Source organism: Bacillus paranthracis (genome assembly GCF_001883995.1).
Lineage (GTDB): Bacteria > Bacillota > Bacilli > Bacillales > Bacillaceae_G > Bacillus_A > Bacillus_A paranthracis.
Genome location: NZ_MACE01000082.1, coordinates 1 through 57,671, shown reverse-complemented (window position 1 = coordinate 57,671; position 57,671 = coordinate 1). Strand labels below are relative to the sequence as shown.

The 57,671-nt window shown below is 34.1% G+C and carries 47 protein-coding genes, 12 pseudogenes and 1 riboswitch; of the genes and pseudogenes, 49 read left to right on the top strand and 10 right to left on the bottom strand.

Annotation, left to right across the window (positions count from 1 at the left end):
* Positions 1–98 precede the first annotated feature (98 nt).
* The 5 genes and pseudogenes from BAQ46_RS27085 to BAQ46_RS27065 all read left to right on the top strand — a co-directional run.
* A pseudogene (locus BAQ46_RS27085) lies at positions 99–484 on the top strand (DUF1259 domain-containing protein).
* Positions 485–987: 503 nt separating this feature from the next.
* Entirely contained in the window at positions 988–1,407 is a 420-nt protein-coding gene (locus tag BAQ46_RS27080; protein WP_001048553.1) for a MarR family winged helix-turn-helix transcriptional regulator, read from the top strand.
* Positions 1,408–1,619: 212 nt separating this feature from the next.
* Positions 1,620–1,970: a DoxX family protein gene (locus BAQ46_RS27075; RefSeq protein ID WP_071743241.1), complete on the top strand. Its 351-nt coding sequence runs from the start codon at positions 1,620–1,622 to the stop codon at positions 1,968–1,970.
* A 189-nt stretch (positions 1,971–2,159) separates the two neighbouring features.
* On the top strand, positions 2,160–2,465 hold the full coding sequence (locus tag BAQ46_RS27070) for a monooxygenase (RefSeq protein WP_000323772.1): 306 nt from the start codon (positions 2,160–2,162) through the stop codon (positions 2,463–2,465).
* A gap of 855 nt (positions 2,466–3,320) precedes the next feature.
* Positions 3,321–3,596 (top strand): annotated as a pseudogene (locus tag BAQ46_RS27065) (PRK06770 family protein); the annotation flags it as partial.
* A gap of 488 nt (positions 3,597–4,084) precedes the next feature.
* On the opposite strand, the gene BAQ46_RS27060 reads toward BAQ46_RS27065, so the two are convergent.
* The gene (locus BAQ46_RS27060; RefSeq protein ID WP_000412699.1) at positions 4,085–4,552 is read right to left on the bottom strand and encodes a hypothetical protein; all 468 of its coding nucleotides are present in this window, start codon (positions 4,550–4,552) and stop codon (positions 4,085–4,087) included.
* Positions 4,553–4,827: 275 nt separating this feature from the next.
* Positions 4,828–5,220, bottom strand: coding sequence for a VOC family protein (locus BAQ46_RS27050; RefSeq protein ID WP_001145276.1), 393 nt, complete (start codon positions 5,218–5,220; stop codon positions 4,828–4,830).
* Between the two features lie 111 nt (positions 5,221–5,331).
* On the opposite strand from BAQ46_RS27050, the gene BAQ46_RS27045 reads away from it, so the two are divergent.
* Complete coding sequence (locus BAQ46_RS27045; RefSeq protein WP_071743180.1) at positions 5,332–7,641, top strand: AAA domain-containing protein; 2,310 nt, start codon at positions 5,332–5,334, stop codon at positions 7,639–7,641.
* A 75-nt stretch (positions 7,642–7,716) separates the two neighbouring features.
* Positions 7,717–7,818: riboswitch (SAM riboswitch) on the top strand.
* Positions 7,819–7,906: 88 nt separating this feature from the next.
* On the top strand, positions 7,907–9,112 hold the full coding sequence (locus BAQ46_RS27040; RefSeq protein ID WP_071743178.1) for a M20 family metallopeptidase: 1,206 nt from the start codon (positions 7,907–7,909) through the stop codon (positions 9,110–9,112).
* Positions 9,113–9,177: 65 nt separating this feature from the next.
* On the opposite strand, the gene BAQ46_RS27035 is transcribed toward BAQ46_RS27040, so the two are convergent.
* Positions 9,178–9,618 (bottom strand): Lrp/AsnC family transcriptional regulator, encoded by a 441-nt coding sequence (locus tag BAQ46_RS27035; RefSeq protein WP_001178573.1) that lies wholly within the window; start codon positions 9,616–9,618, stop codon positions 9,178–9,180.
* Between the two features lie 168 nt (positions 9,619–9,786).
* Here BAQ46_RS27035 and BAQ46_RS27030 point away from each other — a divergent pair, with 168 nt between their 5' ends.
* From BAQ46_RS27030 to BAQ46_RS27020, 3 genes are all read left to right on the top strand, one after another.
* Positions 9,787–10,551, top strand: a complete 765-nt coding sequence (locus BAQ46_RS27030) for an SDR family oxidoreductase (protein ID WP_000792673.1) — start codon at positions 9,787–9,789, stop codon at positions 10,549–10,551.
* Between the two features lie 439 nt (positions 10,552–10,990).
* Positions 10,991–11,173, top strand: a complete 183-nt coding sequence (locus tag BAQ46_RS27025) for a hypothetical protein (RefSeq protein WP_001037653.1) — start codon at positions 10,991–10,993, stop codon at positions 11,171–11,173.
* 243 nt (positions 11,174–11,416) lie between these two features.
* Entirely contained in the window at positions 11,417–11,863 is a 447-nt protein-coding gene (locus BAQ46_RS27020; RefSeq protein ID WP_000577089.1) for a hypothetical protein, read from the top strand.
* 310 nt (positions 11,864–12,173) lie between these two features.
* Here BAQ46_RS27020 and BAQ46_RS27010 read toward each other — a convergent pair.
* Together BAQ46_RS27010 and BAQ46_RS27005 are read right to left on the bottom strand one after the other, a co-directional pair.
* Positions 12,174–12,332: pseudogene (locus BAQ46_RS27010) on the bottom strand (DUF2812 domain-containing protein); the annotation flags it as partial.
* A pseudogene (locus BAQ46_RS27005) lies at positions 12,319–12,444 on the bottom strand (PadR family transcriptional regulator); the annotation flags it as partial. The pseudogenes BAQ46_RS27005 and BAQ46_RS27010, both read right to left, overlap by 14 nt.
* On the opposite strand from BAQ46_RS27005, the pseudogene BAQ46_RS27000 reads away from it, so the two are divergent.
* Positions 12,444–12,674, top strand: a pseudogene (locus BAQ46_RS27000) (CorA family divalent cation transporter); the annotation flags it as partial. The pseudogenes BAQ46_RS27005 and BAQ46_RS27000 sit on opposite strands and share 1 nt — an antisense overlap.
* Before the next feature lie 139 nt (positions 12,675–12,813).
* The gene (locus BAQ46_RS26995) at positions 12,814–13,251 is read left to right on the top strand and encodes a MarR family winged helix-turn-helix transcriptional regulator (RefSeq protein ID WP_061130810.1); all 438 of its coding nucleotides are present in this window, start codon (positions 12,814–12,816) and stop codon (positions 13,249–13,251) included.
* Between the two features lie 551 nt (positions 13,252–13,802).
* Here the strand turns inward: BAQ46_RS26995 and BAQ46_RS26990 are convergent.
* Positions 13,803–14,381: a TetR/AcrR family transcriptional regulator gene (locus tag BAQ46_RS26990; protein ID WP_001190900.1), complete on the bottom strand. Its 579-nt coding sequence runs from the start codon at positions 14,379–14,381 to the stop codon at positions 13,803–13,805.
* A gap of 363 nt (positions 14,382–14,744) precedes the next feature.
* On the opposite strand from BAQ46_RS26990, the gene BAQ46_RS26985 reads away from it, so the two are divergent.
* The 8 genes and pseudogenes from BAQ46_RS26985 to BAQ46_RS31775 form a co-directional block, all read left to right on the top strand.
* Complete coding sequence (locus tag BAQ46_RS26985) at positions 14,745–15,935, top strand: MFS transporter (RefSeq protein WP_061130811.1); 1,191 nt, start codon at positions 14,745–14,747, stop codon at positions 15,933–15,935.
* A gap of 232 nt (positions 15,936–16,167) precedes the next feature.
* Positions 16,168–16,442: pseudogene (locus BAQ46_RS31270) on the top strand (protein adenylyltransferase Fic); the annotation flags it as partial.
* A 415-nt stretch (positions 16,443–16,857) separates the two neighbouring features.
* On the top strand, positions 16,858–19,740 hold the full coding sequence (gene colA / locus BAQ46_RS26975) for a collagenase ColA (RefSeq protein ID WP_071743175.1): 2,883 nt from the start codon (positions 16,858–16,860) through the stop codon (positions 19,738–19,740).
* 418 nt (positions 19,741–20,158) lie between these two features.
* A complete protein-coding gene (locus BAQ46_RS26970; protein ID WP_001072132.1) occupies positions 20,159–20,725 on the top strand; it encodes a TetR/AcrR family transcriptional regulator in 567 nt (188 codons plus the stop codon).
* A gap of 58 nt (positions 20,726–20,783) precedes the next feature.
* Entirely contained in the window at positions 20,784–22,640 is a 1,857-nt protein-coding gene (locus BAQ46_RS26965; protein ID WP_071743173.1) for an alpha/beta fold hydrolase, read from the top strand.
* A 194-nt stretch (positions 22,641–22,834) separates the two neighbouring features.
* Positions 22,835–23,148: pseudogene (locus BAQ46_RS26960) on the top strand (hypothetical protein); the annotation flags it as partial.
* A gap of 21 nt (positions 23,149–23,169) precedes the next feature.
* Positions 23,170–23,541: pseudogene (locus tag BAQ46_RS31265) on the top strand (nucleotidyltransferase domain-containing protein); the annotation flags it as partial.
* Positions 23,518–23,782, top strand: a pseudogene (locus BAQ46_RS31775) (HEPN domain-containing protein); the annotation flags it as partial. The pseudogenes BAQ46_RS31265 and BAQ46_RS31775, both read left to right, overlap by 24 nt.
* 163 nt (positions 23,783–23,945) lie before the next feature.
* On the opposite strand, the pseudogene BAQ46_RS30255 reads toward BAQ46_RS31775, so the two are convergent.
* Positions 23,946–24,109 (bottom strand): annotated as a pseudogene (locus BAQ46_RS30255) (ISNCY family transposase); the annotation flags it as partial.
* Between the two features lie 353 nt (positions 24,110–24,462).
* Between BAQ46_RS30255 and BAQ46_RS30845 the strand changes: the two are divergent.
* The 8 genes and pseudogenes from BAQ46_RS30845 to BAQ46_RS26915 all read left to right on the top strand — a co-directional run.
* A complete protein-coding gene (locus BAQ46_RS30845) occupies positions 24,463–24,627 on the top strand; it encodes a hypothetical protein (protein ID WP_000412664.1) in 165 nt (54 codons plus the stop codon).
* 173 nt (positions 24,628–24,800) lie between these two features.
* Complete coding sequence (locus tag BAQ46_RS26945; RefSeq protein ID WP_249024571.1) at positions 24,801–26,129, top strand: radical SAM/SPASM domain-containing protein; 1,329 nt, start codon at positions 24,801–24,803, stop codon at positions 26,127–26,129.
* A gap of 16 nt (positions 26,130–26,145) precedes the next feature.
* Positions 26,146–27,600 (top strand): radical SAM/SPASM domain-containing protein, encoded by a 1,455-nt coding sequence (locus BAQ46_RS26940; RefSeq protein ID WP_071743169.1) that lies wholly within the window; start codon positions 26,146–26,148, stop codon positions 27,598–27,600.
* A gap of 66 nt (positions 27,601–27,666) precedes the next feature.
* Positions 27,667–28,908, top strand: coding sequence for a zinc metalloprotease (locus tag BAQ46_RS26935; RefSeq protein ID WP_000127304.1), 1,242 nt, complete (start codon positions 27,667–27,669; stop codon positions 28,906–28,908).
* Complete coding sequence (locus tag BAQ46_RS26930) at positions 28,856–29,602, top strand: ABC transporter ATP-binding protein (protein ID WP_000608860.1); 747 nt, start codon at positions 28,856–28,858, stop codon at positions 29,600–29,602. The genes BAQ46_RS26935 and BAQ46_RS26930 overlap by 53 nt, the downstream gene beginning before the upstream one ends.
* Positions 29,593–32,145, top strand: a complete 2,553-nt coding sequence (locus BAQ46_RS26925; protein WP_061130814.1) for an ABC transporter permease — start codon at positions 29,593–29,595, stop codon at positions 32,143–32,145. Before BAQ46_RS26930 ends, BAQ46_RS26925 begins: the two co-directional genes overlap by 10 nt.
* 528 nt (positions 32,146–32,673) lie before the next feature.
* A complete protein-coding gene (locus BAQ46_RS26920) occupies positions 32,674–32,961 on the top strand; it encodes a YkvA family protein (RefSeq protein ID WP_016717945.1) in 288 nt (95 codons plus the stop codon).
* A pseudogene (locus tag BAQ46_RS26915) lies at positions 32,922–33,086 on the top strand (IS4 family transposase); the annotation flags it as partial. The gene BAQ46_RS26920 and the pseudogene BAQ46_RS26915, both read left to right, overlap by 40 nt.
* 87 nt (positions 33,087–33,173) lie before the next feature.
* Here BAQ46_RS26915 and BAQ46_RS26910 read toward each other — a convergent pair.
* Complete coding sequence (locus tag BAQ46_RS26910) at positions 33,174–33,719, bottom strand: dihydrofolate reductase family protein (RefSeq protein ID WP_048555284.1); 546 nt, start codon at positions 33,717–33,719, stop codon at positions 33,174–33,176.
* 347 nt (positions 33,720–34,066) lie between these two features.
* Between BAQ46_RS26910 and BAQ46_RS26905 the strand changes: the two genes are divergently transcribed.
* From BAQ46_RS26905 to menA, 10 genes and pseudogenes are all read left to right on the top strand, one after another.
* Positions 34,067–34,576, top strand: a complete 510-nt coding sequence (locus BAQ46_RS26905) for a DinB family protein (RefSeq protein WP_016717942.1) — start codon at positions 34,067–34,069, stop codon at positions 34,574–34,576.
* A 514-nt stretch (positions 34,577–35,090) separates the two neighbouring features.
* Positions 35,091–35,396, top strand: coding sequence for an arsenical resistance operon transcriptional regulator ArsR (gene arsR, locus BAQ46_RS26895; protein ID WP_001982246.1), 306 nt, complete (start codon positions 35,091–35,093; stop codon positions 35,394–35,396).
* A 60-nt stretch (positions 35,397–35,456) separates the two neighbouring features.
* Positions 35,457–35,894: an ArsI/CadI family heavy metal resistance metalloenzyme gene (locus BAQ46_RS26890; protein ID WP_001271026.1), complete on the top strand. Its 438-nt coding sequence runs from the start codon at positions 35,457–35,459 to the stop codon at positions 35,892–35,894.
* Positions 35,895–35,912: 18 nt separating this feature from the next.
* On the top strand, positions 35,913–36,953 hold the full coding sequence (gene arsB / locus BAQ46_RS26885; protein WP_071743165.1) for an ACR3 family arsenite efflux transporter: 1,041 nt from the start codon (positions 35,913–35,915) through the stop codon (positions 36,951–36,953).
* A gap of 26 nt (positions 36,954–36,979) precedes the next feature.
* Positions 36,980–37,384, top strand: coding sequence for an arsenate reductase (thioredoxin) (gene arsC / locus BAQ46_RS26880; protein ID WP_070806463.1), 405 nt, complete (start codon positions 36,980–36,982; stop codon positions 37,382–37,384).
* A 162-nt stretch (positions 37,385–37,546) separates the two neighbouring features.
* The gene (locus BAQ46_RS26875) at positions 37,547–38,377 is read left to right on the top strand and encodes a GNAT family N-acetyltransferase (RefSeq protein ID WP_071743163.1); all 831 of its coding nucleotides are present in this window, start codon (positions 37,547–37,549) and stop codon (positions 38,375–38,377) included.
* A 56-nt stretch (positions 38,378–38,433) separates the two neighbouring features.
* Positions 38,434–39,417, top strand: a complete 984-nt coding sequence (locus BAQ46_RS26870) for a phosphotransferase (RefSeq protein ID WP_061130821.1) — start codon at positions 38,434–38,436, stop codon at positions 39,415–39,417.
* 55 nt (positions 39,418–39,472) lie between these two features.
* Positions 39,473–39,682, top strand: a pseudogene (locus BAQ46_RS26865) (type 1 glutamine amidotransferase family protein); the annotation flags it as partial.
* A 247-nt stretch (positions 39,683–39,929) separates the two neighbouring features.
* Complete coding sequence (locus BAQ46_RS26860; RefSeq protein WP_071743161.1) at positions 39,930–40,925, top strand: CgeB family protein; 996 nt, start codon at positions 39,930–39,932, stop codon at positions 40,923–40,925.
* A 298-nt stretch (positions 40,926–41,223) separates the two neighbouring features.
* On the top strand, positions 41,224–42,135 hold the full coding sequence (menA, locus tag BAQ46_RS26855) for a 1,4-dihydroxy-2-naphthoate polyprenyltransferase (RefSeq protein ID WP_000536359.1): 912 nt from the start codon (positions 41,224–41,226) through the stop codon (positions 42,133–42,135).
* An 80-nt stretch (positions 42,136–42,215) separates the two neighbouring features.
* Here the strand turns inward: menA and satA are convergent, their stop codons facing one another.
* The gene (gene satA, locus BAQ46_RS26850; protein WP_071743159.1) at positions 42,216–42,761 is read right to left on the bottom strand and encodes a streptothricin N-acetyltransferase SatA; all 546 of its coding nucleotides are present in this window, start codon (positions 42,759–42,761) and stop codon (positions 42,216–42,218) included.
* Positions 42,762–43,406: 645 nt separating this feature from the next.
* On the opposite strand from satA, the gene BAQ46_RS26845 reads away from it, so the two are divergent.
* The 11 genes from BAQ46_RS26845 to BAQ46_RS26795 all read left to right on the top strand — a co-directional run bounded on the left by BAQ46_RS26845 (position 43,407) and on the right by BAQ46_RS26795 (position 56,849).
* Positions 43,407–44,999 carry a spore germination protein gene (locus BAQ46_RS26845; RefSeq protein WP_061130823.1) on the top strand — a complete coding sequence of 531 codons (1,593 nt, stop codon included), beginning with the start codon at positions 43,407–43,409 and terminating at the stop codon, positions 44,997–44,999.
* Positions 44,996–46,183 (top strand): Ger(x)C family spore germination protein, encoded by a 1,188-nt coding sequence (locus BAQ46_RS26840; protein ID WP_000052125.1) that lies wholly within the window; start codon positions 44,996–44,998, stop codon positions 46,181–46,183. Before BAQ46_RS26845 ends, BAQ46_RS26840 begins: the two co-directional genes overlap by 4 nt.
* Before the next feature lie 27 nt (positions 46,184–46,210).
* A complete protein-coding gene (locus tag BAQ46_RS26835; RefSeq protein ID WP_001997784.1) occupies positions 46,211–47,299 on the top strand; it encodes a GerAB/ArcD/ProY family transporter in 1,089 nt (362 codons plus the stop codon).
* Between the two features lie 352 nt (positions 47,300–47,651).
* On the top strand, positions 47,652–48,014 hold the full coding sequence (locus BAQ46_RS26830; RefSeq protein ID WP_000798157.1) for a Na-translocating system protein MpsC family protein: 363 nt from the start codon (positions 47,652–47,654) through the stop codon (positions 48,012–48,014).
* Positions 48,015–48,639: 625 nt separating this feature from the next.
* Positions 48,640–50,172, top strand: coding sequence for an NADH dehydrogenase subunit 5 (locus BAQ46_RS26825; RefSeq protein ID WP_071743157.1), 1,533 nt, complete (start codon positions 48,640–48,642; stop codon positions 50,170–50,172).
* Positions 50,172–52,796 carry a DUF2309 domain-containing protein gene (locus BAQ46_RS26820; RefSeq protein WP_071743155.1) on the top strand — a complete coding sequence of 875 codons (2,625 nt, stop codon included), beginning with the start codon at positions 50,172–50,174 and terminating at the stop codon, positions 52,794–52,796. The genes BAQ46_RS26825 and BAQ46_RS26820 overlap by 1 nt, the downstream gene beginning before the upstream one ends.
* A 78-nt stretch (positions 52,797–52,874) precedes the next feature.
* Positions 52,875–53,387: a carbonic anhydrase gene (locus BAQ46_RS26815; RefSeq protein ID WP_061130826.1), complete on the top strand. Its 513-nt coding sequence runs from the start codon at positions 52,875–52,877 to the stop codon at positions 53,385–53,387.
* Positions 53,388–53,472: 85 nt separating this feature from the next.
* Complete coding sequence (locus BAQ46_RS26810) at positions 53,473–54,903, top strand: cryptochrome/photolyase family protein (protein ID WP_061130827.1); 1,431 nt, start codon at positions 53,473–53,475, stop codon at positions 54,901–54,903.
* 131 nt (positions 54,904–55,034) lie between these two features.
* Complete coding sequence (locus BAQ46_RS26805; protein ID WP_000749750.1) at positions 55,035–55,490, top strand: TspO/MBR family protein; 456 nt, start codon at positions 55,035–55,037, stop codon at positions 55,488–55,490.
* Between the two features lie 103 nt (positions 55,491–55,593).
* Positions 55,594–56,304: an alpha/beta hydrolase gene (locus tag BAQ46_RS26800; RefSeq protein ID WP_061130828.1), complete on the top strand. Its 711-nt coding sequence runs from the start codon at positions 55,594–55,596 to the stop codon at positions 56,302–56,304.
* 170 nt (positions 56,305–56,474) lie between these two features.
* Positions 56,475–56,849: a hypothetical protein gene (locus BAQ46_RS26795; RefSeq protein WP_239696966.1), complete on the top strand. Its 375-nt coding sequence runs from the start codon at positions 56,475–56,477 to the stop codon at positions 56,847–56,849.
* A gap of 96 nt (positions 56,850–56,945) precedes the next feature.
* On the opposite strand, the gene BAQ46_RS26790 is transcribed toward BAQ46_RS26795, so the two are convergent.
* Complete coding sequence (locus BAQ46_RS26790) at positions 56,946–57,311, bottom strand: YxeA family protein (protein WP_000714879.1); 366 nt, start codon at positions 57,309–57,311, stop codon at positions 56,946–56,948.
* Between the last annotated feature and the right edge of the window lie 360 nt (positions 57,312–57,671).

Below are 57,671 nucleotides of genomic sequence, written 5' to 3'. Positions count from 1 at the left end.
AGATTGTTATTTTCTTCTTGTAACTGAAAAGATTTATTGCTGTTTCAAATGTATGTATTCATTCATAACCTTACAGTAAAAGGGGGATGATTGAAGGTATGGTGTTTAATGAGGAACCAATCTCTCAACAGCTTGCCAGAATTATCAGTGGCCAAGAAGGATTCGTTGGTGGAAAATGCGTGGCAACAATAAATCAGCATAAAATAAAGGCAACTATCTTAGGAAAACGTTTTAGAATAACAAATTCCTCCTCATTCAAATCAAGAGATAATAACACTGGAAGGGCATTATGTCTAGGACGGGTAGCGCTCTTACAAAAAAAGTCAATGGATTTATTGCTACAATTCTTAAACGAGGAATAATTGTTTCGTCTATACACCATGAGTGGTTATGTGATCATTTGAATTTAATTTACGTTAATATCAAAGACATTGATGATTCACTAATTTTTGCAGGAAACGTTAGAAGGGCGTTATGCACGTAATCAAATTCTTTAGATAAATGAGTGATTATGTTAAATAGAAGATTTAAGCGTGTTGAATAGTATATTTTGAAAATAGATTTAAGTGAATGATTTTATAAAAAAGAAGGCGTTCCATATTTGGAATGTCTTTTCTTGATGTTTTAGTTGCTAATGTAGGTGATTAATTAATTATATGTTTCTTATCTTGTGGCAATAAGAACTGGGTAAGATATCCTTAGAGGTGTTTAGGTTGTCTGTAAGTTTCATATTTTATCAAATGTTATTAGAGCATTACAAAACGACAAGGGAGAAATCGTCAGAGGAATATATCCAATTATTCATTTCTTCTATAATATATAGAGGTGGTTTTGACATAAAAAAATAATAGGTAATTCATTTGACAATTAAAATGACCTACTATAATATATATGCCATAGCATATAATTAATAAAATGAATACATTCACTGTGAATAATTGACTGGTATGCTATACTCTTTTATATATTAATTTATAGAGGTGATATATGAACTTACATGATTTAATAGGCTATCTTGTTCATCGTACTGATGTGAAAATGACGAATTATTTTACGAAGAAATTAAAGCCTTTTGGAGTTACGCCAGAGCAGTGGGGGATTATTAGTGTTCTTTGTAGCCAAAGGGCCACTACTCAAAAAGAGTTAGCAGAAGCGATTGATAAAGATCAAACTACTGTCGTAAGAATGATACAGTCAATGGAGAGAAAAGGGATTGTAAAGAAAGCTTTGAATGAGCAAGATCGACGTTCACACAACCTGTTTTTAACTGAAAAAGGTGACGAGTTAAAGAAAACAATCTTGCCTGTAGTGACAGACGCTCACCATTTCGTTACGAGTAATTTGAGCGAGGAAGAAATTAAAGTATTACAATCATTATTAAACAAATTATATGATACACGCTATTAATACTTGTTCCTTATTGATGCTATTCATAAGGAACAAACTTTATTTTATGTATTATATATGCTATAGCATATAATTTGTTTTAAGGAATAGTGGAGATATCTTTATTTTGTATGAGATTCGATTCAGGATCACGTTTTTTCCTAGTACCAGTCAAAATTTCGTATTGTATATGCTATAGCATGTAAATTTATCAAATAAATAAGAAAGATGTGATTGCTATTTTAATATTAATCAATGTAGTAAAAGTTGTATTATTTCTGTTCTTTTTAATGACAGGTACGAAAATTATATCTGGGAAAATGGCAGATGAGTTTAAGCGATTTGGTTTACCTTCGTTTTTTAATTTCTTAACTGGAGCTTTGGAAATCGTAGGAGCGATTGGAATGTTAATAGGAATTTGGATTCCAACAGTAGCTTTATTAGCAGGATTGTTGTTAGGCGGTACGATGCTGGCAGCTGCATTAACTCTAATTGTACTAGCGAGAGATCCCTTTAAGAAAGCAATACCTGCGCTTGTTTTGTTTGTTCTTAGTTTAGGGATAAGTTTGTATCATATTTTTTAAACATAACTTAAAACTGTTTGCGTTCAAATTGCTACCGTTTTGTGGGTATTTTATAAATAGTATGATTTTCAAATTAGTGGTGGAATAATAGCAATACGAATGTAAACAGTATCATCGTTAGAATCAAAAAAATTATAATTAGTAAAAGAAATGGTAAGAATTTTATATTAAAAATAGGAGTGAGCAAAGATGGCATATTTATTACAAGTTGATTTTCCGTTTGAAGGTCCTTTTGGTGAAGAAATGGAAAAAGGATTTTGGGATTTAGCAAACAGTATTAACGAAGAAGAAGGATTCCACTGGAAAATATGGACAGAGAATCAAGAAACAAAAGAAGCTGGAGGCATTTATGTATTTGAAGAAAAACAAGATGCTGAAAAATATGCTGAAATGCACAAGAACAGACTTGAAGCAGCTGGCGTAAAAGATATTAGAGTAAGAATTTTTAACATCAATGAAAAGTTAACGGAACTGAATCGTGGGTATACGAAATAATTCCGTCAGTCGGAGCAAGCGTAAAAGGAGGGGGATAATCCCCTTCTTTTTTTTATTCTTACATTGATGGTGAGGAACTCGTACAAAAAAATCCCTATATAAATAGGGATTTGTGTATCGGTATATTGTTCCTTGGAAAAGGTTGTATGAAGTCTAATATATGAGAATTCTTACATCTGTGAAAATTGGACTGAAATAATTATTTATAAAAGAGTAAGACCCTTACTGGGAGGTAAGGGTCACAGGAAATGCAAATTTATTTGTAATTTGCTAAGTTGATTATAACACATATGCTTGTCTATACATGTTACAAAAATGTGAACATATCTGTTGATTAGTAACTAAAGATAACGAAGATTGGATGAATTAAGCTGTTTTTAAAGGGTTATAACAGAGAAAATGTGAGAAAAGACCTGATAACAGGTCCGTTTTTGTTGTTGTTTTGAAGAATAATAAATAATGTCGTTTCTTACTCATTAATAGGAGCAAAATAGAAGAAATACATCATAGCCATTCTTTCTATGATGCTATAGAAAGAGTAGTGTGTTTTTTTATTATTGAAGCTACCCCGTTACCAGTAATCTAAGAGATCAGATCTCTTCAAAAAAGATAAAATATATTTCTTTGTTACCAAAAAACTTCAAAATTTCGTTGTGGGGGTGTAACAAAAGTTTAAGTTGATGGGCATGTGACGATACCCCATACCCATCAAGCTAAGATTTTTAATTACCACTAGGACAAAAATTTTATGTATCATTGACTACTGATAATGATGCTTTATATAGATTGCCCGGATAGATAGGGGATACAGCTCTTCTTTTATGGTACATTTTAATAAACAAGGGAGCAAGAGGTTTGAAAAAGTGGATTAAAATCACATTAAGCTTAGTTGTTGTTATAGCAGTTTGTATTTTTACTGGCTACAAAGTCGGTACGTATGTAGGTTCAGATGTTAAGGAAAAGCAGACTGAGAGAATTAAAGGGGAAGAGGTAATACTTGATCTCAATTCTGATCGTCATATAATCAATGCAATGCATAAAATGACTCCAGAAAACATTGAAACAGTACGTCGAGTAATTGATGAAAGTAATAGTGGATCCTTACAACATAAAGAACAGTACCTCAATATTTTTAATTATGTGTAAATTATTTGTAAATATGGAGAAGTAATGAATATAAATGTATTATCAAACAATCTCTTTGTTAGTCTGAAACTTCTGGTTATTCAAAGGTTGCAAGGATATTAAATTCTCCTTATTGATACCTAAAGTTATTTAGAATAATATATTGGGTTTTATTAAAAAGATTCTCAAAAGCCACTAAACTCTAGAAGCAAAGTCATGAGGAGAATACTACGTAGGATATTATTTTGGTTTGATAACTGAAAATTAAAACTCTACAAATGAGAAATGCTGTTGATTTGTCAAATTCTCTTGTTTACTATCTATTAATTTAAAAAAGAAAAATTTTCATTTAGGGCTTACTTCAAAATATTAGCTTGATAGCGATATGGCTCTACCTCATTAAGAAAAGAAATAGGAGAGAATTAAAATGTACCCTATAGAATAGAAACTTAAAAAATCTATTCTATGGGGTACAGATTAATCTATCGCCTTTTTTATTTTTTATCAAAAAATAAATTTAGATCAGTTTTATCCGTGTCATAAGCTAAAGCTTCAGCAATACAATCTTGAATAATTTCCAATTTAGCTTTTTCAAAGAATGGTACTGAAAAAATATAATCCGATCCTGCCCTTTGAATAATTAATACATTTTGCAAACCACTACCTAAAATACCAATTCCGATTAATAGTAAAATAAGTCCGAATATAAAGTTACTTCCCATGGTATTAAAGGAAAAAAGAAGAATAATCAATCCTAATATAATGGGTTTTATTCTATACTGAGAAGAAATCATTGTAGAACTAATATTTTTTAAAGGAATGTTTTGATTATCTTTTCCAGCAGGAATAAACCCTAATATAGTGTTTCCGGTGGATACTTTTACAAATCTTGAATCAACTGAAACAAATCCTTTAATCCAAAAAAACAAAAGTGACAAAGAAAAATCTGTTTTTTTCTCCATTTTCTCCTCCTAAAATGTAAAATATTCAATTTATGAAAATAGTATATCAAATTTTCCGTAAATTGGGAATGGTGAAATTCATTTTTTGTAGGTAACACTTTTTTCTTTGTTGCTGCTTCCTGCAACCTTTTCACTGTTTGTTTTTTTGTTAATATTCAATTTATGAAAAAGATTATATTTAATAGAATTCTTCCAACGAAAACGAAAATTTCTTTTATCTTCCAAGTATTTATTAGGATTGGAAGTAGTATAAGGGCCAAAATTCTGATTCTTTTCTATCTCTCCGTCTCAAAAAACTCAATCCATTCCCCATCAGGACCCGCAAAGAATATGTAACGTGTTCCATCCGGTAATGTTTCGATTTCTTCTCCTAGTAAAAATGTTACGCCATGTTTCTTGAGTCTTTTGATTTCTTCTTTTAATGAATCCACTTTAAAGCAAATGTGATGTACTTTTCCTTCTGCCGGAAGGGAAGAGTTGTAGCCTTCAATTAATTCGAGTATCGTCTCTTTTGATTCTTCCACACCTAAAAAAGCGAGTTTTAAGTCTGGATTCGGGTGTCCCATTCTCTTAATGAGTTGTAAGCCAACTACTTCTTCATAAAATGCGATAGATGTTTCTAAGTTTGCAACCATAAGTCCAACGTGTTCGATTCTTCTAACTGGCATGTAGATTCCTTCTTTCTGAAAATTATATACAATATGTTATTGAAAATTAAGAAAATAAGCAAGATAAAAACCTTACAAATTTTAGCGTGTTATATGGTATAGTGAGAAAGTATGTTTGGGGAGAAGGAAGGAGATTATACGATGAATACACCTACTCAAACTCCTTCATTATCGGAAACGATGAAAGAGTGGCATTATGCATTAGCGTATGAAATTAAACATTGGAAAACGATAGGTGGTAGTAAAATTTCTATCATGAATGGTCGTTTTTTATATACAGATTATGAAAGTACAGTATACGTATTTCAGCTTATTTCGGAAGTAAGCTTACCTGAAGGTTCACCGATTCGAATTGAGTTCGATGGTAAGGAAGCGACAGGGGAAGTATTATCTGTACATGGATTAGAAATAGAACTGAAATTAAATGATTATATACAAGGTGAAATACGAGAAGCTGTTTTATACAGTGAACCGTGGCAGCTTTTAGAGCAACTGCAAGAGAGGTTGAAGGAAGCGCGTAAAGATAAGCTGAAACGTAATCGTATAAAGCGTCTTGTTGATGGGACGAGTAGTCCGAAACATATTGAGAAGATGAAAAATCCGAAAAATGAATTGGCGTATCGCTCGTTTTATAATCCGACAACGTACGTATGGGGACCACCTGGAACAGGGAAGTCTTACAATTTATCACGTATTATTTCGGCTCATTATCAAAAAGGAAAGTCGGTACTTGTGTTAGCCCATAGTAATGCGGCAGTAGACGTATTAATGAGTGAAGTAACGAAACAAATTGAGAAGAAAAAGAAATGGACGCCTGGTGAAATTGTTCGTTATGGTTATAGTCAGCATGAACATATACGAAATCATGAAACGTTACTTGCGTCGAAGTTAGTTGAAACGACGAACGAATCTTGGGGAGAAGAAAGACTCTATTTAGAAGAGACACGACAAGAGCTTCGTGAAAAGATTTTATCGTATAAAGCAACATCTGCTGATAAGAAGCGTATACAAGAGATAGAAAGTGATCTTCGAAAGCAAAAAGCGAAAATTAAAGAAGTAGAAAAAGAATATATTGAAAATGCGAAAGTAATCGGCGCAACTTTATCGAAATGTGCTATTGATTCACTTATTTATGAGCGTACATTTGATTTAGTTGTCGTAGATGAAGTAAGTATGGCGTTTGTTCCGCAAATTGCATTAGCTGCTTCACTTGGAAAACGTATCGTCGTTTGTGGTGACTTTTTACAGTTACCTCCAATTGCGATGGCAAACCATGAACTCGTTCGAAAATGGCTTGGCGAAGATATGTTTTATCATGCTGGGATTGTGGAGTCTGTTAATAAATCAGAAGCACATCCGAACCTGTTTATGTTGCAGGAACAAAGACGTATGCATGCGGATATATCTAAGTTTACAAACTCATTTATTTATAAAAATAGAGTTTATGACCATCCGTCTGTTTCAGAGCGTAAGGAACTTGCGCAATTGCAGCCGTTCGCAAATGAAGCAAGTGTTTTATTTGATACGAGCCAAATGGGAGCTTTTTCGTTAAAAGACGCTGCTTCAGGATCTCGTTTTAACATTATGTCTGGTTTAGTAGCAATGCAAATGATGTTAATTGGACTGTTAGACGGTGTGCAATCCATTGGTGTTGTGACGCCTTACAGAGCGCAGTCTCGCTTTTTATCGACGTGTATTAGAGAAATGTTACAGAGAACGAAATATCAAAACATACCAGTTTTAGCAGCGACAGTTCATAAGTTCCAAGGTTCTGAAAGAGATATGATGATCTTTGATACAGTAGATAGTTATCCGCAAGAACGACCTGGCGTATTATTCTTTGACCATAAAAACCATCGCCTCGTCAATGTAGCAGTGACAAGGGCGAGAGGGAAGTTCGTTCAATTATCAGATTGCCATTATATGCGTAAAAATCTTTCGAGAAAACAAGCGTTGTCACAATTAACAGCTCATATAGAACGTCACGGAGATGTGTATGATCGCACGACATCAAGACAATTGTGGGAACGAAAAATATCGAAACGATTACGTTGGTTTATGGAAATGAATCTTGAGGAAACGAAAGGGCTATTAAAAGATATTTTAGCAGCAAAACGAAAAATTATTATTTCGCTTCCAAGTACAAAACAAGTGGATAAGCGAGTATGGCAAGCGTTAATGCGTACAAATGCGCAAATAACAGTGTATAGTGACGGACCAGTTCCACTGAAAAATGTAAAGTTACAAAGACAAAATAAAGCTTTCCCGTTTATCGTAATTGATGATGAAATCTTCTGGGCAGGCGCACCGCTCACATCTCAAATGATATTTGAAGGGAGTACGGAATTTCCGTACGTATGTGCAAGACTGCAAGCACCTGAGACAATTGGTGTATTAAAAGGATTTTTAGATATTCGGTAAATTCGGATAGGAATTCCTTGACTTTTATTTGAAATGAACTTAGAATGAATGTAATTTAATATAATTTTATGAAAATTCTTATCACGAGAGGTGGAGGGACTGGCCCTATGATACCTCGGCAGCGGATTCGTTATGAATACTGTGCCAATTCCAGCAAGGTAACTTGAAAGATAAGAAAGAAGCTCATTTTGACTGTATATACAGAAGCCTCTTTCTATCTTTTAGAAAGAGGCTTTTTTACGTGAAAATAAAAGGAGGAAGAAAAATGGGAGCGACAGGAGTAGCGTCACAAAGAAAAACAATTGAAGAGAGTATCGAAAGAAATAAGGAAAAGTACATAGAAACAAGTCATGATATTCATGCGAATCCGGAGATCGGTAACCAAGAGTTTTATGCATCTAGAACGTTAAGTTTATTACTAGATAGTGCAGGATTTCAGTTGCAGCACAATATAGCTGGACATGAAACGGGATTTATTGCGCGAAAAAGCTCTGGAAAACAAGGACCAGCAATCGCATTTTTAGCGGAGTACGACGCTTTACCAGGACTAGGTCATGCGTGTGGTCACAATTTAATTGGCACCATTAGCGTTGCAGCAGCAATTGCATTATCAGAAACGCTTGAAGAAATTGGCGGGGAAGTTGTCGTTTTCGGAACACCAGCTGAAGAAGGAGGACCGAACGGTAGCGCAAAATCGAGTTATGTAAAAGCGGGTTTATTTAAAAATATTGATGCGGCGCTTATGATTCATCCGAGCGGAAAGACAGCAACAACGAGTCCTTCACTAGCAGTCGATCCACTTGATTTTCATTTTTATGGAAAAACAGCTCATGCTGCAGCTTCACCTGAAGAAGGAATTAACGCATTAGATGCGGTGATTCAGCTGTACAACAGTATTAACGCACTTCGCCAACAACTTCCGTCAGACGTGAAAATTCATGGCGTTATTACAGAAGGCGGAAAAGCACCTAACATTATTCCTGACTACGCCGCAGCAAGATTCTTCATCCGTGCTGCAACGAGAAAAAGATGTGCGGAAGTAACAGAAAAAGTAAAAAATATCGCACAAGGGGCAGCACTAGCAACAGGCACAAAAGTAAAAATCCATCAATTCCAAAATGAAATCGATGAACTACTCGTAACAAAAACATATAACGACGTCGTAGCGGAAGAACTAGAATTACTCGGGGAAGACGTAAATCGTAAAGAAAGATTTGGTATTGGTTCAACCGATGCAGGAAACGTTAGCCAAGTCGTACCGACAATCCACCCGTACATTAAAATTGGTCCGGATGATTTAATTGCACATACGAATGAATTTAGAGAAGCGGCACGTTCAGAATTAGGGGATAAAGCATTAATTACATCCGCAAAAGCATTAGCAAATACGGCGTATCGATTAATTACGGAAGAAGGGTTGTTAGAGAAGGTGAAGGAGGAGTTTAGAGAGGCGCAGAGAAATCAGGGATAGGTGATTGAAAGGAGTGGATGATCCACTCCTTTTTCTTTTTTGGAAAGCTGGTGCCTATCACTTTATTAGAACGACAATTTCTCCTCAAACTCACTCTTTAAAACAATTAAAGGAGACGATAAGCCGAATTGCATTAAAGAGTCTAAAAATGCAGCGAGAGAATCCATCGAATCGCTCATGACCTTCATCATATAATTAAATTCCCCGCTAATTCGATATAAATCAGTTACTTCAGGAGCGGCATTACAATATTGGATAAAATCAGAGCATTGGCTCGTTTTAAACATGATGAATGCTTGAATGTTTTTATTAATTTTAGAAGGCTCAAATTTCGTTCGGTAAGCCGCTATAACGCCTTGATCTTCAAGTTTATTCATACGCTCCTTTACAGCAGGTTGCGTCATGGATATAATTCGTCCTATTTCTGAAACAGAAATTCTTGCATTTTCATACAACAAGTTCATTATTTTATGGTCAATTTCATCTAGTTTTACTGCATTTTGCATTGTGTAGCCTCCTTATTTTATTTTTTAAAGTGAATCACAAACTATAACTATAATATCATAAGTGAATGAACTAAATTACCTATAAATATATATTTAAAATAATTGGTTTTTACATAAAAATATAAGTATAGGTTTTTATCAAACGTAAATTTAGGAAGGATGGAAAAAATGAAGAATCTTGATGGGAAAGTAGCGTTAGTAACAGGAGCGAGTCGAGGAATTGGTCGCGCGATTGCGATGAGATTGGCAAACGACGGTGCATTAGTTGCGATTCACTACGGACGAAATAAGTCAGCTGCAGATGAAACAATTTGTGAGATTGAATCTAATGGAGGAAAGGCGTTCTTAATTGAAGCAGATCTCAAATCAATTGATGGTGTCAAAAAGCTAGTAGAACAATTAAAGAGTGAATTACAAATAAGAGTTGGTACATCAGAGATTGATATTTTAGTAAACAATGCAGGGATAGGTACACAAGGGACGATTGAAAATACGACAGAAGAAGTTTTTGATGAAATTATGGCCGTAAATATGAAAGCACCATTCTTTTTAATTCAGCAAACATTACCGTTACTACGAGCAGAGGGGCGCATTATTAACATTTCATCAGCTGAAGTACGACTTGGTTTTACAGGGTCCATTGCATACGGCTTAAGTAAAGGTGCTTTAAATACGATGACACTGCCTCTAGCTAAACATCTTGGAGAAAGAGGTATAACAGTGAATACAATTATGCCTGGATATACGAAGACAGATATCAATGCAAAATTGCTAGATGATCCGGAAATACGAAATTTTGCTACGAATTCATCTGTGTTCGGTCGAATCGGGCAAGTTGAAGATATTGCGGACGCAGTAGCATTTCTTGCTTCTTCTGATAGCCGCTGGGTAACGGGGCAGAATATAGATGTTTCTGGTGGGTTTTGTTTGTAGGGGCACTACTCCATACCTATTAAGCTAACCAAGTAAATTACTAGATATGAGACGACCCTCGTTTCATATCTGGTGATGTATAGAAAGGTAGGGATGCTAAAGAAGCCTATTCAATTGATACTTTTGTTTTATAATCAAAAGAATACCTCCAGTATTTTGAAAAACCTCCACGTTAAGATTATGAACGATTTTATACAGTTTTTTGACTGATTCAGTAACAAACAAGGAACCTAAAACTGCACTATAATAGGGATGTATAAAAATTATATAGGTAGATAGAATACAAAAGGAGCTTCCCTTGTTAGAGTAGGGTTCCTCATTTTTCCTTGCTAACAATAATGAGACATTATGTTGACTTAACATGAATACCATATACACTCAAAATCACGCGGGATATCGTTTAATTATAATGTTAAAATGAAAGAGGAGGTGTAAGATAATGAATAAGCTTTTAGGTTTCTTGTTTGTTGCGGTTGGTATGTGCTTTTTCATGTTAACTTTGACAATGAACATTCAGAATGTTACATGGGCTGTAATGTTAGGAGTGAGCATTGTATCTAATATAGCGGGTACAACCTTATTGTTCAGATACATTAATGAGTATAAGAAACAAGCAATTTAATTGTTTTTATAGTGTTGAAAAAAGCAAACTCCTCTCTGTTCGGGGAAGAGTTTGCTTTAATATTAAAAATTAGTTTCCTATAACGAATTTTACGTCAATTAACATCTTTTGCGTGGGACTATTTATTTTTTACAGTAGTAAATATTACATTTTACTTTTAGTAACTATCTTAGCGTATAAAATCCGCGTTTTGCCACCAGTCCCCTAAGTAGTTGAATAATCACTTTTTAGAGGTGTTGTATTATGATTTTTAACTGGAAACCAAGTTGGTATGAATTAGATCAAACTATAGTTGTAGGTAACACTGATTATTTTTATCTTGTTAAAGATAAAAAATCATTTGCAAATAATTTAATTAACAATGAGGACATTGAAGTGCGTGGAGAGGTATTAAAGATAACGCATTCTGAATTAGGAGAATTGTTAGGGATATATACAATTGGGTTAAGCTATAAGTTCTTTTTAAAAGATGGTAAATATATAGCAGTAGACGCTGAACAGGATATTGGTCAAATTGAGTATCCCATTGATTATAAAATAAATGATTGGAATTTTAATGTTGAAATAAATATTCTCGAAGTGACTGGTTTTTCATCACAACAGAGGCATGAGAGTTTATTAAAAAACGAAAGATTAAGGGTAGCAAAGGAAAGAATAGAAAGATATAAACGATTATTAAATATTGAATAAGATGTCTTAAAGTCGGTTTCCTAATTTAGAAATCGGCTTTTGGGGATTTTTTTATAACAAACGGTGTCATAACTTAATGTTACTAATATTTTGCTTAGCGTGGTTTTTTCAAAAATACTGGCGATACCCTATACCCATCAACTTAAGAATTTTCACTACCCTTAAGTGTAAAAAAACGTTATTCTTTCTAAAAAAGCTAGACTAGAAAGGATGACATTTTCTTATGAATCTCTCGCTTCAAGAAGAACTACAACCATTTGCGGAAGAATTACAACGATATATTACACCTGTATTTTTAGAAGAACTTGCAATCTTGATAATCCAGTCGCATCACATATCTCTTGCCGGTTTTTTCGAAAGTGTATATTCCTAATCCACTAATATTTGTACAACGATAGCCTTTTTGTAATTGCTCATTCAGCCATTGCTCCTCTTTTTCTATATCAAAAAATATCTTAGCTTTCTTCATTCGATTCACTTCCTTCGTACAGGGATAAAATATGTAATAGCCTATTTTGCTCCATTTTCAAAATGGCACTTCCTTCCGCAGTTATCATATAAACTTTTCTCCGACCTGACTCTCTTGGACAGTATAACTGATTCATATTCATCGGTAATCTCAAATGAGATGAATAATATCATGAAAACTCTCACTTTATTCACCGTTTTTTTAACTGTTCCAACACTTGTATTTAGTTTTTTTGGAATGAATGTCTCTATACCTCAAACTTCATGGGGGGAAACAATTGTTTTATCAATAATTTTTATTATATGGATAGCGCTGGCGTTATGGAGAAGGAAAATATTCTAATTTATTACTACTTCAAAAGTATGAGCATCAGCAAGCCTTTTTACGTAAGGATTGACGATTTTTTTATAGGTAAGAAATTACGCGTGTTAAATATTTAACTTTATTAAAAATTGACTGATTAAAATAAAGAGGTAATAAAATGAATAATCTTGATAAAATTCAAGCAATGGTAATTTCCATTGGAAAGAAAATGCAAATAGAGTTATTTGAGCAAATACCAGTACCAAAACTTACAACATCACAGTTTTATATTTTAAAAATTATAAACTATTACGGTGCATTAAGAGCAAGTGAGCTGGCGAGAGAAATGAATGTAAAGCCAAGTACAATTACAGTTACAATTAATCGATTAATTGAACAAGGATTAGTCAATCGTTATCACGATAGAGAAGATCGCCGCGCCGTTATCATTGAACTAACAAAAAAAGGAGAATCTGTAGTTGAAGAAACTATTATCGCTCGTAATGAGCATATTGCTAAATACTTATCCCTTTTAGAATTTCAAGAGAAAGAGAAATTATTACAATTACTTGAAAAGTTAAGGGCGATAATATGCGGGAAACCAGAGAAAGAGTAACAAGACTTGAGAGAGCTTTAAAGTGTATGTAGTTTGATTTTTCATGAACTGTTCTACATCTGTTAGGTTTTATGATGTATTCACGATAATAAATCGTAATATCGCATAATAAGATACATCTTTATTGCAAGATTCATTATTTTGTTGTAGATCCTTACGCTGTGTTTTCAAAAGATAGAATGTCAATTTTGGTAATCCTAGCATTGTACACAATTTTATTACAAACATGTTATCTTTCACTTCATTCCAATATATCATAGCGGAACTTGGGTCTTTGTAGTAATGGAACAAGAACGGCAATAAGACTTAATTGTGTTAGCAAAAATCAGGGTTTTTTGCTAATGATAAAAACGGTATTAAATAAAGCTTGGATGTGTTAATACTACGTTATCAAAATAGCTTGTAGATTAAGCCTTTTTTAAAACTGATGCATATGGGGGAAAACCCCATATACAACAGCTTTAAAACATTAGATACTTTATTTACCAAGTTAATACTAGTTACATCAGTATAGGAAACAGTGGAAATCTAAATCTTTGTTTATATGTTAATTACCTCAAACGTATCCCTTCGAAGGCGTTTATAACCAAATCATGTACATAGGAATCATCCAACTTTTCACCAGTTACTAGCAAACGATAAAAAATTGGTCCGTAAATGAGATCGATGCTTAATTCAATATCGAGGTTTTCTTTTAATTCTCCTCTTTTAATTCCCTTCTCCAGAAGTTGCTTTGCTTGCAGTCGACGTGGTTGGAAGTATCGAACACGATATTCCTCTGCTAGTTTCGAATCAAATTGTCCTTCGCCAACTAACTCATTGATAATGGTTCCTTCTCGACTGATTAAAAAATTGGCTAAACTTGTGGCGTGAATTAAAATATCATTCAACGCTGAACCTGTGTCAGGTACAGGCAATCTGGCAGCAGCAGCAGAAAGAAAACCGTCCATTACCACAGCAGCCTTATTTGGCCACCATTTATAAATCGTAGCTTTGCTGACTTTAGCACGTTCTGCAATTTTATCGACTGTGACTGCTTTAAAGCCACTTTCCAATAATAACTCATAGGACGCAGAAAGGATGGCCTTTTGGGTTTCAATATTACGTGGTCGACCTCTTTTACTTTGCACATTAATCATTCCTTTCAAAACATAAACTATACGTTTAGTATACTTAATACGAACAAAAAACGAAATAGCCTATTTACAAAACTGAACGTTTAGTATATATTTTAGTTAATTAATGAACTGTACGTTCAGTTTATTAATTAACTAACATCTTGTAATGGTATGGATATATTTAGGTTCCAAAAATCACAAATTACATTGCTAAAAAACATTTAGAAAAGGGGGGGAAAGAGAGGAAATTGGACCTTTTAAAAGCAGAATGGAAATTAGCTCAGACTTAATTTATTACAATAAAAAATGGCATCGCAGTAGTACTTGCCAAAGTGATTTAGTAATTTTGAAATAAAAGTATGGGAGGAAATACTTATGTCTAATTTTAAAAATAAAGCAATTGATAAGGACATTTCATCAGGTTTAATCATTCTTTTAGCAACTGCATGTGGTATTATTGTGGCTAATCTTTATTATGCACAGCCTTTAATTGGGCTAATTAGTAATGAAATTGGGCTTTCTAATAGTAGCGCTGGATTAATTGTAACGCTAACTCAAATTGGATATGTTGTTGGCTTATTATTTCTTGTGCCTTTGGGGGATATTGTTGAGAATAAAAAATTGATACTTATATTGTTATTTTTAAGTGCATTTGCACTCATTTCTATGGTTTTTGTAAAAAGCGCAACCTTGTTGTTAATTGCTTCATTCTTTATCGGACTGGGTTCGGTCGCAGCGCAAGTACTCGTACCTCTTGTATCATATCTTTCATCGGAGAATGCACGCGGTCGCGTAGTTGGCAATGTCATGAGTGGTCTGTTATTAGGTATTATGCTTGCGCGACCGATATCTAGTCTAGTAGCCGATATGTGGGGATGGAATGCAATATTTGCTTTATCTGCTACTGTAATTATTGTTTTAGCGTTTGTATTATCGAAAGTACTCCCTACTAGGAAACCAACGGCAAAAACAAATTATATAGCCTTACTTAATTCAATGTGGCAACTGCTACGAACTACTCCAATTTTACGCCGTCGTGCCATTTATCATGCTTGTGTATTTGGGGCTTTCAGCTTATTCTGGACCACTGTTCCATTATTATTATCTAGCCCTGCTTTTCATTTTTCTCAGACTGCCATAGCATTATATGCACTTGTCGGAATTACAGGTGCAATAGCTGCTCCAATAGGTGGTCGTCTAGCTGATCTTGGCTGGACACGACCCGCCACTGGGATAGCTCTCACTATTGTTATTATTTCTTTATTACTTCCACTTTTTATTCAAAGTAGCTCGCCCTTTGGAATAGCTGTTTTAGTAATTGCTGCAATTCTGTTAGACATGGGAGTATCTGCAAACCTTGTGCTTAGCCAACGTTTAATTTTCTCGTTGAGTCCAGAAATTCGTAGTCGATTAAACGGGCTATTTATGGCTATTTTCTTTTTAGGAGGTGCTGTTGGATCCTTTATTGGAGGATGGGCATATGCCTTAGGAGGATGGAATCTAACATTATGGATAGGAATCGCTTTTCCGACCATAGCCTTGCTTTATTTTGCTAGAGAAAAATAGTTTTATAATCAAATTTAAACAGCCTGGATTCGTTTGAATGCTTCTTCATTGGTATGTCCGAGTTTTATAGATTAATTGCGGTTATTTTGAAGTTTTTACATCAGAACCAGACTTTTTTCTATATTGCTGTAATTGAAAAAGACTCACCTTGTTGAATATATTTGAAATGAAATAAAAAAGAGCTTGTGTCAAAACACAGACTCTCTTTAAGTTGAAATGAATATATATATATAGCCACCACTTTAGAGAAGGAAACGGTAGAGAGAATAGAATATGGCTAGATTTAATCTTTAAAAATGAACTTCATCAGGTGGTCGACTGCAATAAAATTGATAAAGAAGATTATTTACTGCAATGGAACGCAGCCCAATTAAAGATATTGAAATTAAGCATTTACTCCAAAATGCATTAGTAGACGAAATAAATAGTCATGAAATATTCATGAAAAGTATTAATATTATTTACTATCATGAGGGATATACCGAATATAATATAGAGGATTTATAAAACAAAAAGGGCTAAGATAGCCTTTTTGTTTTACACTTTGACGAGTATTTTTTATGAAAAAATACGTTATTCTTTTTGTAAAATTAATAAGAAAGGATGACGTTTTTGTATGTCTATTTCTGTATCCGATGAATTACAACTATTTACTTAAGAAATTCAAAGATTTTTATCGCTAAATATCTTACGAAATCTTGCCAGAGAGTTTGGTTTCTTGCGATGAACCCGTAAATTTCAAACAAAAGATATACCCAATTCATGAGTAAGAATGAAAAAAGAAAAAAATTCTATAATGTTTTATTTAATATCAGTTTATAGAGAAATTCATGTAATTAAATATGAAATAATACATATTATAATGATTTATTAAGATAAAATGTTATATTTTTGGATGGAATATATAAATGGAGGAAATGTAATGAACAAGAATTTAAAATTCACCCAAATGATGATTGGGATTAGTACAATGGCATTATCATTTGGAAGTATTCAAACACAGGTATCAGCGGAAGAAACAGCACCCTATAATATCTTACAGATGAAACCGATGGGGACAGAAACTTCAAAAGATGAAATTGTACATGCTACAAAAGCGGATGAAACTTTGAATTTTGAAGAGCGTTTAAAAATAGGAGATTTTTCACAACGTCCTACTCTGGTTATGAAACGTGATGAAATTCAATTAAAGCAAAGCTATACTTTGGCAGAACTGACTAAAATGCCTAATAGCGAACTTATTGATACATTATCAAAAATTTCTTGGAATCAAATTAAGGATTTATTTCAATTCAATCAAGATACAAAAGCATTTTATCAGAATAAAGAACGCATGAACGTTATCATTAATGAATTAGGACAACGAGGAAGGACGTTTACGAAAGAAAATTCAAAGGGCATTGAAACATTTGTTGAAGTATTACGTTCTGCTTTTTATGTGGGATATTATAATAATGAATTAAGTTACTTAAAAGAGAGAAGCTTCCATGACAAGTGTTTACCAGCATTGAAAGCGATCGCGAAAAATCGAAACTTCACATTAGGTACAGCTGAGCAAGATAGAGTCGTAACTGCGTATGGAAAATTAATTGGTAATGCCTCTAGTGATACTGAAACAGTACAGTATGCGGTAAATATTTTAAAACAATATAATGATAATCTTTCTACGTATGAAAGCGATTATGCGAAAGGACAAGCCGTATATGAAATTGTAAAAGGAATTGATTATGATATACAGTCTTATTTGCAGGATACGAATAAGCAACCTAATGAAACAATGTGGTATGGAAAGATTGATAACTTTATAAATGAGGTTAATAGAATTGCTCTCGTGGGGAATATAACAAATGAAAATAGTTGGCTAATTAATAATGGCATTTATTATGCAGGTCGTTTAGGGAAATTTCATAGTAATCCATACAAAGGATTGGAAGTTATTACACAAGCGATGAGCTTGTATCCTCGTCTAAGTGGACCTTATTTTGTAGCAGTAGAACAAATGAAAACAAACTATGGTGGAAAAGATTATAGTGGAAATGCAGTAGATCTACAGAAAATACGTGAAGAAGGGAAACGACAATACTTACCTAAAACATATACATTTGATGACGGATCAATTGTCTTCAAGACGGGAGATAAAGTAACAGAAGAAAAAATTAAGAAATTATATTGGGCAGCCAAAGAAGTAAAAGCACAATATCATCGTGTAATTGGTAATGATAAAGCGCTAGAACCAGGTAACGCTGATGATGTACTAACAATAGTAATTTATAATAATCCAGATGAATATCAATTAAATAGACAATTATATGGATATGAAACAAACAACGGTGGAATTTATATTGAAGAGAAGGGGACCTTCTTTACATATGAGCGTACGCCAAAGCAGAGTATTTATAGTTTAGAAGAGTTATTCCGTCATGAATTCACTCATTATTTACAAGGAAGGTATGAGGTTCCTGGTTTATTTGGAAGCGGAGAAATGTATCAAAATGAACGATTAACTTGGTTCCAAGAAGGAAATGCAGAATTTTTTGCAGGATCTACACGTACAAATAATGTTGTTCCGCGTAAAAGTATGATAAGTGGCTTATCATCTAATCCAGCAAGCCGTTATACAGCAAAGCAAACTTTGTTCTCAAAATATGGATCATGGGACTTTTATAAGTATTCCTTTGCACTACAGTCATATTTGTATAATCATCAATTTGAAACATTTGATAAGCTTCAAGATTTAATCCGTGCAAACGATGTGAAAAATTATGACTCATATCGTGAATCATTGAGCAACAATACACAATTGAATGCAGAATATCAAGCGTATATGCAGCAGTTGATTGATAATCAAGAAAAATATAATGTACCGCAAGTAACAAATGATTATTTAATTCAACACGCACCAAAGCCGCTAGCTGAAGTGAAAAACGAAATTGTGGATGTAGCAAATATAAAAGATGCCAAAATTACAAAATATGAGTCGCAATTCTTTAATACATTTACCGTGGAAGGCAAGTACACAGGTGGTACATCAAAAGGTGAGTCTGAAGATTGGAAAGCGATGAGTAAACAAGTAAACCAAACTTTAGAGCAGTTATCCCAAAAAGGTTGGAGTGGTTATAAAACAGTTACAGCCTATTTCGTAAACTATCGTGTGAATGCAGCTAACCAGTTTGAATATGATATTGTTTTTCATGGTGTTGCAACAGAGGAAAAGGAAAAAACAACTACTATAGTAAATATGAATGGACCATACAGCGGGATAGTAAATGAAGAGATTCAATTTCATAGCGATGGTACAAAAAGTGAACATGGAAAAGTCATTTCTTATCTATGGAACTTTGGAGATGGTACTACAAGTACAGAAGCAAATCCTACCCATGTATATGGAGAAAAAGGAACATACACTGTGGAACTAACGGTAAAAGATAGTAGAGGAAAAGAAAGTAAAGAACAAACAAAAGTTACTATAAAACAAGATCCGCAAACAGGTGAATCTTATGAAGAGGAGAAGGTACTCCCGTTTAATACGCTTGTAAAAGGAAATCTGATTACTCCTGATCAAACAGATGTTTATACGTTTAATGTTACAAATCCAAAAGAAGTAGATATTTCTGTGGTAAATGAACAAAATATTGGGATGACATGGGTGCTTTATCATGAATCAGACATGCAAAATTATGTAGCTTGTGGTGAAGATGAAGGAAATGTTATAAAGGGGAAATTCGCAGCGAAACCAGGTAAATATTATTTAAATGTATATAAATTCGATGATAAAAACGGTGAATATTCATTATTAATAAAATGAATTTATTTCTAACATGTATAGAATGGCTATTTTAAAGAGGAGTCTGTTAATATAGGCTCCTCCTACTTTTTATTTACATATTGGGAGAGCACCACATCACCATCAAGCTAATATTTTCATATACTCCTAAATTAAAATTTTCTTTCTCTACAGATAGTTATTCTAAGAAGCCGCTCATTTTTTCGTTTTGGGGCATTTCTTTTTCTTAAGTTGACGGGCATGTATGGTGACCCCTATTAGACGATAGTGAATGAACAATTTCGGGGCTCAGTTCAACTTTATTCAAAATAAGATTTTTTACAGTAAAATCAATGTTAGTGGAACTTTTTTAATTAAATTTTTTTTTGAAAATTAACATAAATACTTGCAATGTTTAAATTAGTACTATATAGTTCTAGTTATGACAAAGATAAAATTAATGAATCAAAAACATGTGATTGAAGTAGCTGCAACATTATTTTTAGAAAAAGGGTTTGCTTATACAAGTATGGATGAATTAGTACGTGTAAGCAAAGTTTCAAAGTCTAATGTGTATTATCACTTTTCTAATAAGGAAGTATTATTAGAAGCGGTCGTTGATTATTGGATTGAAATGTATCAATCTGCAATTGATGACGTAATTTCTCAGAACCAATTTTTAGTTGAAGATCGTATCCAACTGTTTTTAAAGCAATTATCACAAGGAGTTCAATCGAGAGAGTATAAGGGAAGCTGTCCATTTATTACTCTTTATATTCAAAGTCCTACACAGGCCACGCAAATAAAAGAAAAAATAGGTCTTTTTTTTACAGGATTACAAAAGAAAGTTTCTCTATTACTTAAACAAGGGATAGAGAATGGAGAATTCAGAAATACGATTCATATTGATGAGGTTGCATCCCTTTTTATTACAAATCTTGAAGGGGCGTTATTTATTTCAGAAACATTGAAGGATGCAACTGTAATCACGAAAACAGCAGATCATTTTTTAAAATTGCTTCGATAAAAGAAGCATTTTTTTTACATCAAATTAGTACTAAGTAGTACTAAAAAGGGGATCTTATATGAGAACAGTATTTTTAACTGGTGGAACAGGCTTTATTGGAAAGCAATTAGTGAAAGAATTAGCCAAAGAGGATGTTAAAATTCTTCTTTTAGTGAGGTCGAAAAGTAAAGCAACAAGCATTTTTCAAGAAAGAGGCATCTTAAAAAAGGATGTTATGCACTTTATTGAAGGTGATTTGACGAAAATAGATTTAGGTCTAAGTGGTGAAGATAAGGAGAGGGTATTGAAAACGGATGTGATTATTCACGCAGGAGGCCCCATGGATATTCAAGCGACAAGTAAAGAGGCAGCTTCCGTATTTTTAAATGGCGCCAAACATATTAGTGAATTAGCTAAAAGTATTCATCAATTGAAGGGTTTGCAACAATTTATTCATGTTGTAGGTTATATGAGTCCCTTTGATGATAAAAATAGCAAGATTGCAATTGATGTGTTTAAAGAAGGAAACAATTATTTGAAAATAAAAAATCCATATGAGAGAACAAAATTTTTAGCAGATCTTTATATCCGTCAGCAGGCATCAGCAGTAGGTTACCCGCTTTCTGTAATTAATCCGCCAACTGTAGTTGGTAGTAGTAAAACAGGAAGTACAGAGCAGATAGCAGGATTAGGTTTGCTTGTGATGAGTATGCGAAGAGGGCTCATGCCAGTGATTCCTGGAGGTAAGGGATATAGGTTACCACTTATTTCAAACGATGAACTTGCGAAGTTTATTGTGCAGGTTTTCAGATTGGAGCAACCGACTATTCAAACATATACACTTGTTGAAGACAAACAGCACGATCAAAACATTGCTGAATTATTAAGTATTATGTCGGAAAGTATGAATATGAGGGCACCAAAAATCTCTGTTCCAATGCCATTTATGAAAGCAATTATGAATAGTGGAGTAAGTAAAATAACAAAAATTCCTTCTGATGGACTGAATTTTATTACAAAACAAAAATTTTCAAATGTTTCAGCGAAAAAAATTATGGGAGGAGATTGGTTTAAGAAGACGAGTGTAATGAAATTTCTCCCTGCCGTAGTAGCTGATCTGGATTATCGAATGATGTATCAAAATGGCCAGCATAATCATGTATTTAAACGAACATTATGCGATAACAATACCCTTTACCAATTACAAGGAGAGGGTCAACCGTTTATATTATTACATGGTTTATTGAGTGATGGAGAGGATTTATTTCCTTTAGCACAAGAGCTTCATGAAAAAACTGGTCAACCTGTATGGATTTTGGATCTTCCAGGTTTGGGACGTTCTCCTTTTAAACGAGAGAAAAATCTTCTAGATATCTATTTGAATGTAGTGAAAAAGTTATTGGAGAAAGCTACGAATGGTGCACATCTAATTGGACATTCATTCGGTGCGTTTATTCTTCTGGAAGCATTGGTACAAGAGTACATAGATAAGAAGTATGCAATCACTTTACTTCAGCCACCTGTTGTTAAAAAAAATGCTAAATCCCTAAATGTTCCTCAATTTATGAACAAATGGACATTAAAACTGGCAACTACTAATTTGATAGGGCGTTATTTATTAAGTAATGGTTTGTTTGAAAGTATGGAGAGCATCCCTGAACATTATATTGAAAAGATAAGTAAAAGTTTTACTTCTCCTAGAATTTTAAATACTACGGTTCAGCTTAACAGTTTATTACTGAAAAACGATCAAGGTGATTTCAATGAAGTAACAAAGTATAATCTTCACATTATTTGGGGGGATTATGACAGAGCTTATGCTGCTCCATCGCATCTTGGTAAGGTTGATTTTGTTCCATATGGCCATCATTTTCCTCTTAGCCATCCGAGTGAAACGGCAACATTAGTAATAAAAAATAGTAATACTAGCAGATGAGAGTGTGGGATAAATAAAAAGTGTGTAGTAAGATCGTTGTGTCTTTGAAATAAAATCGTACTGTTTTGGGGTCCCGCCCCATGCCAATCAAGCTAAGAAAAGCAAATACCCCAAAACGAGAAAATGGGCATCTCCAGGTGAAAATGCGTAATTTTTTTGTTTTAGGGGCATTATAAAGCCTTCAAGTTGATGGATGTGGGGTACCGCCACAATACTATCAATATAAGCAGTATACCCCGTTGTATCTGTACTGGATTTATCAAAAGAGGATGCTGAAATGATACCATTGCTTCTGGCTTGTATAGCAGAGGCATTTATTCATTTCAATCCAGATTCTTTTTTAGCTAAGGATGAATTTGATCTCTTATATTGGTGTAGAAAGAACTTCAAAGGATTTCATAGTATCTCTGATGATGGATTCTTACAGGATTTTAAGCAGGTATACGAATGTTATCAAGCATTGCAGAACGTTGGGAAACAAGAGAACAATATAAAAATAAATATGTAATAGCAAGGAGAAGAGCAACGCATGTATAATATACTTAAACGTCAATATAATTACTTTATCCGAGGAGTGATTCGGATTAACGAAGAAGTACAAAGGGAATTGGACCTATTGGCTCAAAAGATTCGTGAAACTGTGTCTTCTGTCCAAAAAATCATCCTTTTTGGCTCTCATGCATATGGCACACCAAATGAAGACAGTGAATTTGATCTCTGTATTGTTGTAGAAGGTGTAGGAGCAAGAAAAAGGGGAGTCATTAATCGTATCAATTGGGGTATTTACGATGTTATGGAAACACCAGTTGATTTTTTAGTGTATGGGCCAGAAGAGTTTCTAGAACGTGCTAGTCGTACCGTAACTATGGAACATAAGATTGCACTAAATGGTAGAACAGTCCCAAAAACTCATAACCTTTTAATGCTGCACAAATCGTGTCGGAAATTAGATGAGGAATCCTCATTGATTTTAGAACAGTGCGTGCAGCTAAATGGTTATGCTACAGATATTCGTTTATCCGTATTTTGAATCACTTACTGTTTAAGATAGATTAATGACTATACAACATGCTCAAAAAGTACTGAGTTTTTATAAAGAAAAGTTAAACATGCTAAATATGCATGAAATCGTAATCGATTAAACATAGAGGATATACATAAAAGAGAGTGCCTATAAAGGGACTCTCTTTTTCTATCTAAAAAAGAGGAGGAATGCTTCATAGTAGAATGAAATGATACTTTGCTATGGGGATAACAATATAATGATGGATAATTATCACACAATTGTTGTTTTGTAGGTACAGTGGCGGTACTTTTAATTAAAGCACAAGGAATCAATCACGATGCATTTCTTTTAGTACCTGTTCGTGAAGCAGAGGAATGCCTTCTTCTCGAAACCAAGCACCTACACGTGAAAAAGTAGAAATATGAGGCACAAATGATAAACCACAAAACTCATGAAAAAAAGGTTATCATACAATCCGTCCCTTCTGTAGATAGTTCAGGTTACTCTTATTCTTTCAGGAGAACGAATTTCTTTATGTATGTATTTTTGAATGTTTGTGAGCTTTATAACACCATTTCTATACTTTAATATCTGAAAAATCTGTCACGAAATATTCCGAATTTTGAAGTTGCTAATTACATATGATTCCATTTATTATAATTATTGAGCCGGCTCCAAATAATGGAAGCTTTCTGGTATAGCAAAGTAATTTTCAATGTTTATCAACTTATTTTCATAAAGCTATTTTATATCAGAATCCACTTTCATTTTATTTTATATGAAAACAAAGCAACTATAATAGAGGGGGATTTAAAAATGGAAAAAAAATCTTTTAAAATCCGTTCAGTTAATGACAATGAACAGCTTTGGACAAAGTTAGCTGATCAAATGGAAACACTTGAAAACAGGGATGAAATGAAATGCTTCAACTGCTCAATTTGTTGTGATAATTGCTGCTTTAATTGTTGCTTCCAAATCTAATTTATACTTACAGTAAATAAACACTCGAAATACTTATACCTTTTAATAAACTTAGTTACTAAATTCATTATTTTCTGTTCTTGCCTAGCAAGAACAGAAAATAATTATACAAGGGTGATTTGATGATTATTAACAAGTATCATTTACGATATCCTTTAAACGAGGAAGTTCTAATGATTAATACCTTAACTGGTGCTGTAGATTTTTTTTCTCATGACTTAATTAATTTTATCGATACATTGTTATATATAGATTATAAAAATTTAACTAACGAAGAGAAAAATGCTACTAAAATTTTAATTGATAGAGGTTACGTATTTAAGAACACAGAGGATCGGGACCATAGACTATGGCAGGCTAAAAATATTGTAGACGCTGGAAATGAAATGCAGTATGTTATTTGCCCTACATATACATGTAACTTTCGTTGCCCATATTGTTTTGAAAGCCATAGCCTTCATGAGAAAATAACAGCTTTAACCGAAGAACAACTCCAAGCAGTTATGCAAGCCATAGACATCTTTCATAAAGAAAGTGGTTATAAAATCGGTATGATTAACCTTTTTGGAGGCGAACCACTCCTTCCTTTTACTAAAAAAATAGTCAAACAAATCTGTGAAGAAGCTGTTAAGCGTAACTTCAAAATTGGTTGCAATACCAATGGCTATCACCTTTCTTCTTTTGTAGAGATTTTCCAAAACTACCGTGATCGACTGAGTATTATGGTTACAGTTGATGGACCGAAGAATATTCATGATCAACGACGTATTATGACGGGAGGTCAAGGTACATTTGATCAAATTCAAAAAGGTATTTGTGATTCACTTAATCATGGCATTCGTACCATTGTAAGAGTCAATATAGACCAAACAAATATTGATTATGTTTCACTTCTTGTAGACTATTACAAAAAAAACAAGTTATTTGAAAATGAAAATTTCTCAATTTCTTTTTCGCCTGTCACAGATCATACATGTAAAGGCTTAGGAGAAGATTTAATGAAGGGTTATGAAATTGTAAAAAAATTACAAAGAAATATTCCTGATTTTGAAAAATTAGAAAAACAAAAATCTCTTAACTTCGGAGCTGATATGTACCGTTTCTTTAAACCAATTATGCAGTTAGATTCAGAATTAAAAAATAAAATTGAAATGGTTGTTCCCAATATAGTCTATTGTGAATCTGCTGAAGGGAAACGAGTTGTATTTGGACCTGATAACCATATATATGCTTGTCCTGATTTAGTTGGAAGATCAGAGTTCAAAATCGGCGATTATTTCCCTAAATTCTCTCGCCAAGATTGGAAGTGGGAAAAGTGGAAACAATTCAATTCCTTTACCATTCCACAATGTAAATCTTGTGCCTCATCACCTATATGTGGAGGAGGGTGTGCTGCTGAAGCTCTTATAGTTCATGGGAACTTGAATCAACCAAACTGTCCACAAACAGATAAAAAGGTTTTCGAATATTTAAAAACTATTAAAGAAGAGATTTCAATATAAGGAGAGGAACTAAGCTATGATAGCAAGTACCTATAATTCAACATATAAATTATCTGATGGAAATTACGTTCTAATCAATTCACTAAGTGGCGCACTCGATGTAATTAATACAGACATAAAAAAAGTATTAGATGATATTAAGCGTAATAAAAAATTAACTCTTTATCCTGAATTAGAAGAACTTCTCTCATTTTTAACAAAACGTGGCTATCTTTTTAATGACCGTGATGAAGAATTAAATAAACTTACTATTATTCGTGATCGGATGACTGAATCTTTAGCAAATAGTAATTCCGGAGTTACATTCAACGTATGCACAACATATATGTGTAACCTTAGATGTCCTTATTGTTACCAAGGTCATGAAATACATAAAATTTCACATACTTTAACCCCTGCTGAAGTAGACAAAATGTTCCAAGCAGTTGATAACATTTTGTCTATGGAGAATGAACGTGGTCGATTTGAGAATGCAACCCACCGCATGATGTTATATGGTGGTGAACCATTGCTTCCAACAACTCGAAAGACAGTTGAACAAGTTGTTAAACGTGGAATAGAAGAATACGGTTTTCGTATGTACGCCATTACAAATGGTACATTCTTGCATGAATTCTTAGATTTTCTAGAGCCTTACAAAGAGAACTGGGATTATTTTCAAATCTCTATTGATGGACCGAAACATATTCATGATCAACGACGTATTACAGCTGGTGGCACAGGAACATTCGATCGAATTGCTGCTAATATTTCACTGGCATTAGAGCGTGGTTTCGCAGTAGGCTTACGTACTAATGTGAATAAAGATAATCTTGCATATGTAAAAGAATTAGCAACCTTTATCGAAGATCAACATTGGAATACTTATCCTAATTTTGGTTGGCAGGTATCTCCTGTTACTGATCATTACGGAGATAATCTACCAAATCACCTTCCAGAGCATGAATTACTCGCCGAAATTTATAATATTTTCGGAGATTTAGAAGAATTTATGGATAAATTTAACGCAAAACTGGGTACAGACCTTAACATTCGTACTTCTAGAATCCGTCAAGCCATACGAACTTTTGACTGGGAGAAGGTAAGTGAACTTGATTCCTGCTCTTCTGTCATGCATAGTTTACCTTATTTTAAAGAATGTAGTGCGAGAGAACAGCGTTTCTATGCATTTGGTGCAGAAGGTTTAATATACGCTTGTCCTGAGGCCGTAGGTAAGCCAGAAACTGCAGTGGGTTCCTTTTTTCCTGAATACAATTTAGATGCTGATAAGCATGCTATTTGGGATCAAGATATTACTGACTCCGAACAGTGTAGTAGTTGTAGTATCTCACTATTTTGTGGTGGAGGATGTGCTTATGCTAATTTAATGCGAAATGGTGCCATTAATAAACCTTACTGTAATGATTCACATCAAACCATTTCGACTTATATTAAGAAAAATGAAACTGCCTTTTTAGAACTAATTAAATAAAAAGATATAACTCCACAAATACCTTCACCATTGTGGGGTTACTTTCTCTTAAAGGATGTGATCAATTTGACAGCATCGCAAAATATCTTTCCAAAGTTAATTCCATACGAAGTTTATAATATGGATGTTTGGGAGGAGGGGCCTCGTTATTTAATAAAATTTGATAACGGATTACAATTAAAAGTCACTGAATCACTGAGAAATTTATTCAATTATATGGATGGAACCACATCCATAGGAGATATATGTACAATGGTACAAACGAATCACGATGGCAATATTACTATAAATGAGTTAACAGAACTGATAAATGAACATCTATTACCAAAAGGGGTTTTAGTTGGTTCTGAAAAAAAAGCATCTCATCACTCTGCAATTACATTTAGAATAGCAATATTCCACGCTTCTTACTTAAAAAAGGCATCCAAATATTTCGAATTCTTATTCTTTCGGGGCGTATTTGTTTTATTTAGTATTTTCTTCAGTATAAGTCTAATACATTATTTTTTTCAGGCTAATACTGAAAATATATCAAACACATTTGGATCCGTTTATAAATTTACTATTGCAATTTTGCTGCTATTATTTTCTATTATTATCCATGAACTTGGTCATATAGTTGCTGCTTATCGATATAAAATACAACCTAAAGACGTCGGAATGGGTCTTTATATGATGCGGCCTGTTTTATTTGTTGATTTAAGTGATACCTGGCGATTGCCTAGACGACAAAGAGTAGTTATTGACCTGGGCGGAATTTACTTTGAATTATGGATATTTATATTATTTGAGTTGTGTTATTTTATTTCAGGATTCCAGGAATTTTTTGTAGCAAATCAATTCATACTCATTACAGTTCTATATAACTTATATCCATTTTTACAATATGACGGTTTTTGGGTTCTTACTGACATTCTAGGAATTGCAAACTTGCATACTAGAACCTTCCAATTGGTGAAAAGTGGTCTCCTGGGATACTTTTTTTTCAAGCCTGATTATCGAAAGCAATTTAATGATACAATTAAGAGGATGAACAGGCACTATAAAATAGCATTTCTTACATATGCTAGTATATATTTTTGTTCAGTTATCACTGCTATCTGGTTCATTCTTCGATATACCATCTATTTATTCACATCGCTAGATTCGTTCACATGGGGAAATGCAAAAGGTGCCATTATTGTAATAATTATAGTTTTAATTAGAACAATAGTTGTCTTTACATTAAAATTTAAAAGGGCCGGGAGGGAAAAGGATGATAAACAAACAAACCATCCTTCAAGTAGAAAAAATCAAGAAAGCTTATGAAACCGAAGCAGGAACAATTCAAATTTTAAAAGGGCTTAGCACTAAATTTTATTCTGGAGAGATTGTTAGTATTATTGGTCCTAGTGGAAGCGGAAAATCCACACTACTTGGAATACTGGGATCATTGGATACCCCTACCGAAGGACGTATTATTATTGAACAACAAGATATTACCTCCATGTCAGAAGAAAAGCTAGCTGATTTCCGTGCAAAAAAGATTGGTTTTGTTTTTCAATCGTATAATTTAATCACAACAATGACCGCTCAAGAAAATGTTATGATGGCACTTATGTGCGCTGGAGTAAGAAGCCAAAAAGAAATGATAACAAAGTCTAGGGAAATGTTGGACCTTGTTGGGATGAAAGAACGATATCATCATTTACCAAGCCAGCTATCTGGAGGTCAACAACAGCGTGTAGCAATTGCTCGTGCATTAGTAAATAATCCAGCCATTGTTATTGCTGATGAACCAACTGGGAACTTAGATTCCAAAACAGGAAAAAATATTTTGGACTTAATTTTTCAACTACGTGACCAACTCCAGATGACGTTTATTATTGCTACACATGATACGCATGTGGCAAAACTTTCAGATCGTGTTTTAAAAATGGAAGATGGCCTCCTCGTTCAAGAAACCTTTAACGACCATACAAAATCTAGTGAGCAAGAAGGTGGCATAACACCATGCTACTAAAATCTGCACTACGTAGTTTAGCACGTAATCGTTTAAGAACTTTTTTTACTGTGTTCAGTATTTTAATAGGAGTAGCTAGTTTCTTTTCTATGTCTATGTTGGTAGAGCTGGTTCCGCGATCTATTCACGAATCCTCTAAAATTCTTTTAGGAGGGGATGTGTCAGTTCAATCCTATTTAAAACCGATGGATCGCGAAACTCTTATTTCTTCCATTCCTAAAGAAGAACAGAAAGCGCTCACAACTTCTTTATTAGGTCAAAGTATGGTCAAATCTGATCGGAAAACAACAAGTTTAATTGTAAAGGGAATTGAAACGAACCACTATCCTTTCTTTGGTGATAATCTGTTTCCTAATATTCGTACTTTACATAAAGATGAACTACTACTTTCCAAAAATACAGCTGACCGTTTGCAAGTCAAAGTAGGAGATAGAGTTGAGATTCCTAACCGTTCTACTGGGGCAATGACCTCTTATAAAATTAGTGGTTTAGTAGAAGGTGTCCAAGAATCCTATGGCGATGCTTCAATTTTTGGAACTGCCTATTTACATTTAGATCAAGCACAGCAGCTTTTAAATGTACCTGCAGGCACAATTAATGAAGCATTAATCTTATTAAATGAAAATGTTAATATCTCTTCTTTTAAAAAGAATATTCAAAAACAATTACCACAAAGTAGTGTAATAGATGTTCAGGATAAGGAGCTAGAGAAACAGAAAGATTTACGGATGTTGTTACCATTTCTTCAGCTTTTCAGTATATTAGCTCTTGGAATTGCCGCTATTACTACTTCTAATACAATGAAAGTCATTATTGCTTCACGTACGCATGATATCGCTGTTATGAAGTCCGTAGGAATGAAAACTAAATATATTATTCGATATTTTCTATTAGAAGCATTATGGCTAGCGATTCTCGGAACAGTTGGTGGGATTGTACTCGGCTTATTAGCTAGTGTTTGGCTGACGTCCTATCTAGCAGACGTGCTTTCACTACCGCTACATTGGGGAATTTCATGGTCCGTAATTTTTACAACAATTATTGTGGGATTAATTGTAACCTTCTTAGCTTCTTGGATACCAGTAAAAAGTGGAATGTGTGTATCACCACTTCAAATGTTACGTGATACTGAGAACACAAGTGTGAATTATGCTTTACCATTTAAAAAGAAATTTCAACTTTTTATATTTACTTGTGGCATTCTTTCTATTTATGTTTACAATATAGCTTTCACAACAAATACAAATGGCAACGCAGTCTTTAAGTGGTTTCTTGCTCTTTTACTTACAACTGCAGTTCTGTTATTTATTTTTACTTTTGTCCGATTTATAGGGTTTATATATTCTTTATTATTCAGATTAATTGGCGCCATGAAAAGCATAATGCCACAAAGCCTCTTTCTTGCTTTACACAACATGGCTACTACAAGTAAACGAAATGGTTTATTGGCAGTTACCTTAACTATTGGTGTTGTTTCTGTTGTCTCTAGTCATGTATTTGCAGACAATTTAATTGAGTCAGTTCAAGGTCAATTGGAAAGAGAGGCAATGGGAAATATCCTTATTACAAGTTCCATTCATGACGAAGGGAACGTTGAAAAGCAGCTACAATCTATTAAGGACATAAAAGGATCGAAAAAAGGTTATCAATTAGATGGAAGACTCCAAAATATTAACGGAGTGGACGCAGCATCTATATTCATGAAAAATATAAAAGATGATAAATTTTTTAGCTCAACTAAAATTTCAATAGAAGGGGTAGATACCTCTCTTAACTCTAGATCCTATATGATATCTGAAGGGCGTGATTTAGCTCTATCGGATGCAAAGGGGAAAAAAGCAATTCTTTTGGACAGCTATAAGAAATTAGGTGTAAAAGTCGGTGATACAGTTGACATTCAAATTGGAAATGAATTAGTAAACTGCGAAATTATAGGTTTCTTTAAATCTGGTGTAGTTAAAACCGTTGGCATCCGTATTCCAACTGAAACATTAGCTACATATGGGAAACCAAGCCGAATTACTTATTCCTTAGATAGTGATCCTAAAAAGATAAATACTATATTAACAGAATTAAATGAAAAACTTCCTGGTTCAGCAATGGCATATTCAATTGCTGCTACAGCAATCGATAGTCTTCAGTATATTATTCAAATGCAAAGTGCTTTCTTCTCAATTGTAGCGTTGTTCGCATTTTTAACAGCTGTTCTTACAATTGGAAATCAAGTTGTCATTCGCTTAATGCAACAGACACGAGATGTTGCTATTATGAAAACAGTTGGTATGTCTTCTAGTAATTTGATGAAGTCTATCTTATTAGAAAACACGATTATCTCCCTATCGGCTGGATTAGTTGGCGCTGGAATTGCCCTAGCCTTTTCAGGCATCACTTTACGCTTCTTATTCCAAATGCCGATGAAAATAGATATGACTTGGTCCATTTTAGGTATACTTTTATCTGTTATAACAACAATAATTGTTGTATGGATAGCAGCAAAACAATCATTATCGGCTAAACCTATACACCTTTTACAAAATAAATAAAGAAAGAAAAAAGTGTATTTTGATTATCTAGTCAAAATACGCTTTTTCTATTTTCTTTAAAACAACACATATCCTATGTTTATCAGGTTAAAATTAAAGAATACCCCAGAACGAAAATCTGGAGATCCCTCCCTCACATGCTTGTTCCCATTTAAAAACTGGATTAGATTAAACCTAGTTGATTTAAACGTGTTTCTTATCTCTTATCTTTCTAATTTATTGATTAATAAAATGTAGACTGATCATTAGGTTTTATATTATAAATAGTTTTTATTAAAATAAAGTATTAGACTCAATAGTAGCTATGTAATTATTATACAGTTAATAAGAACAATTCTGAGAAGATGTACGTAGTAATAAAATGGGAGAGGAATAATTTGAATCAAAATAAACCGATAGAAACAGAAGAAAAAATATCTATCATACAAAAAATGAAAAAATGGGCTAGAAACTAAAAAAAAACAACTTCTTGTACTTTATTTGGCATATCGAGATGAAAGAGTCCCTTGGTATGCTAAATTATTTACAATGCTTGTTGTTGCGTATGCTTTTAGTCCTATAGATTTAATCCCAGACTTCATTCCAATCTTGGGGTATCTTGATGATTTGATTCTTGTACCATTAGGTGTATACTTGGCATTAAAACTGATTCCTAAAGAAGTGTTGGAGGATTGTAAAAGAAAGGTAGAGGAAAGACAGATAACAAGCAAACCAAAGAATTGGATAACAGGCATTATTATCATTACTCTCTGGATCCTTGTCTTTGTATGGGCTGTAAAAATTGCAAACCTGATTATTTTCAGGATGAAAGAATAAAGAAAGCTACAGAGTATATACAGCTAGATATGGAGGTATTAATGAGCTCTCTCCAAACAGGACAAACATATGGAATATCCGATGCCTATGTAGGTATGACTGATAAAGTACTAACCCGTATGATTTTTATAAATTAATATATGTATTATCTTATAAAAAAACTCAGCAGGATTTATTCTGATGAGTTTTTTGTTTATATAATTTATCAATAATTATTCTTTTTTCTCCGGCTGATAGGAAAGAATAACGACACCTGAACTGGTCGTTCTTGTTTCGAGCAGTTTTAAAGCCTTTGTATCGTTTCCGGTTTTAAAGAGACGCTTTCCGCTTCCTACGATAACGGGATTGACCATAAAATGATATTCATCAATGAGGTCGTGTTGCATCAATGTTTGTATAAGCTCACCACTACCATAAATTAAAAGGTTCTGACCGGGCTGTTCCTTCAGTTTCGATATTTCTTCTACAATATTACCCTTGATAAGATTTGCATTCCATTCGGTTTCTTCTAAAGTTGTTGAGGCAACAAATTTAGGCATGCTGTTCATCTTATCAGCAAAACCTTCTTCATCAGTCATAGAAGGCCAGGCAGCTGCAAAACCTTGATAGGTTACTCGCCCTAGTAGAAGCGCTTCACTTTCAAACAGTAAATTGGATTGAAACTTTGCCACTTCTTCATTGAAATATGGAGCAGTCCAAGCTGGTTCCTCCATGACACCATCTAGTGAGAGGTACATCGATACAATTATTTGTCCCATTTTGTTCTCCTTTAGTTTTAAATTGAGATTTTTACATATTGGTAACACAATTATTAATTCTCCAACTAGAGAAATTCTCCCTTTTTAATAGTTTCGACAAAATGTATTTATGTATGTTTTGGAATAATCTAATATATATTAATAACTTTGAAATATTGTATAACTTCTAATTTTTATGCATTATTGTTTAGCGTTGCTTATTGTGCTAACGAATCAGGATAGTGTGGCGACCGACTAAATAGTTGCTTATCCTCAATTATTAGAAGGGAAGTTTTATCATTTCGCGAATTGATTAGACATAGACGAGTGCTATAATTTTCTATATATACATAAAGAGGTGACTACGCATGAATCAAAGACCGTCAGAAGAAGAATACGCTGGGAGCTCCGGCGAATATATCCGTTTGGTGCCAGACGGTAATATCATTGACATTTTGCTCGCCCAAGAAAAGCAAATGACCGAGCTCCTGGCATCGTTGACCGAAAGCCAGGCCGCATATCGGTATGCGGAAGGAAAATGGACACTGAAAGAAGTCGTGGGCCACATTACAGACGCGGAACGCGTTATGACCTACCGCCTGCTCCGGTTCGCAAGAGGGGACCAGACGCCTTTGACCGGTTTCGATCAGGAATTATTCATACCTCCTTTCGGAAGCTGGACAACCGCGCAATTAGCCGAAGATTACCGGGCCGTACGGCAATCAACGATTACATTGCTGTGCGGGCTACCAGCGGAGGCGTGGATCCGCAAGGGCACAGCCAACAACCTAAGCATTACGGCGCGCGCCCTCGCGTACGGCATTGCAGGACACGAGCTTCATCACATGGGGGTTATCCGAAACCGGTACTTGAGTTAATCGTCGGCTGAGGCCTTTGGAATGGAACTAACACCACTCATACAACCTTAGATACCGTTCTTATTAGGGGCCTGCCCCACAACCATCAACTTAAGGATTTAGACTATTTTTGAAATAAAAAGCACATTACTATTCTCTTATGTTAATGAGAAAGGATGACGTGCTTTTTATGAATATGCAGCAAAAACAAGAGTTATATCGATTTTTCTCATTTTGGGGTATTTGTTTTTCTTAGATTGAGGGTGACGGGGCACTACTCTATAATGATCAAATTAAAATTAAAAACAGTTATAGAGACTCCATTTCTCGGAAATGTTGTAACTATTAAGTTGTAAAAGGAACCATAATTTTTCATTTTTGAAAAGGCTATGGTCTTTTTTAGTTGTAGCAAAGTTATGATGCGAGGAAGTTTTTTTGATAAATCAAAAAAACTTGATTAACAAGTTGCATATAGAACTCATCTACGTATATACTATAAACATCAAAAAAAGTTGATGAAGGGAAGTGAACTACAGTGGTACAAGATTTCCAGCTCTATGAGAAAAAGTTTAAAGCGTTGGCGGATCAGAAACGTCTAGAAATCATGTATGAACTTTGTCAGCGAGGCCAGACGTGTGTATGTGATTTAACAGAGATTTTTGAAATGACACAATCTAAGTTGTCCTATCATTTAAAGATTTTATTAGACGCAGGTTTAATTGTAAAAGAAACAAAAGGTACGTGGAGTTATTATGATTTAAATGATACGGAAGTGAATAATTTATTATCAGAAGAATTGTGCTGTATCTTTAGAAAAACAGGCAAAGGTAGCTGCTGTTAAAATTTTAATTTATTAATCAAAAAAAATTGATTAATGATATATAAAGAGGAGGAATAAGGTATGAGATATGTTCACGTTGGTATAAACGTTACGAATTTAGAGAAGTCTATTGAATTTTATGAAAAGGTATTTGGTGTTTCACCAGTTAAGGTGAAAACGGATTATGCAAAATTTTTATTAGAGACGCCAGGGCTTAATTTCACGCTGAACGTACGAGATGAGGTGAATGGAAACCAGGTAAATCATTTTGGTTTCCAAGTGGATACAGCTGAAGAAATTACATTACATAAAGAACGATTAGAAAAAGAAGGTTTCTTTGCGCGTGATGAGATGGATACGACTTGTTGCTATGCAGTACAAGATAAGTTTTGGGTAACAGACCCTGATGGGAATGAGTGGGAATTCTTTTATACGAAAGCACATAGTGATGTTCACAAAATTGAAGAGTCATCTTGTTGCACGACTTCAAATGAGGTAGCTAAAAATTCTTGTTGTTAATAGGAGATGGAAAATAAAATGAAAAGTTTATCTTTTCTAGACCGATATTTAACACTATGGATCTTTCTAGCGATGGCGGTTGGGATTGGTTTAGGGTTTGTGTCCCCTAGTGTAGTAGACGGACTGAATACATTACAAGTTGGAACGACGTCTATTCCGCTTGCTGTTGGTTTAATTGTAATGATGTATCCACCATTAGCGAAAGTTCGCTATGAAGAAATGGGCCGAGTATTTAAAGATGTAAAAGTGTTAGTTTTATCATTAGTACAAAACTGGATTATTGGTCCGGTACTTATGTTTGTGTTAGCAATTATTTTTCTTCCTGATAAACCAGAATATATGGTCGGTCTCATTATGATTGGATTAGCACGTTGTATTGCAATGGTAATTGTTTGGAACGATCTTGCTGATGGTGATAAAGAGTATGCGGCAGGTTTAGTGGCTTTTAATTCGGTATTTCAAATGTTATTTTTCTCGGTTTATGCATACGTGTTTGTAACCGTAATTCCAGAATGGTTAGGAATTGAAGGTGCTATTGTCGATATTACAATGATAGAAGTAGCAAAATCAGTATGTATCTATTTAGGAATTCCTTTTATAGCAGGTATGTTGACGCGCTTTGTACTCGTTAAGTTAAAAGGAAGACAGTGGTATGAAAAGGTGTTTATACCTAAAATTAGTCCACTTACACTACTCGCATTGCTATTTACGATCATCGTTATGTTCTCTTTAAAAGGAGAGATGATTGTTAGCGTGCCACTAGATGTGGTAAGGATAGCGATTCCGTTATTAATCTATTTTATTGTAATGTTTTTTGTTTCTTTCTTTATGGGAAGAAAGATTGGTGCAAACTATCCGGTGACTACAACATTAGCATTTACAGCAGGTAGCAATAATTTCGAGTTAGCGATTGCTGTAGCAGTTGGTGTGTTTGGTATTCATTCAGGCGCAGCATTTGCAGCTGTTATCGGTCCTTTAGTTGAAGTACCTGTCATGATTGCACTTGTAAACGTCGCTTTTTGGTTTAAACGTAAATATTTTAATGATCAATCAGTCTAAATTTAAAAATAAAGGTGGAAAACAACATGGAGAACAAAAAGACAATCTACTTTTTATGTACAGGAAATTCATGCCGAAGCCAAATGGCAGAAGCATGGGGCAAACAATATTTAGGAGATAAGTGGAATGTATATTCTGCAGGAATCGAAGCACATGGAGTAAATCCAAATGCTATTAAAGCAATGAACGAAGTAAATATCGACATAACAAATCAAACATCAGATATAATTGATGCAAACATTTTAAATCGTGCTGATTTAGTCGTTACGCTTTGTAGTCATGCGGATTCTGTTTGTCCTTCGACACCTCCGCATGTGAAGCGTGTTCACTGGGGATTTGATGATCCAGCAGGAAAAGAGTGGTCCGAATTTCAACGTGTTCGTGATGAAATTGGTGAACGTATAAAGCGATTTTCTGAAACAGGGGAGTAAATAAAGGAAAGAGTCAATCTTCTAGTGCATAGGAGATTGGCTCTTTTTTACTATATATAAAGCCGACTACATTGATTTACAAAAAATACTAAATTAAATAGAGAATATTCTGATGGAATGATAAAGTTAGAATAGATTGGTTTAGGAAAGGTGGTTTAACTTATGATTTCTGAATTAAGCAAGAATGATTTTTATAAATGTAGTAGTTTAATAAATGAACAAGGTCAGTTAGAAGTCAAAGCTGTAATTGCAGGGGTGAATCCTGGTCGTATATTTGTAGATAACATATCTTCCCCTAATTCGGGGCTTATTTGGTTAGGCAATAATGATGGCTTCTTTTTTATTGGAAATGCTGAAAATGAAGAGTTTAATAAAGAAATGAATCATCTTATTAATAATGTAATAAAACCTGAGGCGAAAAAGGTTGGACTAAATTGTTTTGAAGGAATCGGTAATCATTCAAAGTGGAACAAAACAATTGAAAGAATATTTCAGCACCGTAACTTAAAGAGTTGGAATCAAAGAGTGTATATGCTAAGAAAAGAGGATTATGAAAATCATCATGAGCCTAAATTTGAACAGGGATATACTGTGCTAAAAATGAGTAAAGCTCTCTATGAAAATAATAATAACACATTTAAGAACATTGATTTTTTACAATCAAAAATTTTAGAGTTTTGGTCTTCACCAGATTGTTTTTTCAATGAAGGAATCGGTTATTGCATTGTTTATGGTGATCTAATTGTGAGTGTTTGTTTTTCAGGATTTGTATTTGAAAATATACACTGTATAGATATTGAAACAATAGAAGAGCACCAGGGGAGAAAATTAGCTCAAACGATAGCTCATAGTTTTGTGAAAGATTGTTTGGAGAATGACATTACTCCATATTGGGACTGTATGGAATTGAACAAGTCTTCTATCGCAGTTGTGGAAAATGTAGGGTTTACAAATGTGTTTAATTACGTAGGATATTATTTTCCTTTTGAGTAAATTAAGTGTATTTTACAAACCTATCATCGAGGATTTTTACATGTAAGGAGAATAGGATGAAACACATAATAAAAGACGTATTAATGAATTATTTTAAAGAAATTCATTCATTAGCAGTGGAAGAAGAATTACATAATAATAGTTGGCATACAGATTTACACTATAAAATCATCGTAAATGGAAAGCGGTATTCCGCAAGATTTATAAATAGCAAGCGAACAATCAATCCAGCTTTTGGAACGTTATCAAACGAACAACTGATAGAGCAAGTACGGTTTACGTATTATGTACGCGAACATGGAATTCCTTTTATGCAGATAAATAAGAATAGGGCAGGAGAGCCATTTACACTTGTCGCTTGGAATGAGGAACAATACAGATTTGTCTTGTCTAATTGGATTGAGGGAGAACATATTACACATTGTACAGAAGCTATCGCAAAAGCCTTTGGAAAGGAATCAAGAAAGATTCATGACATATCTTGCGCATTTCAAAGCTCGATTTTTCAAAAGAAATCACATTTGGATGGGTATGCCCAGTTTATTCATATGTTAGAAAGTAAGGCAAGCGCATGCAAAGAATTACGGGAGTATATAAAGCTAGCTACATATCATATAGAGTGTGCATATACGAGTGAATTAAAGTTTATCGTACAGACAGATTTAAATCCTTTGAATGTTTTATGGGACTCAAGTGAGCAGGTAAAAGGAATTGTAGATGTCGAATCGATTGGATATGTTGATCGTATTGAAGGACTAGCCTTTTTACTAAAGTGGTATTCTCGAACAGAAGGAATACATTCGCATGAAGTATGTTCAAGTGTTGCTAGTGCATTTTTAGAAGGGTATAAGGCTCATAAGATTGTAACATCAAATGATTACAAAAGACTTTCTTCGTTACTATGGTTATCCGGTAGTTTAAATTGGAATTTTGTGAAGAAAACACTAAGTGTAATAAGTGATAAGAGGAAATTAGAAGAACATTTGGAAGTTTATAGAGTGAGGGGAGAAAGACTATCTTCATTATTAATTTGTACATAACATGTATTCTCCTAATTTGGGATTCAAATAAGAAACCATAGGAGGTGTTCTAAAAATGAAAATACAAATTGTATTGTTTGACGGTTTTGGAGAACTTGTCTCCTTTGCACCTTTTGAGGTACTGAAAAGAGCGATAGAAGAAGGGGCTCCGTTTACAGTTGAATTCGTTTCAAGTGAACCAAAACAAGAAGTTACTACTTCGTTTGGGGTTACGGTTCAATCACATGAATTTTTACGAATGGATAATCGTCCAGATATGTTCATTTTCTATGTTTAATAATTTGGCTGAATATAACCTAACTTTATTCCCTTTGTGACACCTCCCCAAATCCCATCAGCCTATAAAATAAGGAAAGTTCCACATAATGGACATAAACGATGCTTATAAATATAAAGTAGTATGTTATGAAAATGAATAAAGATTGCAGAGCCTACATAAAAAGGGCCTTAGCTAAACCCAGAATATAAAGTGCTTTTTTGAGGATGAGAAAATATGTATAGGAGGAAGTGACATGAAAGACAATACTCCTAAGAAAATTTTATTTATTCAATCAGGAATTCCTTTTTATTATCCAATGATCGAAGCAGCAATTTTGAATAGTTTACAAAAGATAAACAGCGATACAAGTATGGTGAGTCCAGAAAAAGCTATAAAAACCGCATTGAAAGTGAAACCAGATTTTATTTTGGTATTAAGCGGTTTAAGTGAAGAATTTAATCATATTATGCCATTCTTAAAAAAGGCAGGGTTTACTACTGGACTTTGGCTGACAGATGATCCTTATTATACGGATGTAACACAACATCTTGTGCCGTATTATGATTACATATTTACGCAAGATTTAAATTGTATCAAATTTTATAGAGGGTTAGGATGTAACAATGTGTTTCATCTTCCGTTAGCAGCAAATCAAGATGTGTTTAAACCTTCTCAGAAAGAAGATACATATAAGTATGATCTTAGTTTTATAGGTACAGCATTTGAAAATAGACTTACCTTTGTTGATTCTATTTCAGAGTATTTAGCAGAAAAAAATATAAAAATTGTAGGTTTCGGTTGGGAGAATTTAAAGAGTTATGAAAGGTTAAAGGATAAAATACAAATCTTGCCACTTGCAAAGTATGAAGATGCGTTATATTTTTACGTATCTACTAAAATCAATATAAATTTGCATCGTTCACTAATTGATCAGGAATTGAATTGTAACTCTGCAAATATTCAAGCGTATTCCGTAAATAATAGGACGTTTGAAATTAATGCCGTAGGTTCTTTTCAATTAACTGATATACGTCCAGATGTAGCAAAACATTACATACCAGGTGTTGAAATAGAAACTTTTAATAGTGCATCGGAGTTTATACAAAAAGCAGAGTATTATTTGGAACATGTACAAAAAAGAAAACGTATAGCAAAAAATGGACTGGATAGAACTTTGAAACATCACACATATGATAAACGAATCATACAATTATTAAACTATATTAATTTGAGGGGCGTGAAGGTGTAATCTAGTCATTAACTTACATGAAATAGCATCGATTATACTTGAAGATAAGCATTTAATGCACTGGGATAGACCAAAAGAGATTGCTGAAGATGTTTTAAATTGGTTCATATAAAAAAGGTCCGTTGTTCGCATTTGAGCAACGGATTTTCTTTTGAAAAACTGAATCTAAGAGAGATAAGCAAGAGCATTACAGTTCTATCACCAATTCATTTTTTGGTATAATAGATGCGTGGCAGAAAACAGATAGAAAGATACTGCTAGGAATTTATACTTAAATGTTGGGAGATTGAACAGAGTTATGGGGACAGAAAAAGAAATTAGTTCCGCTAAATTAATATGGAAGATGACGCGCCCGCATACGTTAACGGCGACATTTTCTCCTGTAATTTTAGGAACAGTGGCATCACTTTATGTTGCCGAAATTGATTGGCTTTTATTTATTGCGATGATGGTTGCATGTTTAGCATTGCAAATAGCGACGAACTTATTTAATGAGTACTATGATTTCAAACGTGGATTAGATACAGCTGATTCTGTTGGAATTGGTGGCGGAATTGTCCGTCATGGATTGAAACCAAAAAATGTGTTAACAGTCGCACTTTTATTGTATGTAGTAGCAGCAATTATTGGAGTTTATATTTGTATGAATAGTAGCTGGTGGTTAGTCGTTATCGGTTTAATCGGAATGGCGGTTGGCTATTTATATACAGGTGGTCCATTACCAATTGCGTACACTCCGTTTGGAGAATTAGTTTCTGGCTTGTTAATGGGGACATGCTTTGTACTTATTGCTTTCTTTATTCAAACGAATACGATAACGACTGAAAGTGTATTAATTTCAATTCCAATTGGAATTTTAGTCGGTGCAATCAACATGTCAAATAACATCCGAGATATTGAAGAAGATATTAAAGGTGGAAGAAAGACATTAGTAATCCTCCTTGGGAGAGAAAAAGCAATAGTAACACTAGCTGTAGCCTTTTTCATTGCTTATTTATGGATTGCGGTAATTGTATTAATGGGTTATATAAGCCCTTGGGCATTAGTGATGTTCCTAGGTTTAAGAAAACCAATCTCTGCCATTCAAAGTTTCCAAAAAGGAGCAAAGGATCCCGGATATATGCGCATCGCAATGAAATCAACAGCGATGACAAATACGATTTTCGGCTTTTTATTATCAGCAGGATTATTAATTAGTTATCTGTTTTAAATAACTTAACCCCAATTCCTCGATTTTAATATGGAGAGATTGGGGTTTTATTTTGGGTTTGTTTAATGTTAAGAACATTTTCATTCGAAGTGAAAATACCAATAAATTGCAACTTCATCATTTGTCATATCCAAACCTTTATAAATAAGAAAATCAAATCCACCAATTACAAATCCACATTTTTTATAAAATTTACATGCTGCGACATTATTATTTTGCGTTTCAAGCATAATACCTGGCATATTGCCTTCTTTTGCCCACTGCTTTGCTTGATTAACTAATCTTTTACCAACTCCGAGTGTACGATATTTTTTATCCACTGTTATATCTTCTATGTAAGCATAGTGATTCCAATTCTTTTTCAATACTATGAATCCGATGATTTGGTTATGTAACAGTGCTATGTAAATTACTTGATTCGGTTTATTTATATACTCATTGTACGCCAGTTCTTCATTATCACATTGATTTTGTAAATAACTTGGAACGTCTTCTACTGTATATTCTATGCGTCTATTTACTTTGGAAAGAGAAAGAATTAACCGAGCATTCACTATAAAACTATCATCAATCTCCGGGAAATTGCCTACATCATTTTTTTCTAACTTTCTAATTAAAAGGTTCATCGGAGTACCTCCCAATAATATTATTTCTTCTGATTTTTTATTTGATTCAAATGAATTGCGATTACAAAATTATAATAGAATTTCAATGGTAAGGCTATCTCTGTATTTTATCTTTATACTAGCATGCTAGTATGAAAATATTGTTTGAAATGAAGCGGATTATTTTCAATTAAACTTCCAGAAAAATCAACGTCTATAGTATCAACAGGTTACTAAAAAATGAGATGATTTCATTAAAGAGTATTTTAGTGAAAGAAGGATTAAAGAAATGATCCTAGTTTTTTCTAAAAGAGTGATTCCATTAAATCAATTCAGAGCATGTTCTGATTTATCTTTCTTCAGAGCATGCTTTTTGGGCTCGTTTCCATAAGTGTATTAGTACCAATTTAACAACTCATCAGTTACAAGTTACTTTTTGGATACCACATTTTAGAATAACTAACTTATAGAAAAAATTGAATGATTTTCATGTGTAAGGAGATTTTAAGAAGGATATAGAGGGGATATTTTCCTGTTGTTTTCTAGCCAAATGATTACTGACCCAAAAACCATGTGGTGGAAAGGTTTCTAAAGCTTTTCTGTCAAGAAATCACTAACACTAAAGTTCAAGTATAAAAACATAAACCATTCGATAAATGGGGTAGTATGATGAAAAAACTTAGTAGAAATCGTTTGAGAAAAGATATTCAGGAACTTGAGAGTGCAAGTATGCAGATCCAACATGATCAAGAGTGTGAACTCAAGCAGAGTGTATGTGCGAATGAAGAAGTTTTGAGACAAGTTTTTGAGAATTGTTCCGATATTGTATTTCGTCCACTTCTCATAAATAGTCAAACTGAAATTCTTTTTATTTATATAGATGGATTAGTTGACACTAAGATTGTGGAACAAGTTGTTTTCAAACCAATGATGTTTGAAGGTTTGCCTAGTGGAGTAAAGAGTGAGGATTCGGTAGGAGAAATTATACAAAAACAGCTTATTGCGGTTTCTCAAGTAAAGACGATTTCAAAAGTTCATGAGGTTATAGAAGCGATATTGAAAGCGAATATCGTCATTTTAACAGAAGGAGAGAGTCAAGCTCTAGTCGCTGATTTAAAAGGGTTTGAAAAACGAGGTATTGAAGAACCGGCTGCCGAGATTTCTGTTCGTGGCCCTCGGGACGGATTTACCGAAACGTTAAGGGTGAATACGAGCCTAATTCGCCGAAGGATTCGGAGTCAAAGACTAAAAATGGAACCTTATTCGATTGGGGAATTATCACAGACAGATGTGGTAATGACCTATATTGAGGGCATTGCACCCGATTCGGTTTTGGATGAAGTTCGCCAAAGGGTAAAGCGAATTCAAATTGATGGGGTGTTGGAGTCAGCTTTTATTGAAGAGTTTATCGAGGATCAACCCTTTTCTCCCTTTCCGCAAATTCAAAATACCGAGCGACCAGACGCGGTTTGTGCAAGTTTATTAGAAGGGAAAGTCGCCATTTTAGTCGATAATACACCTTTCGTTTTAATCGTTCCTATGACATTTTGGACGGGTTTGCAAGCAGCGGAGGATTATTATGAGCGCTCCATCTATACGACTTTTGTTCGATGGATACGTTTAATATTAATTAATATTTCATTATTTCTTCCGTCTCTCTATGTTGCTATTACAACTTTTCATCCGAAATTAATTCCGACAAATTTGCTTATTAGTATTGCAGCTGCGCGAGAAGGTATTCCTTTTCCTGCTGTTATAGAAGCACTAATGATGGAATTTTTATTTGAAGGTTTGAGGGAAGCGGGCGTTCGGTTACCAAAACCCGTTGGATCAGCAGTTAGTATTGTGGGGGCACTTGTTATCGGGCAAGCTGCTGTGCAAGCAGGTATTATTTCCGCACCTTTAGTTATTGTTGTGGCGACAACCGGTATTGCGTCATTTGCGTTCCCGCGCTACAACTTAGGAACAGCTTACCGGATGTTACGCTTTCCTATGCTGTTATTGGCAGGAATGCTTGGGCTATACGGTATAGCAATAAGTACCCTTGCGATTTTGATTCATTTAACTAATATTCGTTCTTTTGGTATTCCGTATTTAAGTCCAGTTGCGCCTCAGACTCCGCGTGATTTAAAGGATGTTTTTCTCCGAACGCCTCGTTGGAATATGACACACCGCCCAATAATGGTATCTGGTGAAGAGAAAGTTCGTTTTCCAGATGGACAAAAGCCAGATGAGAAACGGGGAGGGGAAACAGAATGAGTCTGCACAAGGCGCTCTCTATGATACTGGTCGTTTCATTATGCTTCTTGACGGGATGTTGGGATCGTACGGAGCTAAATGATCTGGCAATTGAATTAGGGTGGGGACTTGATCAAGCGAAGAATAATAAGGTTGAAATTAGTGCGCAGTTTATTATCCCATCAAAAATGGGAATGGGACAGAGCGGAAGAAGTAATACAGGAAAATCGGTTTTTATAGAATCAGGAATTGGAAAGGATACACATGAAGCTGTACAAATGATGCAAACAAAAATGTCGAGAGAAATCTTTCGAGGGCACCAGCGTGTAATATTGATTGGAGAAAAAATGGCTAAAAATGGCCTCGCTTCAGTTTTAGATGCATATAGCCGCGATCCTGATATTCGATTACGAGCAGATGCGTTTGTAATAAAGGGGCATACTGCAAAAGAGTTTTTGAAAGCATCCATCCCCTTAGAATCTATCCCGGCACTTGGGGCACTGAAAGAGCATATGCAAATAGAGGCGTTAGGAGATATGTCTTTATTACATTTTCTTATTGCTAGTACGAGTGATGGAATCACTCCGATTTTACCCGTTATTAAACTAAATGTGTCTCATAAAAAAGGAAAAACTGAGGTCAAAGGGTTTCAAATTGTAGGCGGTGCTATATTTAACAACGATTTCAAATTGGTAGGGTATTTAAACATGCAGGAATGGTTAACTACTCTTTGGATAGTGAATCGTTTAAGTAAACAGACGGTTACAGCAAGCGCCTCTAAAGGAAATGGTAGTGCAAGTTTATATATGACAAAAATCAATAGAAAAATTATACCTACTATACAAGGGAACACAATTAAGTGTGATATTGTTTTTTCTGGTGAAGGAACAATTCAGGAAAATAATACGAATTTAGATCTTACGCAGCCAAAAAATATCACTCTTTTAGAACATGTATTGGAAAAACAATCTGAAAAGCAAGCTCTCCAAACTATTAAAAAGGTTCAAAAACAATACGGAACCGATATCTTTGGATTTGGGGAAGCCATTCATCGAAAATATCCATCCGAATGGAAAGGGCTAAAAAAGAATTGGAGTAAACAATTTCGAAAAGTGCAAGTTTCTGTTCATACAAAGCTTACTATTCGGCGAGTAGGACTGACTGGACCACCGTTGCAGTTAAAGAAAAATGAAATGAAAAAATAAGGAGGAATATAGAGTGTGAGAAATTCAATGAAAATCTCTGGCAGGCAAATCTTTTGGATGATGTTCACATTTGAAGTGGGACAATCACTCCTTCTAGTTATTCCAGCGACGATTCGCACTGCCAAACAAGATGCGTGGATTTCGATCTTGATTGCAGGGGGGATAGGGGTTGTTCTTACTTTTTTGGCAACTACACTTGGTTCGCTCTATCCGAAACAAACGCTAATTGAATTTAGTCAAACCATTCTTGGTAAATGGCTAGGAAAGCTGCTGCTGATTCCTTACTTCTTTGGATGGTACATGATAATTTGGATAACCGTCCGTGAATTTGGTGAGTTCATTATTATCGCTTTGTTTCATAATACACCTTTGTGGGTTATTGTCTTGACTGCGATGTTATTGCTCATTTTTATTATTTACCAAGGCGGGGTGGAGGGGATTGGACGTTTAAGTGAAATTATAGGGCCAATTGTACTTTTAATGATAACGTTTGTAATCATTTTGAATATTGGCAATATGAATTGGGATTATATGCGGCCTATTTATCATGATTCTGGATGGCTTCCCATACTTAAAGGCTCCTATACTCCTGTAGCTGCATTTTTCGGGGAGGCTGTCATGATGATGATGTTCGTTTTCTTTATGGACAAACCAGAACAAGCGTCATCGCGGGCAATGTGGGGAGTAGGACTGGCCGTTTTCATGGTAACGATCGGAACATTAGCGGTCATTTTAACATTCGGTCCGAATCTATCTTCAAGTTTTTTGTATCCGGTTTACGATTTGAGTCGGTACATATCCGTCATGGAGTTCATTCAAAATGTAGATATTTTGATAGTGATTATTTGGTTTTTTAGTATTTTTGTTAAACTGGCGTTATACATGTTTATCGCTTGTTATGGAACAGCACAAATATTTCATTTAAAGGATTGGCGAAAAGTAGCTTTGGTTCTTGCTCCTATTTCGTTCATCATAGCTGTATCAGTTAAAAATATCCAAACATTTACTCATTATTACTACCTATTTTTTGTGATTCCAGTTGCATTTCCGGTTTACATGTTTGGAATTCCCTTTCTGTTATTGGTGGTTGGGAAAATTCGAAGGAAATATGCATAAACCTAATCTGGTAATGTGTTCGAATGAAGGTATGTATAGCTTTTTGACTAAAATAAAAAGAGAACGAGCCTACTCACCAGCGTAGGCTTTTTTATTTGTATATTACGTTATAAGAGATATCTTATTTTCTCCGGAATGTCCTTTTTAGAAATGTATGCAACAGAGTCCTTATAGTAAGAGTAGCTTATTTGGGATAATCAAAAAAACGTATATTGCAATATAAAAACTTAGTTTAATCCTAAAGGATACCCTACAACGATTCCTATAAATTGTTCTCAATAATTGAAAATAAAATCAATCCAGATTATTATATTGTTATTGTAAATTTATTTTATTGAAGGAGGATACATAAATGAAAAACTCAAAAGGCTCTATTGAATCAGAGATAAGCAAAGCAATTACGCACTGGGAAAAGGACTACCTAGGACGCGGGTCTATATCCGTTAAGACAGATATATTACGAGATATGATTATCGTAAATTTACAAGGTATTTTAACACCGGCTGAGTATACTGTTTGCGAAACGAAAGACGGTATGCTAACGATAAAGAAAAATCGTTCGGAGCTAGTTGAATCTGGAATTGACGATTTGAAAGAGATTATACTAGAATTAACTGGAGAAGAAGTAAAAAGTTTTCATACGGATATAAGTTCTCGTACTGGTGAACGAGTAATGATTTTTAAATTGTTCCATAATCTTGAGGAGAAATTTTAAAAATTAAAACCACCGTAGTGTTAGTGGGAGATAATTAAGAAACCTAAAAGTTTTGCACTTTATTTATATTTATTAACATGATAATAATTAAAAACTTGAAATTATTTACGTATAATGAATTTTGATTGAAATAACGCTTGAAAAAATGGATAAATAAATTGACAAACTGCTTAATATGGTTTATCTTATAATTGTTTTAAAAATTAATAGATGCTTATTTTAACTGTTTGCTATAATTAAGGCTTTAGCATTTTTTTAATATGTAATATTGACTAAATGAAAAAGTTTCTTAATGAAAAGATAGCGCATAACATAAATTGATATATTGATTGCATAATCTAGGAGACCAGAGATATACTGTTATTTTTCATAGGAGTAATACATACATTATTATCCTCTATAAAATGGGAGCTCTTCAAAAAACTTTATTGAAGTTAGTTGAAGGGAAACCGACAATCTCCATAATTCAATGATGATATAAAATCATTGAATTATGGAAGTTGTCGGTTTTTTTTATGGAAAAAAACGATGTACGAAAAAGAGTGAATGAAAATTAAAATTAAAAAAATTATCGTAATGAAAAGGAATTCTTACAGTTTATTTTCGTTTAGAAGGGAGTATTTACATGTTAATTTCGCTAAGTTCATCAACACTGTTAACATTATTTTTTATCGCGCTTAGTGCTTCTTGGCTAAGTGGATTATTGTTTTTACATGCAAGGATGCCTTTACGTTTTGTTCATATCCATATTGGTATCGCTGCTTTGCCTTCATTGGTTTCTTTACTTGCACTTGTTAATCACAATGGAGATAGAGTTGTAGGGCCTTGGCATCTAGATACTTTAGCTTGGTTCATGGCTTTCTTCGTTCTTACAATTGGTTTAATCATTCAGCGTTTCTCTGTACGTTACTTAATGGGAGATCGCTCATATCGAAAGTACTTTGCACTTTTTACATTTACTACAGGTGTATCTTCGGTCGCATGGTTAAGTAATGATCTTCGTTTCATGATTATTTGTTGGGGAGCAACTCTTATAGGGTTGGTTTTACTCATAGGTCTAAATAAAGGGTGGAAAGTAGTTAGTGAAGCAACAAAAATCTCAGGCTATTTATTTACAATAAGTTGGATTGCCTTGCTAGCAGCTATCATTTGGCTGTTTCAAATAACTGGACAGTGGCAGTTAACATCAGTTGTAACGAATGAAAATGTAGCTCAATTTGGAACATTGGAGAAAACAGGAATTAACTTATTGATTATAGTAGCTGTGATGATTCCAGCAGCACAATGGCCTTTCCAAAGATGGTTAATTGAATCAGCTGTTGCTCCGACGCCTGTTTCGGCTATTATGCATGCGGGTTTAGTAAATGCTGGTGGTATCATGTTAACTAGATTTTCACCTCTTTTTCATGATGATATTGCACAAATCATTTTACTCATTTTCTCTAGTATTTCTGTCTTAATAGGAACAGGAATTAGTTTAGTCCAAGTTGATTATAAACGTCAGCTAGTAGGATCCACTATTGCACAAATGGGGTTTATGCTGATTCAATGCGCATTAGGAGCGTATTTAGCAGCTGTTATACATTTAATGTTACATGGTTTATTTAAAGCCACACTGTTTTTACAAGCTGGTTCTTCCGTACAACGTTTTGAGGGAGTGAAGCAATCTAATGAAAAGATGTCCAATTTATGGATGATAGTCGGACGTGTTTTCGGATTATTTATAGCAATTGCTTTCTGGTTTATGACTTCTGGAGAGGGGTATCAATTCGTTAGTGCGTTCATCTTAGGTTGGTCATTATACGTTTCATGGAAACAGCTTGTTGTTTTTGGAGAGGGAAGAATGGGAAGAATTGCTGGCTTAATTGTTTTGAGTGGATTTTCTCTCATTTACTTTACCGTTCATAACTCTCTTTATAAATGGTTGCATACTGACATGTATCAAAATGTTCAACCTTCAGCTCCAGCAGTTATTTTTGTTATAAGTCTCTTATTATTTGGTAGTGTTATTAGTACTCTCGTTACTCGTAATCAATCTTCTACAATATTTGCTGTAATGTATCTTTGGTTCGTTCGAGTAGGTGAAGCGAGACAAAAGTCAGTAGAAAGTCATCCAAGCTATCTGAAACATGATGTATCAAAGGGAGGTAATCAGTGATGAGCATACAGTCAATCGTAACGAAAGAAACTTTAAAAAAGAAAGATACAAAAATTGAAATACAAGAAAAGAATATGAATGATTTAGTTGAATCTGCTAGCCGAGTGATTGCACCACTTTGGCCTATCTCAACCTTTGCAGCTCATCACCCTTGGATGGGACTTGAAAAACAATCATTTGAACAAGTTGCAGATTGGTTAAAAGAAGCTCGTAATGTAGATATATATCCTAGTGCCTCCATGATTCATTCGGCAAAGGTGAAAGGGGAGATTGAGGAATCATTTTTACAAATAGGCTTGTCTCGTTGGCTTGATTCACAATCTTTTCATATGCCGCGAGAGACAGCAGAGCGTTTTTGCCAAGAAGCTTTAAAGTTAGAGAGATTACCTTCTAGTTTATTATCATCGCCAGAATTAAATAAATTAGCAGAAGAAATAAGTTATATAAATACAGGGAGTATGGAAGACTCTTCTATGCAACCAATCAGTTCACTTATAGAGAATCAAAAGGGTGACAACCTATCAGATGTTCTTAATTACCATATTATTAAATGGTGTAAATTATATCTTGATGACTCCGGATCAAGTTGGACGATGCCAAACCGAGAGAAAGGTTTGTATCGTGCGTGGCACCACCTTATTACATTTGATCCAGCGCTCAGTAAAAATGAGCGTAAAGTTTTAAAAGATTGGCCAGAAGATGCCCTTATAGCTTTAACAAAAGCATTATCTGAACTAGGAATTTCTGAATCTAACAGGCAAGCTTACCTTGAAGGGCACTTACTTTCTTTGCCTGGATGGGCAGGAATGATACGATGGCGCTCGCAACAATCAATTGAGGAACAGGAACTTCTCATACAATATTTAGCAGTTCGAATTTCTATGGAGCTAGCCATTGTAAAACCGTATTTACCTTTAAAAAATCAAAAGGTTGAGAAAAAAGTTGAGGTTGTCCCACTTATAGCTTCTTGGATCTATTGGGGGGATATTTCAATACGGGAATGGTTACAAATGTCTGCCACTGAACAAAGCGAATTATTAGCATTTGCTTATCGTTTTGATGAAAATATTCGCAGGAAACTTTGGCTGGAAGCTTGGGAACAGACGCATGCTGAGCAATTAAGGGAGAAGATCGCTTCTAAACAACATGCAACGAATGATAAAAAACATGTATTAGCTCAATTAGCATTTTGTATTGATGTACGTTCAGAACCGTTTCGTCGCCACCTTGAAAAATTAGGTCCGTTTGAAACGTTTGGAATAGCTGGTTTCTTTGGGTTACCAATTGCGACTACTGAACTAGGCAGTAATAACAGCCATCCTTCTTTGCCAGTTATATTAAAACCGAAACATCAAATAAAAGAACTCGCGGATGAAAATGAATATAAATCTTATGAGCAACGTAAGAAGATAGACAGCTCAGTAAGTTATACGTTTAAGACGATGAAAAAAAATGTACTGACAAGTATGCTATTACCTGAGGTAAGTGGCCCTTTACTTGGTTTACAAATGATAACAAGGAGTTTTGTGCCAAGAAGAGTAGGCGGCTTCATTCGTAACCTTCGTAAAAATATGTTACAAAAACCTAATACAACATTCTCACTTAATCATGTCCATGATACAAAATGTGAGATACCTATCGGTTTTACGAAAGAAGAAAAAGTGAACTATGTACGTCAAGCTTTAAAAATGGTGGGACTGACAGAAAAATTTGCTCCTTTAGTTGTAATGTGCGGACATAGTAGTCAAAGTACGAACAATCCTTATGCTGCAGCGCTTGAGTGTGGTGCTTGTGGCGGAGCAGCGGGAGGGTTTAATGCAAAAGTTTTCGCTACTTTATGTAATCTTCCAGAAGTAAGAGAGGCGTTGTCTGCCGAAGGTATTAACATTCCTGAGGACACCATTTTTGCAGCAGCTGAACATAAAACAACCGTGGATGAATTGGAATGGATTTACGTCCCAGAACTTTCGGAAGCTGCGCAAGAAGCATTTGATTGTATTGAGTCGATTATGCCAAATGTGAGCCAAGAAGCAAATAGAGAGCGTTTAACGCAATTACCTAATTTTAAAACGGAAATAAAAAATCCGAGTAAAGAGGCACATCGATTTGCAGAAGATTGGAGTGAAATACGTCCGGAATGGGGATTAGCTCGTAATGCATCTTTTATTATCGGGCAGCGTGAATTGACTCAGGATTGTAATTTAGAAGGTAGGGCTTTCCTTCATAATTATGATTGGAAACAGGATGAAAATGGCGATATATTAGCTAGCATCATAGCGGGACCAGGAACAGTAGCGCAGTGGATCAATCTCCAATATTACGCTTCAACTGTAGCTCCTCATTATTATGGTAGTGGAAACAAAACAACACAAACCGTTACGGCAGGTCTCGGTGTTATGCAAGGAAATGCAAGTGATTTGTTATCAGGCTTACCTTGGCAATCCGTTATGCAGTCAGATAGTGAGACGTATCACTCACCACTTCGTTTACTCATTGTAATTCAAGCGCCTACTAAATATATAGAACGCTTGCTAAATAAGGATTTCACATTTCGAGAAAAAGTTCAAAATGGATGGGTCAGACTTGCAAGTATTGATCCAGAGGGACGCTGGAAAAACTGGTAGCAATCATGTAATGCATATCAACTATTGTTACTAGCTTAAAAGTTTCATAAATACAATCATGAAGAAGGAGTGCTATATATGAGTTCAAAGCATAAAAAGGTTTTATTGTTAACAGAGATGGAACAAGGAATAGAGCCTATTATCCAACAAGTAACTAACATTCAACAAGAAAACATGTTGACTATACACAGCTACGATTCCGTAATTGTACATCCTTTTGGAGATATAATGAGATCTATTATTATTGCTATTTATGAAGAAAATGTGGAAGAAATTTTTGTTGTCGGAATAGAGGATAAAGAAACTAATGTAGTTAATCTGCAAATTCAACGTGATTCTATAAAAAATAACAAGGAACTAGACTATCTCTTTGAAAATTGTATGCCTGAATTTTCAAGTGGTAGCCTTGAGGAATGGCTAAGTGGAAAAGGAAATGTTAGTGAAAATATTGAGAAGAGTATAGATATGATTCGTCATCATCCGTTAGTGCCTTCTAATGTTAAAGTTCATGGCTTCATGATTGATAAAACAGGTGAAAAAGAAACGGTTGTTAAAGTTTCAGCTAATAAAGTAGTTGAACAAGTTAACTAATTTATGAAAGACAAATTAATTCTTATGTATAAATCGCTGTTGTATAATAAATTTTATTATGTTTTAAGAATCAGAAGAGGTAGCCATGCAAAATAAAATCATCGTTATGTTTCAAAAAGATTTTCGTTTATATGATAACCCAGCTCTATTTGAAGCGGCTCAGTCCGGTGAGGTTGTTCCGGTATATGTACATGATGAAACTTTTTCAATAGGAAGTGCGTCAAAGTGGTGGCTACACCATACTATAATAGATGTAAAGAGGCAACTTGAGGCATTGGGATCTAATTTAATAATCCGCAAAGGAAATACACTGGAAGAAATACTTTCTCTCATAAAACAGTTAGGTATAACGGCTGTATATTGGAATATTTGTTATGATCCGGAAAGATTACAATTTAATCAAAAAATGAAAATGATGTTAGAAGATAAAGGTATTACCTGTAAGGAATTTAATTCGCATTTATTATTAGAACCGTGGATTATTAAAAAGAAAGATAACACTGAATATAAGGTTTTTACGCCTTTTTATAATGCATTTCAAAAGCAGGTAATATCTAAACCTATTAGTAAAGTGCAGAGTATAAAATGGGGAAGTTCTTTACCAGCAAGTTTATCTGTTTCAGAATTACACTTGTTGCCGACTATACCGTGGACATCTCATATGGAATCAATATGGGAGCCTACAGAAGAAGGGGCATACAAAACATTCAAGAAATTTTTCTCTAGCAAATTAGTCTCTTATAGTGAAGGAAGGGATTTTCCAAATCAAAATGCTCATTCGATGTTGGCACCGTACCTTTCATTTGGTCAAATATCAGTAAAGCTAATGTATCATTACTTAATAAATAAAAGTAATGAAAAACAATGTAGTCTTTTTGAACAACAAGTGAATAGTTTTATACGTCAATTCATTTGGAGAGAGTTTTCTTATTACTTGCTATATCATTATCCATTTACAGTATATAAACCTCTTAATAAGAACTTTGAACATTTTCCGTGGAATAATGAAGAGGAGTTATTAAGAGTATGGCAGAAGGGCGAAACTGGTTATCCGTTTATTGATGCAGGAATGCGGGAACTATGGCAAACAGGTTTTATGCATAACCGAGCGAGAATGGCTGTGGCTTCTTTTCTTGTAAAGCATTTGTTAATTCCGTGGCAAGAAGGGGCCAAATGGTTTATGGATACACTATTAGATGCTGATATTGCAAATAATACAATGGGGTGGCAATGGGTTGCTGGAAGTGGGGCAGATGCATCACCGTACTTTCGTATTTTTAACCCGATCACACAAGGTGAAAAGTTTGATAAAGATGGGGAGTATATAAGAAAATGGGTACCAGAATTAAGAGATATGCCTAATAAATATATACATAAACCGTGGGAAGCACCTGAGCATATTTTACAAAAAGCCAATATAAAGCTAGGAGATACATACCCTTTGCCAGTTGTTGATCATAAGGCAGCACGAGAGAGAGCCCTTTGTGCATATAAAAGTATGAAAGAATTTATATAAAATACACGAGTCAATATGAATTTGATATGTACAGGTTATAATGTCTATTTACGTATTAAAGTTGTATTCATTGAAAGAGCATACGAATCATATAGAGTTTCTAAAACCTTCTATTAAAAAGGAGAATGTTTATGAAAAAATCTAGTATTATAGTATTTTTACTAACATATGGTTTGTTTTATGTTTCTAGTGTTTTATTTCCTATTGATCGTACTTGGTATGATGCGTTAGAAAAGCCGTCTTGGACACCTCCTGGTATGACAATCGGAATGATATGGGCTGTATTATTTGGACTTATTGCATTATCAGTTACAATTATTTACAACAACTATGGATTCAAGCCAAAAACATTTTGGTTTTTATTCCTTTTAAATTATATATTCAATCAAGCGTTCAGCTATTTTCAATTTAGCCAAAAGAATTTGTTTTTAGCAACAGTAGATTGTTTACTAGTCGCTATTACTACGTTACTTCTCATTATGTTTTCTTCCAATTTATCTAAAGTATCGGCATGGTTGCTAATCCCGTATTTTTTATGGACTACATTTGCTACATATTTATCTTGGACCATTTATAGTATGAATTAAAGACGTAAATGAAAACTTGAGCATAATAAAAATGCTCGAGTTTTTATGTGTATGAATGGTAATCTAAAATATAGAATATATACATCTTAGGGAGGTCATCTTTGTGAAGAAATGGATGAAAATTATTCTGTACTCTTTACTAGGTATTTTACTTATAGGAAGTATTAGTTTTTTTGTTTGGTCTCAGTTTAGTTACAAACCGACGAAAGAGGCTTTGTCGTTAGTGGATGATAAAAAAGATGAAGATTATATAGCTTTTGGAGAGAAAGATGCGAAAATAGGTGTTATTTTTTATCAAGGAGCGAAAGTAGAAGCCGAGGCTTATAGTTATTTAGGAGAAGCTCTTGCGAAAGATGGACATTTTGTAGTAATGCCTAAATTACCATTAAACTTAGCGATACTTGGAATCAATGAGGTAGATAGTGTAATTGAAAAGTATCCGGAAGTTCAAAAATGGTATGTTGCGGGGCATTCAATGGGCGGAGCTATGATTTCTAAGTATGCCTTTCAACATGAAGAAAAGGTAGATGGGATTATTTTCTTAGGTTCGTATCCTGCAGATGACTTTTCTACGAAATCGATCCCGATGTTATCAATTTATGGAGAAGTAGATGCGTTAGCAACTGTAGAAAAAATAGAGAACAATAAAAAGTTTATGTCAAAGAATACAACTATGCACATGATAAAAGGGGGCAATCATGCTCATTTTGGCATGTATGGCGAGCAAAAAGGTGATAATGCGAGTTTAATTACGCCAAAAGCACAACGAGATGAAACAGTGAAAGTAATGGAAGAATGGCTATTGAAACAATGATAATCAGTTTAATAAATCGATGGAGATTATATAAAAAAGACTCTTACATAGTAAGAATCTTTTTTTAGTAATTGCTAGCATTTTTGATGTATATCCAAATCTTGAATGGATCAATTCGCATGAAATAACCTTATTTGGGTATAAATATTAAAAAATGGAAGGAGTTTAATATGAAAAAAATGATAGTGGTTTTGTTTACTTGTAGCTTTCTTTTACTAAGTGTACAAGGGATGGCAAATGCAGAGGATTCTTCAAAAGAGATTTCCTATACAGAAAACAATGCAAGTAAAATCTTTGAAAATCCAAAAGTTTTTTATAGTAAGGTTAAAAATCATACGTATCGTTCTTTTTATGTCCCTTTTCATGACGCTGAAAATCATATACAGAAAACAGTTCTATATAAAGATTTACAATCGACTATGAAATCCGAAATAGGACCGTGGATAAGTAAGACAGCGGGTACACAAGAAAATCCTAAAATTAATCCGAATAGACAAATTTACTTAATAGCATCATGGACAGAAACAGAAAAAAATTCCGAGTAAAATATCTTATCGCTGATGCTGAAACAAAGACGAGTCTTTGGACTGGAGAAGATAAGGGAATGAAAAAAATAAGCCGATAAAAAATCAGCTTATTTTTTATTTGTTTACTATTTTTAATTGATCTCTTATTTTCTCCGGAATATCCTTTTCTGCAATAATATCGTAAGAATAAACATATTTTCCTTTTACATGAATCTTTAAGAAAGTTTTTCTAATAAAATCATTAGGGGTGTTCGTTCCAACTTTATATTCTTTTTCATTGTTTAACTCATCAACACCTTTTAGGGCGTACATAGCTCGTCCTTTATGATGATAATCCGGAACACCATATCCTTTTGCAACCGCATATACATTTTTTTCTTCAGCAATCGGATTAAATCTGTCTAAATCCCCGCGTAATATGAAAGGTAGTAAGTATATAGGAAGACCTATTCCTATTATGCAAATTACAAATTTCTTCATGATCGTTTCTCCTCTTGTTAAATTACTTATTTTAAGTATAGGAAAAAATTCTTATGAATTTAGAAGTGAATTTCTTAAGTTTTTCTTAAATAGGTGTTTAAAGGAGGGATAACAGTGTATGGTTATTCTTTCATGCAAATCGTATTATTTTTTATCCCGCGAAAATGTTTTTTTCATTAGATAATTACTTTACCAAGAATCGGGATGTTTGCGGATACATTTATTTTTGGGATACATAATTATATTTAGAGAATACCCAGTTACAGTATTTGAACTTTTAATAAGAAGGGATGCGAAGGAATGAACTCACAGAGACAAGGCTATGCAGGCTGGTGGCAAGGCGGACATGGTGGTTGGCCG

What these genes read in the sequence shown, in the direction of transcription:
- BAQ46_RS26835 (WP_001997784.1), top strand. Translation starts at nt 46,211, where the DNA reads ATGAAAATCTCTGGCAGGCAAATCTTTTGGATGATGTTCACATTTGAA.
- BAQ46_RS26845 (WP_061130823.1), top strand. Translation starts at nt 43,407, where the DNA reads ATGATGAAAAAACTTAGTAGAAATCGTTTGAGAAAAGATATTCAGGAA.
- BAQ46_RS30845 (WP_000412664.1), top strand. Translation starts at nt 24,463, where the DNA reads ATGGAAAAAAAATCTTTTAAAATCCGTTCAGTTAATGACAATGAACAG.
- BAQ46_RS26830 (WP_000798157.1), top strand. Translation starts at nt 47,652, where the DNA reads ATGAAAAACTCAAAAGGCTCTATTGAATCAGAGATAAGCAAAGCAATT.
- BAQ46_RS26840 (WP_000052125.1), top strand. Translation starts at nt 44,996, where the DNA reads ATGAGTCTGCACAAGGCGCTCTCTATGATACTGGTCGTTTCATTATGC.
- BAQ46_RS27040 (WP_071743178.1), top strand. Translation starts at nt 7,907, where the DNA reads ATGGGAGCGACAGGAGTAGCGTCACAAAGAAAAACAATTGAAGAGAGT.
- BAQ46_RS26905 (WP_016717942.1), top strand. Translation starts at nt 34,067, where the DNA reads ATGAATCAAAGACCGTCAGAAGAAGAATACGCTGGGAGCTCCGGCGAA.
- BAQ46_RS26860 (WP_071743161.1), top strand. Translation starts at nt 39,930, where the DNA reads ATGAAAGACAATACTCCTAAGAAAATTTTATTTATTCAATCAGGAATT.
- BAQ46_RS26890 (WP_001271026.1), top strand. Translation starts at nt 35,457, where the DNA reads ATGAGATATGTTCACGTTGGTATAAACGTTACGAATTTAGAGAAGTCT.
- BAQ46_RS27070 (WP_000323772.1), top strand. Translation starts at nt 2,160, where the DNA reads ATGGCATATTTATTACAAGTTGATTTTCCGTTTGAAGGTCCTTTTGGT.
- BAQ46_RS26940 (WP_071743169.1), top strand. Translation starts at nt 26,146, where the DNA reads ATGATAGCAAGTACCTATAATTCAACATATAAATTATCTGATGGAAAT.
- satA (WP_071743159.1), bottom strand. Translation starts at nt 42,761, where the DNA reads ATGAACCTTTTAATTAGAAAGTTAGAAAAAAATGATGTAGGCAATTTC.
- BAQ46_RS26930 (WP_000608860.1), top strand. Translation starts at nt 28,856, where the DNA reads ATGATAAACAAACAAACCATCCTTCAAGTAGAAAAAATCAAGAAAGCT.
- BAQ46_RS26795 (WP_239696966.1), top strand. Translation starts at nt 56,475, where the DNA reads ATGAAAAAAATGATAGTGGTTTTGTTTACTTGTAGCTTTCTTTTACTA.
- BAQ46_RS26820 (WP_071743155.1), top strand. Translation starts at nt 50,172, where the DNA reads ATGAGCATACAGTCAATCGTAACGAAAGAAACTTTAAAAAAGAAAGAT.
- BAQ46_RS26925 (WP_061130814.1), top strand. Translation starts at nt 29,593, where the DNA reads ATGCTACTAAAATCTGCACTACGTAGTTTAGCACGTAATCGTTTAAGA.
- BAQ46_RS26910 (WP_048555284.1), bottom strand. Translation starts at nt 33,719, where the DNA reads ATGGGACAAATAATTGTATCGATGTACCTCTCACTAGATGGTGTCATG.
- colA (WP_071743175.1), top strand. Translation starts at nt 16,858, where the DNA reads ATGAACAAGAATTTAAAATTCACCCAAATGATGATTGGGATTAGTACA.
- BAQ46_RS26815 (WP_061130826.1), top strand. Translation starts at nt 52,875, where the DNA reads ATGAGTTCAAAGCATAAAAAGGTTTTATTGTTAACAGAGATGGAACAA.
- BAQ46_RS27030 (WP_000792673.1), top strand. Translation starts at nt 9,787, where the DNA reads ATGAAGAATCTTGATGGGAAAGTAGCGTTAGTAACAGGAGCGAGTCGA.
- BAQ46_RS27080 (WP_001048553.1), top strand. Translation starts at nt 988, where the DNA reads ATGAACTTACATGATTTAATAGGCTATCTTGTTCATCGTACTGATGTG.
- arsB (WP_071743165.1), top strand. Translation starts at nt 35,913, where the DNA reads ATGAAAAGTTTATCTTTTCTAGACCGATATTTAACACTATGGATCTTT.
- BAQ46_RS26945 (WP_249024571.1), top strand. Translation starts at nt 24,801, where the DNA reads ATGATTAATACCTTAACTGGTGCTGTAGATTTTTTTTCTCATGACTTA.
- BAQ46_RS27035 (WP_001178573.1), bottom strand. Translation starts at nt 9,618, where the DNA reads ATGCAAAATGCAGTAAAACTAGATGAAATTGACCATAAAATAATGAAC.
- BAQ46_RS26870 (WP_061130821.1), top strand. Translation starts at nt 38,434, where the DNA reads ATGAAACACATAATAAAAGACGTATTAATGAATTATTTTAAAGAAATT.
- BAQ46_RS26970 (WP_001072132.1), top strand. Translation starts at nt 20,159, where the DNA reads ATGAATCAAAAACATGTGATTGAAGTAGCTGCAACATTATTTTTAGAA.
- BAQ46_RS26810 (WP_061130827.1), top strand. Translation starts at nt 53,473, where the DNA reads ATGCAAAATAAAATCATCGTTATGTTTCAAAAAGATTTTCGTTTATAT.
- BAQ46_RS26920 (WP_016717945.1), top strand. Translation starts at nt 32,674, where the DNA reads ATGCTTGTTGTTGCGTATGCTTTTAGTCCTATAGATTTAATCCCAGAC.
- arsC (WP_070806463.1), top strand. Translation starts at nt 36,980, where the DNA reads ATGGAGAACAAAAAGACAATCTACTTTTTATGTACAGGAAATTCATGC.
- BAQ46_RS26805 (WP_000749750.1), top strand. Translation starts at nt 55,035, where the DNA reads ATGAAAAAATCTAGTATTATAGTATTTTTACTAACATATGGTTTGTTT.
- BAQ46_RS27020 (WP_000577089.1), top strand. Translation starts at nt 11,417, where the DNA reads ATGATTTTTAACTGGAAACCAAGTTGGTATGAATTAGATCAAACTATA.
- BAQ46_RS26985 (WP_061130811.1), top strand. Translation starts at nt 14,745, where the DNA reads ATGTCTAATTTTAAAAATAAAGCAATTGATAAGGACATTTCATCAGGT.
- BAQ46_RS27060 (WP_000412699.1), bottom strand. Translation starts at nt 4,552, where the DNA reads ATGGAGAAAAAAACAGATTTTTCTTTGTCACTTTTGTTTTTTTGGATT.
- BAQ46_RS26965 (WP_071743173.1), top strand. Translation starts at nt 20,784, where the DNA reads ATGAGAACAGTATTTTTAACTGGTGGAACAGGCTTTATTGGAAAGCAA.
- BAQ46_RS27025 (WP_001037653.1), top strand. Translation starts at nt 10,991, where the DNA reads ATGAATAAGCTTTTAGGTTTCTTGTTTGTTGCGGTTGGTATGTGCTTT.
- BAQ46_RS26995 (WP_061130810.1), top strand. Translation starts at nt 12,814, where the DNA reads ATGAATAATCTTGATAAAATTCAAGCAATGGTAATTTCCATTGGAAAG.
- BAQ46_RS26825 (WP_071743157.1), top strand. Translation starts at nt 48,640, where the DNA reads ATGTTAATTTCGCTAAGTTCATCAACACTGTTAACATTATTTTTTATC.
- BAQ46_RS27050 (WP_001145276.1), bottom strand. Translation starts at nt 5,220, where the DNA reads ATGCCAGTTAGAAGAATCGAACACGTTGGACTTATGGTTGCAAACTTA.
- BAQ46_RS26875 (WP_071743163.1), top strand. Translation starts at nt 37,547, where the DNA reads ATGATTTCTGAATTAAGCAAGAATGATTTTTATAAATGTAGTAGTTTA.
- menA (WP_000536359.1), top strand. Translation starts at nt 41,224, where the DNA reads ATGGGGACAGAAAAAGAAATTAGTTCCGCTAAATTAATATGGAAGATG.
- BAQ46_RS26790 (WP_000714879.1), bottom strand. Translation starts at nt 57,311, where the DNA reads ATGAAGAAATTTGTAATTTGCATAATAGGAATAGGTCTTCCTATATAC.
- BAQ46_RS27045 (WP_071743180.1), top strand. Translation starts at nt 5,332, where the DNA reads ATGTTTGGGGAGAAGGAAGGAGATTATACGATGAATACACCTACTCAA.